We start from the raw sequence: 56,622 nt of genomic DNA on the forward strand, positions 1-56,622 counted from the left end.
GGCTGGGGGAGAGCGAGGGAGCGCCGACCGTCGGCACCGGACGAGAAGCGCCCCGGAGGCGAGCGGCGCGAGTAACGGCAGCCCGCTGCCTCCCCCCGGGGGGAGGCAGCGGGCTGCCGGTGGAACCGTGCGGGGCGGGCTCAGATGAGGCCGAGCTCCTGGACCGCGTCGCGCTCCTCGGTCAGCTCCTTGACCGAGGCGTCGATGCGGCCGCGCGAGAAGTCGGAGATCTCCAGGCCCTGGACGATCTCGAACTTGCCGTCCTTGGTGGTGACCGGGAAGGACGAGATCAGGCCGGCCGGGACGCCGTAGGAGCCGTCGGAGACGACACCCATCGAGGTCCAGTCGCCCTCGGCGGTGCCGTTGACCCAGGTGTGGACGTGGTCGATGGCGGCGTTGGCGGCCGAGGCGGCCGAGGAGGCGCCGCGGGCCTCGATGATGGCGGCGCCGCGCTTGGCCACGGTCGGGATGAAGTCGTTCTCCAGCCAGGCCTGGTCGCTGCCGATGGCCTCGAAGGCCGGCTTGCCGGCGATCTCGGCCTGGAAGATGTCCGGGTACTGGGTCGCGGAGTGGTTGCCCCAGATGGTGACGCGCTTGATGTCGGAGACCAGGGCGCCGGTCTTGCCGGACAGCTGGCCGACGGCGCGGTTGTGGTCCAGGCGGGTCATCGCGGTGAAGCGCTCGGCCGGGACGTCCGGGGCGTTGCGCTGGGCGATCAGGGCGTTGGTGTTGGCCGGGTTGCCGACGACCAGGACCTTGATGTCGTCCGCGGCGTTGTCGTTGATGGCCTTGCCCTGCGGGCCGAAGATGCCGCCGTTGGCCTGCAGCAGGTCGCCGCGCTCCATGCCGGCGGTGCGCGGACGGGCGCCGACCAGCAGCGCGACGTTGGCGCCGTCGAAGGCGGTGTTCGGGTTGTCGGTGATCGTGATGTCGCGCAGCAGCGGGAAGGCGCAGTCGACGAGCTCCATGGCGGTGCCCTCGGCGGCCTTGAGACCCTGCGGGATCTCCAGGAGGCGGAGGTTCACCGGCACGTCGGCACCGAGCAGGTGGCCCGAGGCGATGCGGAAGAGCAGCGCGTAGCCGATCTGGCCGGCCGCTCCGGTGATGGTGACGTTGACGGGGGTGCGGGTCATTTCTACCTTCTCCAGCAGATCGCCAGGTGCCCCAGGCACACCGGCGCACTGGAGCCGAGGATGGTCTCTCGACATCGAGAGACCGGCGTCAGGTTATCGCAAAGGGAAGCGTACGCCTCGGGTGCGGGCCTGGCTGATGCGTCACAGACGCGCGGCGGCCCCCGCCGGGCCCCCGGATGACGGGAGCCCCACGGGGGCCGCGACGTGCCTCGGCGGCCGGCTGTCGGGCCGGCCGGCCCGACGGCCGGTCAGTGCTTGGGCCGGCCCATCAGCTGGCCGATGTTGTCGAGCAGCGGGATCTGCAGCCACGGGTTCGGCTGCGCGACCAGGGTCAGCAGCACGATCGAGGCGCCCAGGAAGGTCAGCACGATCACGTCGGTGAAGCGGCTGCGCACCGCCAGCATCCCGACCTCGGGCAGCACCAGGCGCAGGACCGCGCCGAGCAGCACGCCGCCGCCGAGGATCAGCAGCCCGTACTTGAAGCCGTCCTTGAAGTCGGCGAACCAGGTGACCGCGAGGCCGGCGCCGACCACCAGCAGGACCAGCGTTATCGGCCACTGCCGGACCGGCAGGGCGTGATCGCGTCCGAGGGCCGCGGCCGAGCCCTCGGGCGGCAGGGTGCCGGTGGTCTTGACCGGCCTGCGCCGGGACCGCGCCGGTCGCGGTTCAGTCATGCTCGCCGTCCCTGGGGGGTCAGATGCCGGCGCGGCGCTCGGCCGCCACGACGATGTTGTTGAGCAGCATGGCGCGGGTCATCGGGCCCACACCGCCGGGGTTCGGGGAGATCCAGCCGGCCACCTCGGCCACGCCCGGGTGGACGTCGCCGACGATCTTGCCCTCGCTGCGGCTGACGCCCACGTCCAGCACGGCCGCGCCCGGCTTGACGTCCTCGGGCTTGACCAGGTGCGGCACGCCGGCGGCGGCCACGATGATGTCGGCCTTGCGCAGGTGGGCGGCCAGGTCCCGGGTGCCGGTGTGGCACAGGGTCACGGTGGCGTTTTCGCTGCGGCGGGTCAGCAGCAGGCCGATCGAGCGGCCGACGGTGATGCCGCGGCCGACCACGACCACCTCGGCGCCGTCGATCGCGACGTCGTGGCGGCGCAGCAGCTCGACGATGCCCAGCGGGGTGCAGGGCAGCGGGCCGTCGATGCCCAGGGCGAGCCGGCCGAGCGAGGTCGGGTGCAGGCCGTCGGCGTCCTTGTCCGGGTCCATCAGCTCCAGGACCGGGTTCTGGTCCAGGCCCTTGGGCAGCGGCAGCTGGACGATGTAGCCGGTGCAGGACGGGTCGGCGTTGAGCTCGCGGACGACGTTCTCGACGTCCTCCTGGGTGGCAGTCGCGGGCAGCTCGCGCTGGATCGAGGCGATGCCGACCTCGGCGCAGTCCTTGTGCTTGCCGTTCACGTACCAGCGGCTGCCCGGGTCGTCGCCGACCAGGACGGTACCGAGGCCGGGCGTGACGCCCTTCGCCTTGAGGGCCGCCACGCGGGCGGCGAGTTCGGACTTGATCGCGGCGGCGGTGGCCTTGCCATCGAGAATCTGGGCAGTCATGGCCCCATTCTCCCGGATCGCGGCGGAGCCCCGTACCACGCCCGCCCCGGGCCCGCGTCCGGGGCCCGCCGGGGCGGCCGGACGGGTACGGAGGTCCGCCCCACATTGCGGTTGCGCCACAGTCTTGGCCCGGCCCGCGGAACCGGCTGGACAGGGCGCTGCCGTCCGGTTGACGATAAGCGGGCATTCCCGCCGCGACCCGGCCCGGTGACGGGCCGGAGGGTCCCGCGGCGGAGCGTACCCGGGGGAAAGAGCCAGTGAGCCGACCACAGCAGTCCGAGCAGACCGACCGTCGCGGTGCCGTCCCGCCCGCGCCGTTCCCGTCGACGGCTCCGCTCTTCCGGCGCTCACCGCGCCGCTGAGCCGACCGCGCCCGTCACCGCCGCCGGGCTGTCACCCTGCTCCGCTACTGTCCCGTCCGGTCGGCCGTCCCGACTCACCGACCTGCACCGGGCCGTCCGCCGTCCCGTCCCACGTCCCCGTAACTGCCCGGAGGCATCCATGAGTTACCCGCCCGACCCGAACAACCCGTACGGCCAGCAGCAGCAGGCCGCCCCGGGCTACGGCTACCCGCAGCAGGCCCCGCCGCCGGCCGGCTACGGCTACCCGCAGCAGGCCGCCCCGGCCTACGGCTACGCGCCCGCCGTGGCGCCGTCCATGCCGGGCCTGGTGACGACCGCTCGCGTGCTGCTGTTCATCGTGGGCGGTTCGCAGGTCCTGCTGGCGATCATCTTCCTGATCACGGCCGCGGTCGCCAAGGACGCCACCAACAAGCTCAGCTCGACGACGAGCAGCGACAACCCGTTCACCACGATCGGCGACGCCGCCGCCGGCATCGCGGTGGTCCTCGCCGTGGTGTTCGCGCTGGCCGCGGCCCTCTCCATCACGCTCGGCGCGAAGTTCGGCAAGGGCGGCAACAGCGTCCGGATCACGACCATCGTGTACGGCTCGATAGCCTCGCTGCTCGGCCTGCTGGACCTGATCGCCGGGATCAGCGCGAAGGTGACGCTGAACGTGGTCATCGGTGTGCTGTGGGTGGCGATCTGCGTCATCTGGATCACCGCCATGTGCACCCGGGACGGCGTCAACTGGTTCAACCGGCCGCGGTACTGACCGGCCCGGACCACGCGAACGACGGAGCGGCCCGGCTCCCTCCTCGGAGGGGGCCGGGCCGCTCTGTCATGCCGTCACGCCGTCAGGCCGTCAGGCCCGTCAGCGGGATCAGTGGAAGAAGTGCCGCGCGCCGGTGAAGTACATGGTCACGCCGGCCTCGGCGGCCGCCGCGACGACCTCCTCGTCACGGATCGAACCGCCGGGCTGCACGATGGCCCTGACCCCGGCCGCGATCAGGATCGCCGGGCCGTCCGCGAACGGGAAGAAGGCGTCCGAGGCCGCGTACGCGCCCTTGGCCCGCTCGCCGGCCCGCTCGACCGCGAGCTTGCAGGAGTCGACCCGGTTGACCTGGCCCATGCCTACGCCGACCGAGGCGCCGTCCTTGGCCAGCAGGATCGCGTTGGACTTGACCGCCCGGCAGGCCCGCCAGGCGAACGCCAGCTCGGCCAGCTCGGCCGCGGGGAGCGCCGTGCCGGTGGCCAGCGTCCAGTTCGCCGGGTCGTCGCCCTCGGCGTGCACCCGGTCGGCGTCCTGGAGCAGCACGCCGCCGGAGACCGGGCGCACCTCCTGGCGGTTGGCCGGGGCGTCGGGGGCGAGCAGCACCCGCAGGTTCTTCTTGCGGGTCAGCACCTCCAGGGCGCCCTCCTCGTAGCCGGGGGCCACGACGACCTCGGTGAAGATCGGGGCGATCTGCTCGGCCAGCTCGACGGTGACCGGGCGGTTGACCGCGATCACGCCGCCGTACGCGGAGACCGGGTCGCACTCGTGCGCCTTGCGGTGCGCCTCGGCGACGTCGGCGCCGGTCCCGATGCCGCACGGGTTGGCGTGCTTGATGATCGCGACGGCCGGCTCGGCGTGGTCATAGGCGGCGCGGCGGGCGGCATCGGTGTCGACGTAGTTGTTGTACGACATCTCCTTGCCGTGCAGCTGCTCGGCGCCGGCCAGGCCGCCGGTGCCGTCGCTGTACAGCGCGGCGCCCTGGTGGGGGTTCTCGCCGTAGCGCAGCACGTTCTGCCGCTCCCAGGTCGAGCCCAGGAACTCGGGGAAACTCTCGTCGCTCGGCGCGTAGCCGGCCTCGAACCAGGAGGCGACGGCCACGTCGTAGGCGGCGGTGTGGGCGAACGCGGCACCGGCCAGGCGCTTGCGGGCGGCCAGCTCGAAGCCGCCCTCCCGGACGGCCTCCAGCACGTCGCCGTAGCGGGCCGGGTCGACCACGACGGCCACCGAGGGGTGGTTCTTGGCGGCGGCGCGGACCATGCTCGGACCGCCGATGTCGATCTGCTCGACGCACTCGTCCGGGGTGGCGCCGGAGGCGACGGTGGCCTTGAACGGGTAGAGGTTCACCACGACCAGGTCGAAGGGCTCGACGCCCAGCTCGGCCAGCTGCGCGCGGTGCGACTCCAGCCGCAGGTCGGCCAGCACACCGGCGTGCACCCGGGGGTGCAGCGTCTTCACGCGCCCGTCCAGGCACTCCGGGAAGCCGGTCAGCTCGGAGACCTCGGTCACCGGGACGCCGGCGGCGGCGATCCGGCCGGCGGTGGAGCCGGTGGAGACGATGGCGACCCCGGCGGCGTGCAGGCCCTGGGCCAGCTCCTCCAGACCGGTCTTGTCGTACACGCTGATCAGCGCGCGACGGATCGGCCGGATGTTCTCCGAAACGGGGGGCGTGGTGGAGCTGGCACTCATGCCGGAATCCATACCTTTCGGTCCTCGATGCGGTGACCCTCGCGGGCCAGCCGGCCCACGACGTCGACGAGCAGCTTCCGCTCGACAGTCTTGATGCGCTCGTGCAGCGCGTCGCCGCCATCGGCGTGGTCGGCGTCGACGACCTCGACGACGCCCTGCGCGATGATCGGCCCGGTGTCCACGCCGGCGTCGACCAGGTGGACGGTGCAGCCGGTGACCTTCACGCCGTACGCGAGCGCGTCGGTGACGCCGTGGGCGCCGGGGAAGGCGGGCAGCAGCGCGGGGTGGGTGTTGACGATCCGTCCGGCGAAGGCCGCGATGAACTCGGGGCCGAGGATCTTCATGAAGCCGGCCGTGACGACCAGGTCGGGCTCGTGCCCGGCGACGGAGGCGGTCAGCGCGCGGTCCCAGGCGGCACGGTCCGGGAAGTCCTTCACCCGATGGACGAAGGTCGGCAGCCCGGCCCGCTCGGCGCGCTCCAGGCCGGCGATCCCGTCCCGGTCCGCCCCGACGGCCAGGACCTCGGCGCCGTACGCCGGGTCCGCGACGGCGTCGAGCAGCGCCTGGAGGTTGGTGCCGGAGCCGGAGACCAGCACGACCAGGCGGGCCGGTCCGGGCGTACGGGGCGGGAAGTGCTGGGCGGGGGCGGCGGCCACTGCGCGAGTCTCCGTAGGTCGGGCGCCGTGCGCTGGTACGTCCACCGGCGGTGGGGCCACTACGAACGGCAGGTCGAGCGAGGGGGAACACCAGGAGAACCCGCCGCGACGCGGGCCCGGGGAACCGGTGTGAGCTGCTGACCCGCACCACGATAACGGCTGGTCGGACGGCCTCCGAACCCTCCCGGTGGCGCTACGCGCGTAGTTGAGACGGGGATCTCCTCCGGCCCGCCGCACCGGAGTTGCCCCGGCCGCCCGGGCCCGACCGGCCTCCGGACCCGGGCCGCCGCAGGGCCGACGGACGCCTGCGGGATCATTGGAGGTCGCGGGAGACCGCGACGACCGCGAGACCCTCCGGCCGGGCACCCCCGGGGTTCCGGCCGGAGTCCCGGCCGGAGTCCCGGCCGAGTCCCGACCGAACTCCCGACCGACGACGATTGGCTGAACCCATGAGCAGCGGCGACGACAACGGCGAGCGCAACCCCTACGCGCCGCCGCCGGCGGATGCCCCGGACCAGCCGTGGCAGCCGCGCAGCCCCTGGGCCGGCGAGGGCCAGGGCGGCCAGGGCGGCGACCGCCCGCAGGTCCCGCCGCCGTGGGGCCCCGGCCCGGAGGACGGCCGGCCCGGCCGTCGGCCGTCCGGCCCGCAGCCGCCCCGGCTCGACCCCTCGAACCCGGCCCACCGCCGGGCCCGCAACGCCGCCCTGGCCGGACCGTTCGCGCTGGTCTGCCTGTTCACGGGCTTCCAATGGGTCGCGCTGCTCGCCGGGGTGCTCGGCATCTTCTGGGGCATCGGCGCCCTGCGGGCCCCCAAGGCCGCCCCGGCACCGGCCGGTGCCGCCGGTCCGACGGGTCCCACCGGCCCGACGGGTCCCACCGGCCCGGTCGCCGGGCGGGCGGCACCGAACCCGCTGACCCCGGCCGCGCTCGCCGGGATCCTGACCGGCGCGATGACCGTCATGGTCGCCACCACGGTGATCGGCCTCAACTACCACTACCGCGACTACGTCACCTGCGTCCAGGACTCGCTGACCGCCGTCGGCGCCGAGAACTGCGACCGGTACGCACCGAAGTGGTACGTGGACTTCAGCGGGAACAACGAGTAGTCCGCAGGCAGTCAGTCAGTCGGCCGGGCCGTCCAGGCGGTCGGGGCCGTCGGGGCGGTCGGGGCCCCGGCCCTCCCGGCCCACGGCCGACAGCCGCACCACCAGGGCATGCGTACCGGCGCGCAGCCACAGCGCACCCCGGCGCGTCCGCCACGCGAGCAGGGCGTACACCCGGACCGCGTACGCCGGGCCGAACAGCCGGTACGGCCGGCCGCCGAACAGCCGCCGCCCCGCCGGGCCGAGCGCGCGGCGCCGCACCAGCAGCGCCCCCGGGACGGCCACCAGCGCGAACCAGCCCGCCGCCGCCAGGCCCGTCCACCACGGCACCGGCCCCAGCCGGTCCATCCGCCCACCCGCCAGCGCCCCACCGGACAGCCAGCCCAGCAGCGCCGCGACCGCCCCGACCGCCAGCGCCCCCGCCAAGGCCGCCACCACCGTCGCGGCGGGCGGCCACGGCCCGGGCCGCTCCTCGGCCCCCATGACCGGCCGCAGACCCGCCGCCGCACGGCCCAGCAGCACCGCCGGTACCGCCCCCGCCAGCAGCGGCAGCACCAGGACCACCGCCCGCCAGCCCCCCGGCCCGTCCGTCGGCAGCAGGGCGAACAGCGGGAACTCCGGCACCGGGCCCAGCACCGCGCCACCCGGCGACACCACCGTCCCGGCCCCCACCGCGAACCCCGGGCCCAGCGCGTACGCCGCACCCCACAGCACCGCGTTCGGCAGCAGCACCAGCGTGAGCAGCAGCAGCCCCAGCAGCGCGGCGGGCCCGCGCCCCAGCAGCGCCATCCCGCGCCCGCCGCCCGCCACCGCGTCCAGCACCGCCGACACCGCCACCAGCAGCCCGCCCGCCGCGACCAGCCCGGCCCCGGCCGCCAGCACGGCGGCCCGCACCGCGGCCGTGCCGCCGGTCGGACGGTACGGCGGCGGAAGGCGGTCCAGCGCGAGCTCGACGACCGGGGCGGCCGGGACACCGGCCGACCGGACACCGGCGGCCGTCGCCAGGGCCGCCACCAGCGCCACCACCAGGAGGTCCGGCAGCACCCGGCTGCGGATCGGACCGTCGCCCGCGCAGTGCAGCGCCACCACGACCGCCACCGCGCAGTAGCCCGCCCACAGCGCGACCGGCCCGCCCCAGCGCGAGCGCAGCCCGCGCCGGGCCGCCACCCCGGCACCCGCCCGGTGGAGCCGGAGCACGGCCAGGACGCCGAGCAGCAGCGGAGTGACGGTCAGCGGGGCGTCCGCGTCCCCCCGCAGCACCGGCGCACCGTGCCCGAGCAGCCAGAGCACCCCCGCCAACCGGGTGGCAGCCGTCGCCCCGTCATCCGCGTACGGCGTCACCACCCAGAGGCCGAGCACCGGTACGCCGACCGCCGCCAGGCCGACCAGCGCCGTCCGCACCCCCGCCAACAGGTCGGCCAGCGCGGGGCGTCCGCCCAATTCACCCGGCGCCTCCAGGATCGGACGGCCCATCAGCTGCGTCATGCGCCTCATGGTGCCAAGGCGACTCGCCATGCTCCGTGAAGCGGCAAACCGCCGCCGTGTCCCAGATTATTGGCTTATGCGCATTTTCAGACCCTGCCCCCCAGCCGCCGGGGCCCCGGCCCGGAGCGTCTGATGACCACGCCACCGACCGCCGGCTCCCCCGCCCCGAAGCGGCACCGCACGTCCGCCCGCACCCACCAGGACGCGGGCGACCTGCTGCGGAAACTGACCCCCCGTGAGGCCCAGACCCTCGCCCTCCTCGCGTCCGGCCACGACTTCCCGCACGCCGCCGCCGTCCTCGGCATCACCCCCGCCACCGCCCGCAGCTACCTGCTCCGGGCGATGCGGAAACTCGGTGCCGCCACCGAGGCCGAGGCCGTCAGCCTCGCCGCGGGCTCCCTGCCACCACCCCCGGCCCCCGCGCCCGCGAACTTCGCCGGCCTCGGCCCGTCCTCCCTCGGCCCCGCCTCCTTCGGCCGTACCCGGGCCGTCGCAGTGGGACCGGACGGCGGACGCCCAGCGGCCGCCGTACCCGTGCCGGAGAAGCCCGGCGCGGGGCGCGCGCAAGCGGCGCGGCAGCCCCGGCCGGCGCGCGCGGAGCCGGCGCACACGCCCCCGGGCGGGCGCCCGCCCTCCCGCCCCGACCGGGCGGCCGAGCCGAAGGCCGACGGGCCGACGGCGGACGGGCCGAAGGCGGACGAGGGCACACGGACGGCCCCGGCCGCTCCCGAAGCACCGGCCGCACCGCGCACCGCCGCTGCCGTCGGAACCGCGCCGACGGCTCCGCCGGCAGCGGCGAGCGCCCCGGAAAGCCCGGCGGCTCCGGTGACACCAGTGGCTGCGGTCGCCCCGGTGGTCGCGGGGCCTGCGGAGGGCCCGGCGGCCCCGGAAGCCTCCGACGGCCTCCCGCCGGAGGCCCGGCCCGACGCGAAGCGCCCCGCGCCCGAGCCCGCGCCCGCCCGCCGCACGGCCCCGGCCGGCCACGGCCCGGCCCGGGTGGCCCTCGCCGTGGCGAACGGGCACGACCCCGCTCCGGATTCCCCCGCCGTCCCCGCCTCCTGCCCTCCCGCCCAGAGCTTCGAGGAGCTGTACGAGACGGCGCACACCCGGCTGGTGCAGCAGGTGTTCCTGCTGACCGCCTGCCGGCACCGGGCGGTGCACTGCGTGCGGCGGGCGTTCGGGGAGGCCCGGCGGCGCTGGCAGCCGGTGGCCCGGTCGGGCGACCCGGAGGGGTGGGTGCGGGTGCGGGCGTGCGAGCTGGCGCTGTCGCCGTGGCACCGGGGCGGGCCCCGGCGGACGCACGCGTGGACCCTGCCGCACCGACGGATCAAGGTCCGCCCGGCGGACGAGACGCAGGCGGTGCTGCCGGACCACGACCGGCTGACCGACCGGGACCGGGCGCTGCTGAAGGCGCTCAAGCGGCTGTCCCGGCCGCAGCGGCGGGCGCTGGTTCTGCACGACGGGCTGGGGCTGCCGGCCGCGGCGGTCGCGGTCGAGGTGGAGTCGACTCTGGCCGCCGCCGAGGGGCGGGTGTGGACGGCCCGGGTGGCGCTGGCGCAGTGGGTGCCGGACCTGGTGGGGCCGGATCCGGCGGCACCGGGGTTCGCGGACGGGCTGAGCCTGCTGCTGCACCGGGCGGCGGTGCGCGGGTGCCCGGAGCCGCACCGGTCTCCGGTGCCGGTGCTGCGGGCCCGGTACCGGCTGGGCACGACGAGCCGGACGGGCGCGGCGGCGCTGCTGACGGTGGCGGTGGGCGGGGCGACGCTGGCGACCCTGGCGGGGGTGCGTCCGGCGGTGCTGTTCCGGCCGCCGGACCCACCGGCGCCCCTGCTGTGCGTGCCCGCCGCCGCCGAGGCGGAGGAGCCGGGCGTGCCGCTGCTGCCGGGCGGGGCGCCGAACGGCATCAGCAGCCTGTGGTGCAGCCCGGCGCCGGGGCTGGAGGCGGTGCTGGTGGAGGCGCGCACGCAGGCGGTGGCCCGCTGGGAGCTGCCGTCGGCGACGCGGGGGGCGGACGCCCCGCCGCCGCAGGGTCCGCTGGTCTGCCCGCTCTGGTCGCCGCGTCCCTGCACCACCGGGCCGAGGCCGCGCGGCAGCCGCCCGGCGGCCCGCTGAGCCCGCACCAGGAGTACGGCTGCGGCCGGGAAACGGCGAGCGCCCCCGCCCGGGAAGGGCGGGGGCGCTCGGTGTGCCGGGGCGGGATCAGGCCTGGGCGGCGATGATCTCGCGGGCCAGGCGGGCGGTCTCGGACGGCGTCTTGCCGACCTTGACACCGGCGGCCTCGAGGGCCTCCTTCTTCGCCTGGGCGGTGCCCGAGGAGCCGGAGACGATGGCGCCGGCGTGGCCCATGGTCTTGCCCTCGGGGGCGGTGAAGCCCGCGACGTAGCCGACGACCGGCTTGGTCACGTGCTCGGCGATGTAGGCCGCGGCACGCTCCTCGGCGTCGCCACCGATCTCACCGATCATGACGATGATCTCGGTCTCCGGGTCCTCCTGGAAGGCCTTGAGGGCGTCGATGTGGGTGGTCCCGATGACCGGGTCACCGCCGATGCCAACGGCCGAGGAGAAGCCGATGTCGCGCAGCTCGTACATGAGCTGGTAGGTCAGGGTGCCCGACTTCGAGACCAGACCGATCTTGCCGGAGCTGGTGATGTCGGCCGGGATGATGCCGGCGTTCGACTGTCCGGGGCTGATCAGGCCGGGGCAGTTCGGGCCGATGATGCGGGTCTTGTTGCCCTTGGCACCGGCGTGCGCCCAGAAGGCGGCGGTGTCGTGCACCGGGACGCCCTCGGTGATGACGACGGCCAGGCCGATCTCGGCGTCGACGGCCTCGATGACGGCGGCCTTGGTGAAGGCCGGCGGCACGAAGAGGACCGACACGTCGGCGCCGGTCTTCTCCATCGCCTCGGCGACGGAGCCGAAGACCGGGATCTCGGTGCCGTCGACGTCGACCGTGGTGCCGGCCTTGCGCGGGTTGACACCGCCGACGATCTGGGTGCCGGAGGCGAGCATGCGGCGGGTGTGCTTCATGCCCTCGGCACCGGTCATGCCCTGGACGATGACCTTGCTGTCCTTGGTAAGGAAGATAGCCATGGTGTGAAAGTCCCCTTCCTTACTTGTTGGCCAGCTCGGCGGCGCGGTCAGCGGCGCCGTCCATGGTGTCCACGCGCTGGACCAGCGGGTGGTTGGCGTCGTCGAGGATCTGGCGACCCAGCTCCGCGTTGTTGCCGTCCAGGCGGACGACCAGCGGCTTGGAGACGTTCTCGCCCTTGCTCTCCAGGAGCGCGAGGGCCTGCACGATGCCGTTGGCGACCGCGTCGCACGCGGTGATGCCGCCGAAGACGTTGACGAAGACCGACTTGACGTCGGGGTCGCCCAGGATGATCTCCAGGCCGTTCGCCATCACCTCGGCGGAGGCGCCGCCACCGATGTCGAGGAAGTTGGCGGGCTTGACGCCGCCGTGGTTCTCACCGGCGTAGGCGACCACGTCGAGGGTGCTCATGACGAGGCCCGCGCCGTTGCCGATGATGCCGACCTGGCCGTCGAGCTTGACGTAGTTCAGGCCCTTGGCCTTGGCGGCCGCCTCGAGGGGGTTGGCCGCGGCCTTGTCCTCGAGCGCCTCGTGCTCCGGCTGACGGAACTCGGCGTTCTCGTCCAGGGAGACCTTGCCGTCAAGCGCGATGATCTTGCCGTCGCCGGACTTGATCAGCGGGTTGACCTCGACGAGGAGCGCGTCCTCGGCGATGAAGACCTTCCACAGCTTCTGCAGGACGTCGGCGACCTGGTCGGCGATCTCGGCCGGGAACTTCGCCGCGGCGACGATCTCGGCGGCCTTCTCCGGGGTGCAGCCCTCGTTGGCGTCGACCGGGATCTTGGCGAGCGCCTCGGGGTTCTGCTCGGCGACGACCTCGATCTCCACGCCGCCCTCGACGCTGGCCATGGCCAGGAAGGTGCGGTTGGTGCGGTCCAGCAGGAACGAGACGTAGTACTCGTCCTTGATGTCCGCGGTCTGGGCCAGCATCACCTTGTGAACGGTGTGGCCCTTGATGTCCATACCGAGGATCGCCTCGGCCTTGGCGACGGCGTCGGCCGGGTCGGCGGCGAGCTTGACGCCACCGGCCTTGCCACGGCCGCCGACCTTCACCTGAGCCTTGACGACGGCGCGTCCGCCGAAGCGCTCGGCGATGGCGCGAGCGGCTTCGGGGGTCTCGATGACATCACCGTCAAGCACGGGTACGCCGTGCTTGGCGAAGAGGTCCCTCGCCTGGTACTCGAACAGGTCCACGTGTGTTCGTCCTTGTTCGTGGTCGCGGATTGTGTCTCTACGAGCGTGCCACGGCAGGATCTTCGCTGCGGGTCGTCGGGGCGGTGCGGGTACGCAGAGGTACGGCCTTGCGGCCCACACAGCCACGGGCGCACACGTCAATCAACACGCGCGTCACGTCCGTCTGGCAGGTTATCCCCGTGGGACGGGAGTGTTTCGCCCGGGGCCTGTCCGGCTTGGGTGAGAACCGTCACAGATCGGGCCGGAGGAGCTGCCGGTCACCCGGTCCGCCGATCGGGTGCATTCACCCGTCCGGGTGAGGCGGTCACACCCCCCGGCCGGCCCCCTCGACCAGGCCCCGCGGGATCGGCCGCTTCTCGATGGCCGCCGCCATGATCGCGGGGAAGGCGTCCGGGGTGCAGGCGAAGGCCGGTGCGCCGAGGGCGGCCAGGGCGGCGGCGTGCGCGTGGTCGTAGGCGGGCGCGCCCTCGTCGGAGAGCGCGAGCAGGGCGATGAACTGGACGCCCGCCGCCTTCATCGCGGCGACCCGCTTGAGCATGCCGTCCCGGATGCCGCCCTCGTACAGGTCGCTGATCAGCACCACGACGGTCTCGGAGGGCCGGGTGATCTTCGACTGGCAGTAGGCGAGCGCCCGGTTGATGTCGGTGCCGCCACCGAGCCGGGTCGCGAACAGGACGTCCACCGGGTCGGTCAGCTGCTCGGTGAGGTCGACCACGGAGGTGTCGAAGACGACCAGCCGGGTGTCCAGGGTGCGCATCGAGGCGAGCACCGCGCCGAAGACCGCCGAGTGCACGACCGAGGGCGCCATCGAGCCGGACTGGTCGATGCAGAGGATGACGTCCTTCTTCACGGCCCGCTGGGCCCGGGCGTAGCCGACCAGCCGCTCGGGGACGACCGTGCCGTGCTCGGGCAGGTAGTTCCGCAGGTTGGCCCGGATCGTCCGGTCCCAGTCGATGTCGCGGTGCCGGGGCCGGGCGACCCTGGCGCTGCGGTCGAGGGCGCCGCCGAGGGTGGCCCTGGTCCGGTCGGCGAGCCTGCGCTCCAGGTCGGCCACCACCTTGCCGACCACGGCCCGGGCGCTCTCCCGGGTGGTCTCGGGCAGCGCGTGCTTGAGCGAGAGCAGGGTGGCGACCAGGTGGACGTCCGGCTCGACGGCCTCCAGCATCTCCGGCTCCAGCAGCAGCCGGTCCAGGCCGAGCCGGGTGATCGCGTCCTGCTGCATCAGCTGGACGACGGTGGACGGGAAGTACTCGCGGATGTCGCCCAGCCAGCGGGCCACCTGCGGGGCCGAACCGCCCAGCCCGGTACTGCGGCGGCCGCCGCGGCCCGGCCGGGCGCCCTCCTCGGGCGCGCCCCGGTAGAGCGCGGCGAGGGCGCCGTCCATCGCGGCGTCCCGGCCGCGCAGGGTGCGGCCGGTGCCGTCGGCCTCGCCGCCCAGCACCAGCCGCCAGCGGCGCAGCCGTTCGTCGGTCGTGGACGCCATGTGGTCCTCCTGCTCGGGTTCTCGGGGTGCCGGGGTCTCGGGGTTCTCAAGGTGCCGGGCCGGTCCGGCGGGTGTCAGACGTCGGGTGTCGGGTGTCGGGTGTCAGGTGTCACGGCCGGCGGCCTGCCGGGGGATCCTCGGCCGGACGCCGAGCAGCAGGGCCACCACCGGGACGGCCGCGTCGGCGCGGGCCCGGTCCAGCTCGTCCGCGGCGGCCGGTGCCGCCGGGGGCGCGCCGAGCGGCCCGGCCGCGACCCGGCTGCCGACGGTGGTGCGCACGCCCGCCTCCAGCCCGGCGAAGGTGCGGCGCAGCAGCGGCAGCACGTCGGTGAAGACCTCGCCGCTCACCCCGGTCAGCCACTCGTCCAGCAGCGCGAGCAGCCGGGGGTCGTGCAGCAGCAGTGCGCCGCCGCCGGTGAGGAAGCCCTCGACCCAGCCGGCCGCGTCCGCCGGGGCGTTGGCGACCGAGAGGACCAGCCGTAGCTTGCGGCCCGCCTCGTCGGAGTCGATCCGGCCGTCGTCCAGCAACAGCCGGACGGCCCGGCCGCGGAGCAGGCCGGGGGCGCCGGTGGCCGGTCCGCCGGACGGCTCGCGGGCGGCCAGTGAGCGCAGGGCGGCGGCCCAGCGGTCGGCCAGGCCTTCGAGGCCGTCGAGGCCGTCGGAGCCCAGGTCCGGTTCCGGGCCTGGCTCCGCATCCGGCTCCACGCCCGGTTCCGCGCCCGGGTCGGCGGCCCGGGGCCCGTCGGAGGCCAGCAGGCCGATCGCGCCGTGCACCTCGTCGACGCGCCCGCGCATCGCCGCCGCGCCCTCGGCGTCCAGCCCGACGCAGGCCGGCGGCAGTCCGACGCAGACCCGGCCGGCCAGCCCGGCCGCCGCCCCGGCGAGCGCGCCGTGGTCGGTGCCGCGCACGTCGCCGTAGCGCAGCGCGCGGACGAGCGCGGGCAACGCGCCCGCCAGGTGCGCCACATCGGTGTCCAGGGCCGCGCAGTCGGCGAGCACCCGCATCACGGCGGGCAGCGCGCCGGACAGCCCGGCCAGCAGGCAGGTCTCCACCAGGCCGGTCAGCTCGGCGAGCTCGACGGCGGCGCGGGCGGTGCCCACGGCCTTGCCGGTGGCCGCCTCCTCGACAGTGGTGCCCCACTGGGCGGCCTCGGCGATCCGGACCGCGAACTCCGGCTGCCAGCACAGCCGCCAGCTCTCCCGGAACGTCCCGGTCGAGTTGACCGAGGAGTGGGCGGGCACGCCCCAGTCCACGCCCAGCAGCCGCAGCCGGTGCAGCAGCCGGGAGCGGGCCGCGTCGGTCTCCTTGCGCAGGTCGAGGGCGATGTCCCTGGGCGCGGCCTCGGGCTTGAGGCGCAGCGAGCGCTGCAGCCGGGCGAGGTCGCGCTGCAGCGGCACCGCCGGTGCGGCGTCCGGGACCTCGCCGAGCTCATCGCCGACCACCAGGCGGTCCCGGACCAGCTCCAGGGCGACGTCTGAGCCCTCGCAGAGCACCGCGCGCACGGCGTCCAGGGTCTCGGTCAGCCCGGCGAGCGGGCGCCCGCGCAGTACCGCGAGGGTCTCGGCGAGCCGGACCGCCTCGATGACGTGGGCGGAGGAGACCGGGTGGTCCTCGGCGCGTAGCAGGTCGGCGGCCCGGGTGAGCCAGCGCGGCACCGGGTCGCCGTCGGCGGTGAACAGGTGGTGGTACCAGCCGGGGGACTGCACGCCCGCGCCGTAGCCGGTGGCCTGGGAGAGCCGCCGGTGCGTCCACGGGATCCAGGTGATGTCCGTGCGCACCTTCTTCGGCAGCCCGGCGAGCAGCGCCCGGTCGTGCGCGACCGTGGGCATCGTCTCCAGCGCGGGGACGTGGAAGGCCCCGCAGACCACGGCGATCCGCCCGTACCCGGCGCGGCGGGCGGCCCGGATCTGCTGACGCATGTGCGCCTCGCGCAGCAGGTCGCGGCGGGACTCGCCGAGGCCCTCGGCGCGCAGCGCGCCCATCGCCTCGGCGACGGCGGCGAACGGGGCCAGCGCGTCGGCGCCGGGTGCGCGGTGCTCGACCACGTCCTCCCACCAGCGCTCCGGGTCGTCGTGCCCGGCCGCCTCGGCGAGCAGCGCCAGCGGGTCGGCGGGCAGCGCGTCGGCGGGCGGTTCCTCGGCGGGCACGTCCCCGGCCGGTGCTTCCCCGGCGGGCGGCCGGTCGGCCTCCGCGTCGGCCGCCGGCGCGAAGCCGTACCCGGCGGGCAGGTCGATGAAGCGGACCGGCAGGTCGTGGTCCACGGCGTGGCGGATCGCCACCCACTCCGGGGAGAACGCGGCGTACGGCCAGAAGGCGGCCCGCGCCGGGTCGTCCACCGCGTGGGCGAGCAGCGCGACCGGGGGCACCAGGTCCTTCTCGGCGGCCAGGTGGACGATGCCGTCGGCCTCCGGCGGGCCCTCGATCAGCACCGCGTCCGGCCGCCACTGCCGCAGCGCGGCGGCCACCGCCCGGGCCGAGCCGGGGCCGTGGTGGCGGATGCCGAGCAGCACGACCTCGGCGGAGGTCACGCGGTCACCTCGCGGGCGGCGCGGTAGAAGTCCTTCCAGCCGTCGCGCTCGCGCACCACCCCTTCGACGTACTCGCGCCAGACCGCCCGGTCCGCCACCGGGTCGCGGACGACCGCGCCGAGGATGCCGGCCGTCACGTCCCCCGCGCGCAGCACGCCGTCGCCGAAGTGGGTGGCCAGGGCCAGGCCGTTGGTCACCACCGAGATCGCCTCGGCGGTGGAGAGGGTGCCGCTCGGGGTCTTGACCTTCGTCCGGCCGTCCACCGTGATCCCGGCCCGCAGCTCGCGGAAGACGGTCACCACGCGCCTGATCTCCTCGGCGCCGCCGGGCAGTTCGGGCAGTTCCAGGGAGCGGCCGAGCTGGCCGACCCGGCGGGTGACGATGTCGACCTCCTCCTCCAGCGAGCCCGGCAGCGGCAGCACCACGGTGTTGAAGCGGCGGCGCAGCGCGCTGGACAGCTCGTTGACGCCGCGGTCGCGGTCGTTGGCGGTGGCGATCACGTTGAAGCCGCGCACCGCCTGCGTCTCGGAGCCCAGCTCCGGTACCGGGAGGGTCTTCTCGGACAGGATGGTGATCAGGCTGTCCTGCACGTCGGCCGGGATGCGGGTCAGCTCCTCGACCCGGGCGATCCGGCCCTCGGCCATCGCCCGCATCAGCGGCGAGGGCACCAGGGCGTCCCGGCTGGGGCCGCGGGTGAGCAGCTCGGCGTAGTTCCAGCCGTACCGGACGGCCTCCTCGGGGGTGCCGGCGGTGCCCTGCACCAGCATCGTGGAGTCGCCGCTGATCGCGGCGGCCAGGTGCTCGGACACCCAGGTCTTCGCGGTGCCGGGCACGCCGAGCAGCAGCAGCGCGCGGTCCGTCGCCAGGGTCGTCACGGCGACCTCGACGATCCGGCGCGGGCCGATGTACTTGGGGCTGACCAGGGTGCCGTCGGGCAGTTCGCCGCCGAGCAGGTACGTCGCCACGGCCCACGGCGAGAGCTTCCAGCGCTCCGGGCGCGGACGGTCGTCCTGCGCGGCGAGCGCGGCCAGTTCACCGGCGAAGGCGTCCTCGGCGTGCTGCCGCAGAACGTCGGTCATGGGGGCTCCTTCGGGTCGGCCACCGGGCACACGGGTGCCCCGGCGACAGGGTGATCGGGGGGAGCCAGGCCGGCGTCCCGACCTGTGGGAACCACCCTGCACCGAGGCACTGACAACGCCCGGGCCGCCTCCGGACGGACAGTCAGCCACTGTCAGTGCCACCGCCTACGGTCGGTCGCATGGAGGAACGCTGGAGCACCGAACACGTCCTGTCCCTGGCACCTGACGCCGCGTCGAGGAAGGCGGCGGGCAAGCTCTCCTCGGCCGCGCCGTGGTCCGGCGCCGGCACCGACGGCACCGCGCTCTGGGGCGAGTGCGCGGGCAGCGGCCGCACGCCGTACCGCACCGTGATCGAGCTCGCCACGCCCGCCTACCAGTGCAGCTGCCCCAGCCGGAAGTTCCCGTGCAAGCACGCGCTCGGGCTCCTCCTGCTGTGGAGCGGCTCCCCCGAGGCCGTCCCGGCCGCCGAACCCGCCGACTGGGCGGCCGAGTGGCTCAAGGCCCGCGAGGAGCGCGCCGAGAAGCGCGCGTCCGCCCCGGTCGACCCGGAGGCCGCGCGCCGCCGGGCCGAGAAGCGCGGCGCCCGGGTAGCGGCCGGCGCGGCCGAGTTGCGGCTGCGCCTGGCCGACCGGGTCCGGCACGGCCTGGCCGACCAGTCCACCGCCGGCCCCTGGGAGGAGGTCGCCGCCCGGATGGTCGACGCGCAGGCGCCCGGCCTGGCCTCCCGGGTCCGCGAGCTGGACGCCCTCCCGCAGGAGCGGATGCTGGAGGAGTACGCGATGCTCCACCTGCTCGCCACCGCCGCCGTCCGGGTCGACGAGCTGCCGGCCGAGCTCGCCGCGACCGTCCGCACCCGGGTCGGCTACCCCCAGGACACCGCCGAGGTCCTGGCCGGCCCGACCGTCCGCGACCGCTGGCTGGTGCTCGGCAGCCGGGACACGTCCGACGAGCGCCTCACCACCCGCCGGGTCTGGCTGCGCGGCGCCAAGACCGGCCGCCCGGCCCTGCTGCTGGCCTTCGGCCGGCCCGGCCAGGCCCCCGACCTCGCCCTGCCCACCGGCCACCTGCTGGAGGCCGAGCTCGGCTACCACCCCGGCGCCCACCCGCTGCGCGCCGCGCTCGGCACCCGCTACGGCGCGCCCGAACCGGGCCCGGCCGCCCCGCCCGCCGGGCTCACCGTCGCCGAGGCGGTCGCCGGGTACGGCACCGCCGTCGCCGACGACCCGTGGCTGGAGAGCCGGCCGACCGTCCTCACCGACGTCGTCCCGGTCCGCACCCCGGACGGCTGGTACCTGACGGACGGCCGCCACACCGTGCCCGTCCGCACCCCGGCCGTCCCGGAGGCCGCGCTGTGGCGGCTGGCCGCGGTCTCCACCGGCCGCCCGCTGACGGTCTTCGGCGAGTACGGCCACCTGGGCTTCGCCCCGGTCACGGCCTGGCCCGCCGGGCAGCGTCCGGTCGGCCTCACCCACACCTAGGAGCACCGAGAATGACGACCACCCAGGACCCGTGGGAGACGCTGCGCACCAGCGCCCTGCTCGGCACCGACCGCCGCCCGCTCCCGGCCACCGCCCTGCCGCTCGCCGACGCCGTGGACCTGTCGGACCCGGCCACCGCCCTGCTGGAACTGGCCGCGCTCGCCACCGTCCGCCGCCGGGCCGGCGCCCTGCCCGTACCGGCCGCCGGACCACCCGGGCCGCCCGCGCCCGAGGACCCCCGCCCGGAGCTGCCCGACCCGGCCGCCCGCCGGCTGGCCGTCCTGCTGGCCGCCCGCACCGGCAGCGGCGGCGGCACCCTGGCCAACCTGACCGAGCTGCTGCCGCAGTGGCTGGCGACGGCCCGCGCCCGCGGCCTGCGGCCGCCCGCCGCGCTGATACCCGGCCTGCTCGACGCCGCCCGCGCACGCAGCGAACTGCGCTCCGACGCCGTCGCGTTGGCCGGTCCGCCGGGCCGCTGGCTGGCCGAGCAGAACCCCGACTGGCGGTTCGTGCTGCGCACCACCACCGAGGAGCCGGCGCGGCGCCAGGACGGCCCCGCCGACCACCGGCTGTGGCACGAGGGCCTGTTCGCCGAACGCGTCACCCACCTCACGCTGCTGCGCCGCACCGACCCGGCCGCCGGCCTGGAGCTGCTGCGGAGCACCTGGTCCACCGAGCGCGCCGAGGACCGCCTGCTCTTCCTGGACGCCCTCCAGGACGGCCTCTCCCCCGCCGACGAACCGTTCCTGGAGGCCGCCCTCGGCGACCGCAGCAAGAACGTCCGCGCCACCGCCGCCGAACTGCTCTCCACCCTGCCCGGCTCCGCCCTGGCCCACCGGATGGCCGAACGGGCACGGGCCGCGGTCCGCCTCGCCGAGTCGGGGACGCACCTGCTGGTCACCCCGCCCGCCGAGTGCGACGCGCAGATGCAGCGCGACGGCATCGCGCCCAAGTCCCCCACCGGGCGCGGCGAACGGGCCTGGTGGTTCGGCGAGGTGGTGGCCGCCGCGCCGCTCGCGCTCTGGCCGCTGAGCACCGGGCTGACACCCGGGCAGCTGCTCGCCCTGCGGGTCGGCGACAGCATCGACGAGACCAGCAGCAGCTGGGCCGACGACCTCCGGGAGGCCTGGGCCCGCGCCGCCGTCCGCCAGCACGACGCCGACTGGGCCCGGGCCCTGCTCGGCCCGGCACCGGCGCCGCCCGCCCGGGGCTCCGGCCGGGCCCGCACCCCGCGCGCCACCGGTGCCCCGGCCAAGCTGCTGGCCGTCCTCCCGCCCGAGGAGCGGGCCGCCTGGACGGCCGCGTTCATCGAGGTGCACGGGCTGGGCGAGGCCTTCCAACTGCTCGGCGCCTGCGCCACCCCGTGGACGCCGCCGCTGTCCACCGCCGTGGTGGGCGCCCTGGCCCGGGCCGCCGCCTCCGGCGCGTACCCGTGGAGCCACAGCGGGGTGCTCGGGATGACGGAGCGCGCGCTCGCGCCCGGGACGGCCGCCGCGGTGGAGGAGCTGGCCGCCTCGGCCGCCCCGGACTCCGCGTGGGCCGAGACCTTCGCCCGGCTGGCCGGCACGCTGCGCTTCCGGGCCGCGATGCTCGCGGAGCTGGCGGGCTGACCCCGGGGCCGGGCCCGCCCGCCCCCGGGGACGGCGGAGCGGGCCGGCCCCGAAGGCCGGCCCGCTCCGCCGGGAGTCCGTTTCCGAAGGTCAGCTCGCCCGCAGGTTGGCCTCGACCCAGGCGACCACGTCCCGGGTGGGCGTGCCCGGCGTGAAGATGTCCGCGACGCCCATCGCCTTCAGCTCGGCGATGTCGTCGTCCGGGATGATCCCCCCGCAGAAGACCTTGATGTCCGCCGCGTCGCGCTCCTTCAGCAGTTCGATCACCCGCGCGCACAGCGTCATGTGGGCACCGGAGAGGATCGACAGCCCGATGCCGTCCGCGTCCTCCTGGATCGCGGTGTCGACGACCTGCTCGGGCGTCTGGTGCAGCCCGGTGTAGATGACCTCCATACCGGCGTCGCGCAGGGCGCGCGCAATGACCTTGGCGCCACGGTCGTGACCGTCGAGCCCCGGCTTGGCGACCACCACACGGATCGGCCCCGACACACTCATGACTGCCTCCTGGACCTCGTCGTCCACCACCCGACCGGACCTCGTGGGCCACCGGCGCGGTTAACGGTCAATAACCAACCTGAGGGGAGGTTAGCGCCACCCGGCCCGGTTGACCGCCCCCCCTCCCAAGAGGAGGGCAAAGTCACAGCTCCGGGCCTTGCTACCGGCGGGTTCACCCCTCTTTCCACCGGTCTCCCCCACAGACCCCCGGCCGACCCCTTGACAACCGGAGGTTTTTCCGGGGCGTCGGCCTTGCGGCTACAGTCACGGCTGTTTGCCCTCGCCCGACGACGTGCCCGAGGCCCACCGAGGAGGCAGCCCCCGATGGCTCCCGAAGCAGCCGCCCGCCCGACCCGTGCGGAGCTGCGCCTCGCCGCCCGCGAGCAGTCCCGCGCCCAGCGCCGGGGCGCGGCCAACGCCGCCACCCGTACGGCTCTGCTGCGGGTCGCCCTGCCCTCGGTGGCCGCGCTCGGGGTCGCGGCCGCGGCGGCGATCACGGTGCAGGGGGAAGCCGACCAGCAGCGCGCCCAGGCCGCCGGCCGGGTGCCGCAGCAGGCCGCGGCGGACGACACCCCGTCCGGCACCACCGCCAGGGCGGCGGCCGAACGGGTCACCGCCGCCGGCGGCCAGGCCAAGGCCTCGCGCGGCGACGCCCGGCAGCCGATGGCGGGCGCCCAGCCCGTCGGAAGCCCGACCGCCGACGCCCCGGCCCCCGACGCCACGGCCGCGCAGCCCGGTGCCGAGCCCACCGCCACCGCCGAGCCGGCCAAGCCCAAGGTGGGCATGCCGGTCGCGCAGCACGGCCTCGGCGAGCTCTTCGGCGAGGCCGGCAGCCACTGGGCCAACCGCCACACCGGCATCGACTTCCCGGTGGACGGCGGCTCCCAGGTGATGGCCGTCGCCGACGGCACGATCCGCACCCAGTGGAACCCGTTCTACGGCTACATGTCGATGCTCAAGATGTCCGACGGCACCGAGGTCTGGTACTGCCACCTGCGGGGGTACAAGATCCGCAAGGGGCCGGTGAAGCAGGGCGACGTCATCGCCTTCGTCGGCAGCAGCGGCAACAGCACCGGGCCGCACCTGCACTTCGAGGTGCGGCCGGCCGGCAGCGGGCCGATCGACCCACTGCCGTGGTTCCTGGCCAACGGCCTGGACCCCCGCTAGGGCGTACCGGGCACGCCCCCGAGCCCAGGCCCCGGGCCCGGAACGCCCTGGCGGCCCGGGCCCCTAGAGCTTCTCCACCGGCGCGTAGCGCAGCAGCAGCTGCTTGCGCCCGTCCGTGCCGAAGTCGACGGTGGCCTGCGCCCGGTCCCCGACGCCCGTCACCGCCACCACCGTGCCCAGCCCGAAGCTGTCGTGGGTGACCCGGTCGCCGACCGCCAGCGAGACGGCGTCGCGCTCCACGACCTGGCCGCCGCGCCGCGCGGACTGCCCCCAGCCCGCCTTCGGCGAGGCCGCCGAAGACGACGATGAACGCGAACTCCCGCCCCCGGACGAGGACTTGCCCCAGGACGAGCCCGAGGAGAAGCCGCGCTGGACCGGCGCCTGCGCCGCCCCCGTGCGCTTCCAGTCCACCAGCGTCTCCGGGATCTCCTCCAGGAACCGCGAGGCCGGGTTGTAGGCCGGCTGCCCCCAGGCGCTGCGCAGCACCGAACGGGTCAGGTACAGCCGCTCGCGCGCCCGGGTGAGCCCGACGTACGCGAGGCGGCGTTCCTCCTCCAGCTCCTTGACCTGGTTGAGCGCCCGCATGTGCGGGAAGATCCCGTCCTCCATGCCGGTCAGGAAGACGACCGGGAACTCCAGGCCCTTGGCGGTGTGCAGGGTCATCATCGTGATGACGCCCCGCTCCTCCTCGTCCCCGTCCGGGCTTCCTCCCTCTGTCCCGTACTGCTTCGCGTCCGGGATCTGGTCCGAGTCGGCGACCAGCGCGACCCGCTCCAGGAAGTCCGCCAGCGAGCCCACCGGCGGGGTGCCCTCCTCCCCGGCGTCCGGCCGCTCGCCCGGGTCCTGCTCGTACTCCAGGGCGACGGAGGCCAGCTCCTGGAGGTTCTCCACCCGGGTCTCGTCCTGCGGGTCGGTGGAGGACTGGAGCTCGGCGAGGTAGCCGGTCTCCTCCAGGACGGCCTCCAGCACCGCCGCCGGGCCCGCCCCCGACTCGACCACCTGGCGCAGCCCGGCCATCAGGGTGTTGAACTTCTTCACCGCGTTGGCCGAGCGCGCGGCCATCCCGTACGCCTCGTCGACCCGCACCAGCGCCTGGGCGAAGGAGATCCGCTCCCGCGCGGCGAGCGCGTCGACCATGGCCTCGGCCCGCTCGCCGATGCCGCGCTTGGGCACGTTGAGGATCCGGCGCAGCGGCACGGTGTCCTCCGGGTTGGAGAGCACCCGCAGGTAGGCCAGGACGTCCCGGACCTCCTTGCGCTCGTAGAAGCGCACCCCGCCGACCACCTTGTACGGCAGGCCGACCCGGATGAACACCTCCTCGAAGACGCGGGACTGGGCGTTCGTCCGGTAGAAGATCGCGACGTCGCCGGGCCTGGCCTCGCCCTTGTCGGTGAGCCGGTCGATCTCGTCGGCGATGAACTGGGCCTCGCCGTGCTCGTCGTCCGCGACGTAGCCGACGACCTTCTCGCCGTTGTCCCCGGCCGTCCAGAGCTTCTTCTCGCGGCGGTTGGCGTTGCGCTCGATGACGGCGTTGGCGGCGCTCAGGATGGTCTGCGTGGAGCGGTAGTTCTGCTCCAGCAGGATCGTGGTCGCGTTCGGGTAGTCCTCCTCGAACTGGAGGATGTTGCGGATGGTCGCGCCGCGGAAGGCGTAGATCGACTGGTCCGCGTCGCCGACGACGCACAGCTCGGCCGGCGGCACCTCGGCGAGGTGCGCGACGGCCGGGTTCACGAAGTCCCCGTCCGCGGTGCGCTTGGGCGCGGCCGCGACGGACCCCCCGCTCAGCTCGCGGACGAGCATGTACTGGGCGTGGTTGGTGTCCTGGTACTCGTCGACCAGGATGTGGCGGAACCGGCGCCGGTAGTGCTCGGCGACGTCGGGGAACGCCTGGAGCAGGTTCACCGTCGTCATGATGATGTCGTCGAAGTCCAGCGCGTTGGCCTCGCGCAGGCGCCGCTGGTACAGCCGGTACGCCTCGGCGAGCTTCTTCTCCATCGGGTTGGCGGCCTGGTCGGCGTAGGCCTCCTCGTCGATCAGCTCGTTCTTGAGGTTGCTGACCTTCGCCGTGAAGGACTTCGGCGGGAACTGCTTCGGGTCCAGGTCGAGGTCGCGGCAGACCAGCGACATCAGCCGCTGGGAGTCCGAGGAGTCGTAGATCGAGAAGCTGGACGTGAAGCCCAGCTGCTTGGACTCCCGGCGCAGGATCCGCACGCAGGCGCTGTGGAAGGTGGACACCCACATCGCCCGGGCGCGCGGGCCGACCAGCGCCTCGACGCGCTCGCGCATCTCGCCTGCGGCCTTGTTGGTGAAGGTGATCGCCAGGATCTCCCCCGGCTGCACCCCGCGGGCGCCCAGCAGGTGGGCGATCCGGTGGGTCAGCACCCGGGTCTTGCCGGAGCCGGCGCCCGCCACGATCAGCAGCGGCGACCCCGCGTGCAGCACCGCCTCGCGCTGCGGGTCGTTCATCCCCTCCAGCAGCTGCGCCGGGTCGATCACCGGACGCGCGGCGCCGTTGCGGTAGAAGGAGTCCCGCTCCGCCTGGGCGGCGTGGTCGGTCTGGAACAGCCCGTCCGGGATCGCCTCCTCGTACGCGTCGTACGGCACGTCGTCCTCGTACGGCGGGGGCTCCTCGTCAACGGCGTCGACGGGCGCGGCGGGCTGCTTCGACCCGGCGGCGGGTGCCTCGAAACCGGGGAGCGGAAGGTCGTCAAAGAGGCTACTCATGGCACTCCGAGTCTATGGCCACCCACCGACAAGCCCGCCCGGCCGACCCAGACCGACCGAACGGGCTCGCCGCGACGATCGCGGCGGGGGCTCAGACCAGGCGGCGGGCGGTGGCCCAGCGGGTGAGCTCGTGCCGGTTGCTCAGCTGGAGCTTGCGCAGGACGGCGGAGACGTGGCTCTCGACGGTCTTCACCGAGATGAAGAGCTGCTTGGCGATCTCCTTGTAGGCGTAGCCGCGGGCGATCAGGCGCAGGACCTCGCGCTCGCGCTGGGTGAGGCGGTCCAGGTCCTCGTCGACCGGCGGGGTGTCGGTGGCGGCGAAGGCGTCCAGGACGAAGCCGGCCAGGCGGGGCGAGAACACCGCGTCGCCGTCGGCGATCCGGAAGACCGCGTTGACCAGGTCGGTGCCGGTGATGGTCTTGGTGACGTAGCCGCGCGCGCCGCCGCGGATGACGCCGATGACGTCCTCGGCGGCGTCCGACACCGACAGCGCCAGGAACTTCACCCCTCCCTGCTCGCCCATCAGGCCGACCGAGCGGCGCAGCACCTCGACGCCGCCGCCGCCGGGCAGGTGGACGTCGAGCAGGACCACGTCGGGCCTGGTCTCGGCGACCACGCGGACCGCCGAGTCCACGTCGTCGGCCTCGCCGACCACGTCGATGCCGGTCACGTCGGTGCGGCCGATCTCGGCCCGGACCCCGGTCCGGAACATCCGGTGGTCGTCCACGAGGACGACCCGCGCCGTGCTCCCCCGGCCTCCGGTCGGCGGGACCCCCATCGGAGCTGCTTCAGTCATTCGTTCTCTCCATCTCCAGCTCGACCTCGGTGCCGCCGCCCGCAGCCGGCCGCACCCGAGCGGTGCCGCCGTTGCGCTTCATCCGGCCGATGATCGACTCCCGTACGCCCATCCGGTCCTCGGGCACCGTGTCGGGGTCGAAGCCGGGGCCGTGGTCGCGAACGAACACCGACACCGTCCTCCCCTCGACCTCGGCGTAGACCTGGACCGGTCCCCCGCCACCGTACTTGGCCGCGTTGACGGTCGCCTCCCTCGCGGCCTGCATCTGTGCCGCGATCCTCTCGTCCATCGGGCAGTCGCCGACGATCACCAGCTCCACCGGGACGCCGTGCCGGTCCTCGACCTCGGCGACGACCCCGCGCAGGGTCTCCGCCATGGTGTCCGGCGCGGCCTCGGCGGCGGCCTCCGGGCGGTACAGCCACAGCCGCAGTTCGCGCTCCTGGGAGCGGGCCAGGCGCAGCACTTCCTTGGGGTCCTCGGCCCTGCGCTGGATCAGGGTCAGGGTGTGCAGCACCGAGTCGTGGATGTGCGCGGCGATCTCGGCCCGCTCCTGGGCCCGGATGCGGGCGGTGCGTTCGGCGCCGAGGTCCTGCCACAGCCGCAGGCCGTACGGGCCGAGCAGCACCAGCACCCCGGCGAGCACCGCGAGCGAGGCCTCGACCACCGAGCTGAACGTGGAGTCGCTGCCCTGCATGGCGAGCAGCGCGATGGTGCCGGCCACCGCGAGCAGCACGCCGGCGCCGACCCGGGTGTAGGCGCCGCGCCGCTTCTCGCCCTCCTCGATGCCGAACCAGCGCTGCCAGCGGGAGTCGTCGGCCTGCCGCCAGACCAGCGCGACGCCGACGCCGATCGCCAGCAGCGGCCAGGTGTACGGCTTGGCGGTCTGCCAGCCGAGCACGTTGAGCAGGGCGATCAGGCCGATCACGACCATGACCAGGGCGGCGAGCTGGCCGAGGCCGCCCTGCCCGTTCTTGGCGGCGGGCGCTGCGGCCTCGCCGTCTGCGGGGGCGTTCACCGGCTCGCCCTGGAGGGTGTGCTGGAGCAGTTGGCGCAGCCGGCCGAGCCACCCGGCGGCGGTCGGGCTCTTGCTCAGCAGGCCGCCCTGCAGTCCGGGCGCGGACGGGACGAACACGCCGTTGAGGTACATCCACTGGGCGCCGCCGCGCGCCGAGGGCTCGCCGATGCCGATCGGCACCACGAACCAGAACGCGGCGTACAGCAGCGCGCCGATCCCCTGCGCGAAGAAGAGCACGACGAAGGCGAGCCGCACCCAGCGCACCGGCAGCCCGAGGTGCAGCGCCAGTCCGTGGGCGACGCCGCCGAGCATGCGGCCCTGCGGGCTGCGGTAGAGCCGGCGGTAGGGCGGTTTCCCGCCGTCGGGCGCGTGCGGGTCGGCGCCGGCCGACGCCGCGGCGTCGGGGGCGGTGCTTCGGGGATCGGTACCGGGGGCTGCCACGCCACCGATGGTTCCACGCGCCCGCCCGCGCACGCATCAGGGTGTGTCCCTAGCCCGTATCAGGGACAAGTCAGGGTACGGGCAGGGGTGCTCCCGGTTGGGCGGGACCGGCACCTGCCGGAAGGATGGTGTCCATGACCGAGGACCACCGCATCGAGGAGGCCGGGCCCGCCGCCCCGGCGGAACCGGAACGCCCGCCACTGACCCGGGCCGAGCACCACCGCGTGGTGGCCGGCGTCTGCGGCGGACTCGGCCGGCACCTGGACATCGACCCGGTGGTCTTCCGGGTGGTCACCGTGGTGCTCTGCCTCTCCGGCGGCCTCGGGCTGTTCCTGTACGGCCTGGCCTGGCTGATCGTCCCGACCGACGACGCCGCCAAGGGCCGCGGCGGGCGCACCGAGCTCCAGCGGGTGCTCACCGGCCGGGTGGACGGCCAGTCCATCGGCGCGGTGCTGCTGACCGTGATCGGCACCGGGGTGTTCTTCTCCTCGATGGGCGACGGCGACCAGCTGTTCCCGCTGCTGCTGCTCGCCGGCCTGGTCTTCCTGGCGGTGCGCTACGACCCGGAGCGCCGCCGCGGCCGGGGGCAGGGGCGAAAGTCCGGCGGACCGTACGACCGGCACTTCGCCGGGTCCCCGAACGATGCCGAGGGCTACGTCTGGCCGGAGCAGGGCGACGCGGCCCGCGCCCGGCACGCCGCCGCCCAGGCGGCCGGCACGGTCCCCGCCGACAGTCCGGCCCCCGGGCCGAGCGGCTACCTGTGGGACCCGCGCCACCCCGAGCGCAACCCGTACGGCGCCACCCCGACGACCGGCACGCCCACCCCGCCGTTCGGCACCCCGACTCCGCCGTTCGGCACCCCGGTGCCGCCGGTCGGCGGCCCGGCCCAGCCCTGGTGGCAGCGGACCGACCTGCCCGAGGGCGACCCGCTGCGCAAGGAGCGCCCGAAGTGCCGCCCCGAGCCCGCCGTCACGCGGCACCCCCGGGAGCGCTCGGCGCTCGGCTTCTTCGGCTTCCTGCTGGCGATCGGCGCGGCCGCCGCGGTCTGGGCGGCCTCGGCCGGCCACCACGACCCCACCGTGCTGGGCGCGACGGTGCTGGCCACCGCGCTGCTGGTGATCGGTCTGACGCTGCTGGTCGGCGCGAAGTTCGGCCGGGCCCGCAGGCTGGCGGCGACCGGTCTGCTGCTCACCCTGGCGCTGGCCTTCGTCGGCCACTCGCCGGACTCGATGCAGAACGCCGTCGGGAAGCGCGACTGGACGGTCACCGCCCCGTCCGAGCTCCAGGACCGCTACAACCTCGGCGCCGGGGAGATCCGGCTGAACCTGGCCGGGCTCGACCCGGCCGGCGGCACCCTCTCCACCAAGGCCGACCTCGGCGTCGGCGACCTGACCGTCACCGTGCCGAAGGACGTGACCGTGAACCTGGTCGCCCGGGTCGGCCTCGGCAACATCGACGTCCCCGGCGACCGCAGCGACAGCACCGGCCGGCACACCTATCTGATCGGCCCGGCCGCCGGCCAGGCCTCCAAGGGCACCCTCAACCTCGAACTCGGCATCGGGCTCGGCAACATCAAGGTGGTCCAGCAGTGAGGAAGCACCGGCTCGACCTGTTCTCGCTGATCGCGGGCGCGCTGTTCACCGTGATCGCCGTGCTGTACCTGGTGGCGGCGCTCAACGACCAGTCGGTGAACGGGCGGATCGTCATCCCGGTCACGTTCATCGTGCTGGGCGTCGGCGGCCTGGCCGGCGCGGTCGCGGCGGTGGCCCGGCGCGGCCGCGCCGACCGCGAGGACTGACCCGGCCGGGCCCGAGCCCCGGACAGCGGGAGCCCCGGAGCCCCTGCCGTCCGGGGCTCAGGCCTGCTGCGGGCCCAGGGTCAGCTTGTCGCCGTCCTTGGTGACGGTGTACTTGGGCAGCGGCTTGACCGCCGGCCCGTTGACCACCGCGCCGCTGGCGGCGTCGAAGCGGGAGCCGTGGCAGGGGCAGTACAGCCGGCCGTTCTTCGGGGCGTCCACCGCGCAGCCGGAGTGGGTGCACACCGAGGACAGGCCGCAGTACTGGCCGGCCGCGGGCTGCACGATGTAGACCGCGTCCCCGGTGGCCGGGTCCTTGACCTGGGCCGAGCCGCCGACCGGGACGCTCGCGGCGGACACCGTGGGCGCCGCCGCCGGGACGTCGGAGACCGGCGCCGCGGACTGCTTGGGCGCGGACCGCCCGTCCCGGCCGAAGGTGCGGGTCAGCGAGCCGGCGAGCAGCCCGGCGCCGCCGATCGCGACGGCCGCGATCCCGCCGTCCACCAGCGCCCGGCGCCTGACGTGGTCCTCGGCGAGCCCGCGCGCGCGGTCCCGCCCGGCCCGGCGGGCGAGGTAGCCGTCCACCGACAGGTACGGGGTGCCGGCCAGCACCAGCGGGATCCAGGCCATCAGGTACGCGAGGTCGTTGCCGAGGTAGTACGGCGAGACGCTCCAGCTCACGGTCAGCCAGAGGCTGAGGTTGAGCAGCGCGCCGCCGAGCGCGGCGAACCGGCCCCAGAGGCCGAGCAGGGTGCCGAGTCCGACCGCCAGCTCGCCGAAGGCGATGGCGAGCGCGAACAGGGTCGGGTGGCCGAGGGCGGGCCCGAGCAGGAAGGAGATCGGGCTGCCGCCGGCCTTGGCCGCCTGGGTCTGCGAGACGAAGGAGGCCGCGTCGCCCGCCCCGGCGAGGTAGTGCGCGTCCGACAGCTTGTCGAGGGCGGCGTAGACGAAGGTGGCGCCGAGGAAGAGCCGCAGCGGGAGCAGCGCGTACGTGGACGCGAGTGCCCGTCGTTGCGCCGCGCGCTCGGCCCGGCCGGCCGCTCCCCCGCCGGCCGCCACGGAGTTGCTGGCCTCCGACATCCCTCACACCTTCCTTCTCGGCCTGCCACGCCCTGACAGGTCCGGTCCGCATTCTGCCCGCTCCTGCCCGCTTTCGGTGGGAGGTCCCGACCAGCGGGCGGGCCCGCACCGCGAACGGCCGCGCCGCCGCTCCCTTCAGTACGGGAACGACGGCGCGGCCGTTCAGGATCCGGCCTCAGCGGCCGGCGGGAGTGCCTACTCCCACTCGATGGTGCCCGGCGGCTTGCTGGTGATGTCGACGACGACGCGGTTCACGTCGCGGACCTCGTTGGTGATCCGGGTGGAGATCCGGGCCAGCACGTCGTACGGCAGGCGCGACCAGTCGGCGGTCATGGCGTCCTCGGACGAGACCGGGCGCAGCACGATCGGGTGGCCGTAGGTGCGGCCGTCGCCCTGCACGCCCACGCTGCGCACGTCGGCGAGCAGCACGACCGGGCACTGCCAGATCTCGCGGTCCAGACCGGCCGCGGTCAGCTCCTCGCGGGCGATCGCGTCGGCGTCGCGGAGCAGGTCCAGGCGCTCCTGGGTGACCTCGCCGACGATCCGGATGCCCAGGCCCGGGCCCGGGAACGGCTGGCGCTGGACGATCTCCTCCGGCAGGCCCAGCTCCTGGCCGACCATCCGGACCTCGTCCTTGAACAGCTTGCGCAGCGGTTCGACCAGCTGGAACTGGAGGTCCTCGGGCAGGCCGCCAACGTTGTGGTGGGACTTGATGTTGGCGGTACCGGTACCGCCGCCCGACTCCACCACGTCCGGGTACAGGGTGCCCTGGACCAGGAAGTCGACCGACTCGCCGTGCGCGCCGGCCTCGGCGACGATCTCGGCCTGGGCCTGCTCGAAGACCCGGATGAACTCGCGGCCGATGATCTTCCGCTTCTCCTCGGGGTCGGTGACCCCCTTGAGCGCGTTCAGGAAGCGCTCGGAGGCGTCGACGACCTTCAGCTGCACGCCGGTGGCGGCGACGAAGTCCTTCTCGACCTGCTCGGTCTCACCCTTGCGCATCAGGCCGTGGTCGACGTAGACGCAGGTCAGACGGTCGCCGATGGCCTTGTTGACCAGGGCGGCCGCGACCGCGGAGTCCACGCCGCCGGACAGGCCGCAGATCGCGCGCTTCTCGCCGACCTGCTCGCGGATCAGGGCGATCTGCTCCTCGACCACACTGCCGGTGGTCCAGGTCGGGGCGATGCCGGCGCCGCGGTAGAGGAAGTGCTCCAGGATCTGCTGGCCGTGGTCGGAGTGCAGCACCTCGGGGTGGTACTGGACGCCGTACAGCCGGGCCTCGTCGTTCTCGAAGGCGGCGACCGGGACCACGTCGGTGGAGGCGGTGACGGTGAAGCCCTCCGGCGCGGCGGAGCAGGCGTCGCCGTGCGACATCCACACCGAGTGCTGCGCGGGGACACCCTCGAACAGGGTGGAGCCGGGGCGGGAGACGGCCAGCGGGGTGCGGCCGTACTCGCGGGCACCGGTGTTGTCGACGGTGCCGCCGAGCGTCACGGCCATCAGCTGGAAGCCGTAGCACATGCCGAAGACCGGGACACCGGCCTCGAAGATCGCACGGTCGAGCTGCGGCGCGCCCTCTTCGTAGACCGAGGACGGGCCACCGGAGAGGATGATCGCCTTGGGGTTCTTGGCGAGCATCTCGGCGACCGGCATGCTGCTCGGCACGATCTCGCTGTAGACCCGCGCCTCACGCACCCGACGGGCGATGAGCTGGGCGTACTGGGCGCCGAAGTCGACCACCAGGACGGTGTCGTTGTCCGGCGCGGACTGGACGGGAATTGCTGAGGACACAGACGGCCTTCCGGCAGCGGTATCGAGGTGTCGCGCGGAACCGCCTCCCCGGCAGGGGCTGCGGCGGCGGACGGTGTGGGGTGTCTGGACACCGATTCTACCGGGCTGTCCGGTTTCACTCGTCTGCCCGTCCGAAGGACCGTGACCGGACGGGGCCGCGGTTCGTTGCTTCCTACGACCGCCCGGCCGCACCGCGTCCGCCAGACGCGCCGACCGACCCCCGCGGGGGCACCGCCGTGCGGCAGCAGGACCACGCGTGGAGCTTCACCCCAGTCCACCGGCGCACGTGGCGCCGCCGCCCGGCCCGCCGGGAGCGCGGCTCCGTGGGACCGTGCGCGGGTGCCGCGGCCGGCCAGCAGGGGACAGCGACCCCGGCCGCGACTGGGCCGCGAGGTGGGACGGCCGGAGTCCGGGGACGCCCGGGACCGGCCGTCGCACCCCCGGCCCGATCCGGAGTACGCCCGGCGCACTTCCCGCCCGTCCCGCGCCGCTACGCGCGTCCCCGTGCGCCACAGCCGCACAGGCCGCTACACACCGTGATCATCGATCGCCGGTCCTGCGGTAAATGGACCGAGTCGAACTGTGCCGAACCGGTTGCAGAGCAAGCCCCTCGTCCAGCACGATGCTCGTTGTAAGCGGTTCTCCCGGCGACCTGACGGCTCGCCGAGGGGGCCCGCCGACGACCGCGCGCAGTCGCCGCACAGGGAGGCGACAGCGATTTTCACTTCACGCTCCGTGAGCAAGGGACCGGCGCAGACCTGCGCACCGCCCGCCGCTCCGCGAGCGTACGCGCCCCGTACCCCCGGCCACCCCCGCCGGAGCCGCGGGGGCGCGACCGAAGCCGACCGACACGACGGCGCTCCTCCCCCGGCGCCGTCACCCCAGCACCGGCGCGGCCCTGACGCCGAGTGCTGAACGACAAAGGGCCCCGTTCCCCCGCGGGGCCCTTTGCCCGTTCCCGGAGCCTCTCCTCCCGGCCGCACCGTGGCCGGGAGGGCTCGGGGGCGGGAGCGGGAGGGCAGGCTCAGGGGTGCTCGCGCCAGACGCTCGGGTCGACCGGCTCCTCGTCCCGGGGCCGCGGGACCTCGGCGGGAGGCGCCTCGACCGCGGGCGCCGGACTCCCGGCGGGCGCGGCCGGCACCCCGTCCGAGCCGAGCACCTCGCCCACCCCGGCCCCGGCGGCGGGCGGCGCGTCCTGCGGCGCGGGACCGTACCCCGGAACGCCCGGCACCGGGGTGCCGTGCGGCGGCGTCGGCCCGTACGGCACCTGCGGCGGGACCGGCGCGTACGGCGCACCGCCGTGCGGCGCCTCGGCGTACCCGGCCACGGCGTACCCGGCCCCGGTGCCCCCGCCGCGGACGGAGGCCAGCAGCGGCGGCAGCAGCAGCGCGCCGACCGCCGCCCAGGCCGCGTTGGCCGCCAGGACGCTCAGGAAGACCAGCCCGATCGAGTTCTCCCGGGACACCGCCAGGTCGGAGGTGCCGCTCCAGCCCGCCGTGGACGAGGTCCGGGTCATCATCGCCCCGGCCAGCGCCATCAGCGCGGACAGCGCCACCGCGTACACCGCCGCCAGCCGCAGCCGGTCGGCCGCGTCCAGCTGCCGCCGGTACGCCGTCCAGCCGAGCGTGCCCGCCGCGAAGAGCGCCAGCAGCCCGGCCCAGCGCCAGTCGGCGCTCACCCCGTCGTGCAGGTCGAAGAAGGAGAGGTCGAAGTCCGGGCTGGGGTCGCTCCAGACCCCCGCCGCACCGGACGCGTCGCTGTGGACCCGGAAGGTCGCCCCCGAGCCGAAGCCGAGCAGGGTGAGACCGAGGTTGGGCAGGACGGCCAGCGACAGCCCGATCTGCCCGCCGTCCGTACTGTCCGCCGCGACCAGCACGAAGGCCGCCGCCGCGGACAGCGCCACCGACACCGCCATCACCCGGCCCGCGGTCAGGGCGGCCACCGCCCAGCCGCGCACCGACCGGTTGCGCCAGGCGGCCCAGCGCAACGCGTCGGTGCCGTAGACGGCGAAGGCGAGCAGTCCGGCGAGCAGCACGGTCCAGCCGGCCGCCTCCGGCCAGCCGGCGCCCGCGGTGACCACCGACCGGCCCAGGTCCCGCCCGGTGCCGCCGGTGTAGTCGGGCAGGTCGTAGGCGTCCTGCGGCTGCCAGGTCGTCCCGCCGACCGCCCAGAGCACCGTGGTCACCCCCGCGAGGACCACGGCGGTGCGCAGCGCCTCGCCGGCCGCCTGGCCGCGGGTCAGCTGGCCCTGCGCCGCCTTGCGCCGGTGCAGCCCGGCCCGCAGGCCGAACCAGAGCGCCAGGCACCACAGGAGGGTGACGGTCATCGGCGCCATCCGCAGGACGAGGTCCATCCGCTCGGCGTGGCCCCGGATCAGCGGGGTCTGGGAGCCGAGCTCGAACGGCGCGCCGAGCGCGTTCAGCGCCAACGACAGGGTCGCGCCGAAGCGGTCGCCGAAGCCGGGCGACCGGAACCGGTAGTCGTACTGGTAGTCGCTCGGGACGGCCGCGACCAGCGCCGCCAGCAGCAGCACCGCGGTCGGCGCGACGGCGGCCTTGAACGCCGGGCGCCAGTCGGGCCCGGTCAGCAGGCGGTGGACGGGCGGCGACTGGACGTACGGCGTCCCGGCGCCCCAACTGCCCGCCGCGGGCGGGGCGGGCGGCGGCGGCGCGTACCCCGGCGGGTGCCCGGGCGCGACTGGCGGTGCGGCCGGCGGCGCGACGGGCGGTGCGGCCGGTGCGGCGGGCGGCGCGGCGGGTGGCACGACGGGCGGGGGCGGCGGGGCGAACGGCCGCCCGCACGACTCGCAGACCGGCGCCCCGGCCGCCGAAGTCGCGCCGCACGATGCGCAGTTGGCCATGGACCGGTTTCCCCCCGCTCGACAAGCCCCTGGGCGCCCCCAGGGAGCCCGTTTATCCCATCGGACCCGAACGGATGTCAACCGGGGACTACGGCAAGCGGGTTGGCCCTCCGAGCCGGGCCCGGACGCACCCCGGACGCACCCCCGAAACGGGCTCCCGACCGGGCCCGCCCCCGGGTCAGTCGCGCTTCTTCGGGACCTCCGGGACGGGCAGCAGCGGCAGCCGCAGCGCGCCGAAGGCGTCCGCCGGAACGGCCGGCCGCACCGGCGCCACCGGGGTGACCCGCCGGTACGCCTCGGTCTGGTCCGGGCGCGGGTCCGCCTCGCCCTTGTTCGGCCACATCGACAGGGCCCGCTCGGCCTGCGCGGTGATGGTGAGCGAGGGGTTGACGCCGAGGTTGGCGGAGACCGCCGCGCCGTCCACCACGCTGATCCCGGGGTGCCCGTACAGCCGGTGGTACGGGTCGACCACGCCGGTCTCGGCGGTGTCGCCGATCGGGCAGCCGCCGAGGAAGTGCGCGGTCATCGGGATGTCGAAGATCTCGCCGACGGTGCTGCCCGCGAAGCCGTTGATCTCGTCGGCCAGTGCCTGGGCGCCCTTTTCGGCGGCCGGGATCCAGGAGGGGTTGGGGGCGCCGTGGCCCTGGCTGGAGGTGAGCCGGTCCTTGCCGAGCGGGCCCTTCTTCAGCGAGACGGTGATCGAGTTGTCCAGCGACTGCATCACCAGGCCGATGATCGTCTTCTCGGACCAGCCGCGCTGGTTCATCGAGCGGGCGAAGGTCACCGGGTGGCGCACCGAGTTGCCCAGGTAGCGCAGCCAGCGCGGGGTCCGGCCGCCACCCCTGACCTGGGCGATCGACAGCGCGCCCATCGCGTTGGAGCCCTTGCCGTAGCGGACCGGCTCGATGTGGGTGTTGGCGTCCGGGTGGATCGAGGAGGTGATCGCGACGCCCTTGGTGAAGTCCGCCCGCGCGCCGTAGCGCCGGTCGGTGGTCTGCGCGCCGACCAGGGCCTCGGAGTTGGTGCGGGTCAGCTCGCCGAGCCGGGCGGAGATCCGGGGCAGGTGCCCGGCCGCGCGCATCCGGTGCAGCAGCGACTGGGTGCCGTAGGTGCCGGCCGCGACGACGACCCGGGCGGCGGTGACGGTCCGCGCGCCCGCCTTCACCCGGTCGGTCTTCGAGCGCGCGTCGGTGCGCCGCACGTCCACCGCGTAGCCCTGCCGCCCGTCGGCACCGGTGTACTCGCGGATCCGGGCCACCGTGGTGAGCGGGTGGATCTCCGCGCCGCCCCGCTCCGCCAGGTGGAGGTAGTTCTCGGTCAGCATGTTCTTGGCGCCGTGCCGGCAGCCGGTCATGCACTCGCCGCACTCCACGCAGGCCTTGCGGGCCGGGCCGGCGCCGCCGAAGTACGGGTCGGCGACCTCGTCACCGGGTGCCGCCTTCGCGCTCCCTCCCCCGGGCTGCGTCCCGGAGGCGCCCACGGCGTCCTGGCCGTCGCCGAAGAAGACCCCGACCGGCGCCATGTGGAAGGTGTCCGCGACACCCATCCGCTCGGCGGCCGCCTTGAGGTGCACGTCGGAGGGGGTCACGGTCGGGTTGAGCCGGACCCCGAGCATCCGCTGCGCCTGGTCGTAGAACGGCGCCAGCTCCTCCTGCCAGTCGGTGATGTGCTGCCACTGGCGGTCCTCGAAGAACGCCTTCGGCGGCACGTACAGGGTGTTGGCGTAGTTCAGCGAGCCGCCGCCGACCCCGGCACCGGCCAGGATCAGCACATTGGCCAGCAGGTGGATCCGCTGGATGCCGTACAGCCCGAGCTGCGGCGCCCACAGGTAGTTCGGCAGGTCCCAGGAGTTCCGGGGCAGCTCGTCCCGGTCGAAGCGCCGCCCGGCCTCCAGGACGGCGACCCGGTAGCCCTTCTCGGTCAGCCGCAGCGCCGCGACCGAACCGCCGAAGCCGGACCCGACCACGACCACGTCGTAGTCGAACTCCGCCGCGCCGCCGGACTCCGCACCACCGGACCCCGCCGCACCGGACTCCACCATTGCCACCGCTCCTTCGCCGGGATGAACATGCCTGTGCGCACCGCGAACCGGGCCCCGGACGACGCCGGGGCCCGCGTGCCGTCGCGGCCTACCTGAAGCGCAGCGCCTTGAGCGCGCGCAGACCGCCGGTCATCACGGCGGCGAACTGCTTGTCGTCCAGGCCGAACGAGGGCGCGATCGGCATCAGCCGCTGGGTCGCGATGGTCTGCGCCTCGGTGAAGCGCAGGATGCCCTCGGCGCCGTGCCGGCGGCCCAGACCGGACTCGCCCATGCCGCCCATCGGCGAGGCGACCGAGCCGTACGCGGCCGCGTACGCCTCGTTGACGTTGACCGTCCCGGTGCGCAGCCGGGCCGCGACCGACCGGCCGCGCCGCAGGTCCCTGGTCCAGACGCTGGAGTTCAGGCCGTACGGGGTGGAGTTGGCGGCGGCCACCGCCTCCTCCTCGGTGTCGAAGCGGTAGACCGAGACGACCGGGCCGAAGGTCTCCTCGGCGCAGACCGCCATGTCCGGGGTGACGCCGTCGAGGACGGTCGGCTCGAAGAAGAACGGGCCGAGGTCCGGCCGGGCACGGCCGCCGGCCACCACGGTGGCCCCCGCCTTGACGGCCTCCTCCACGTGCCGGGTGGTGGTCTCCAACTGCCGGACGGAGACCAGCGAGCCCATGTCCGCGCCGTAGGCGAGGCCGCCGCCGAGGCGCAGCGCCCGGGTGCGGGCGGCGAAGCGCTCCAGGAACGCGTCGGCCACCGAGTGGTGCACCAGCAGCCGCTCGATCGAGATGCACAGCTGCCCGGCGGAGGAGAAGCAGGCCCGGACGGCGCCCGCGGCGGCGGCGTCGAGGTCGGCGTCGGCGAGCACCAGCATGGCGTTCTTGCCGCCGAGTTCGAGCGAGGCGCCGACCAGTCGGGCGGCGGCGCGCTGGGCGACCTCGCGGCCGGTGCGGGTGGAGCCGGTGAACGAGACGTAGTCGGCGTGCTCCACCACGGCGGGGCCGATCACCGGGCCGTCGCCGATCACGACCTGCCACAGGTCGGCCGGCAGCCCGGCCTCGACCAGCAGTTCACGGGCCCACAGCGCGGTCAGCGCGGTCTGGGTGTCGGGCTTGTTGACCACCGCGTTGCCGGCCACGAAGGCGGGCAGGGCGTCGCCGATCGACAGTTCCAGCGGGTAGTTCCAGGGCGAGATGTGGCCGATGACGCCCTTGGGGCGGCGGGCCTCGACCGCGTGGGTGAGCACCGGCAGCGCTCCGCCGCGCCGCTTGTCCTTGAGGTACGCGTGCGCGGTCCGCCCGTAGTGCCGGGCGGCCATGGCGACGGCCAGCACCTCCTCGAAGGCGTGCAGCCGGGCCTTGCCGGTCTCCGCCTGGATCAGGTCCAGCACCTCGTCCTGCCGCTTGAGCAGCAGGTCGTGGAAGCGCAGCAGGACGCCCGCGCGGCGGCGCACCGGCAGCGCGGCCCAGGCCGACTGGGCACGGCGGGCCAGCTGGAAGGCGACCTCGACGTCGGCCGGGGTGGACTGCGGCAGGCTGGCCAGCCGCTCGCCGGTCAGCGGGGCGACGGTCTCCACCAGGTCGGGCTCGCCGGTGGCGGTGACGCCGGCGGCCAGCCGGGTGACCAGGGCCGCCGGGACGGCCGCCGCGACGGTCCGGCCGCCGCCGGGGGCTGCCGGGTTGCCGGCGCCGGGGTGTTCGGTGGCCACTGCATCTGCTGTGAGGTCCGACATACGGCGCAGCCTAGGCCTTCGGCGGCCGGTCCGGTACCCGTCGGTAACAAGAATCTGCCGCAGTCGGGCGAAAGCGGGCGTCCCGACCCGGCCCGGCCCGCCCGCCTGCGTGCCTGCCCGCCTGCCTGCCCGCCTGCCGTCAGCGGGTCGGCGTGAAGTAGTGGAGCACGGCGTTGAAGCGCTGCTCGGCCTCGTTCCACTCGTTGCCCTTCTCCGGGCTGGACGAGTAGATCGCGTAGCTGGTGCCGTCGTCGTCGATGAACTCGGCCTCGATCGCCCGGCGCCGGCCGCCGCCCTGGGCGGCGTAGCTGAATTCCCAGACGGCCGCCTCGTGGCCGTTGACCGCGACGCTCGTCATCTTGTGCTGCTTGTACTCCTTCAGCGACTTGGAGACGGAGCCCTCCATCTGCCGCATGTGCTCCAGCGGCTTGACCGACTGGCCGACGGTGACCGCGAACTGGAGGTAGTGCACCTTGCCGTCGGGGCTGTAGTAGATCTGGTTGTCCGACGTGCTGCTGCGCTGCCAGGCCGGGGTGCCGGAGGGCAGCGGGAAGCGGAAGCCGGCCGGGTCGTCGACCCAGTGGTAGCCGCCGGGCGCCGCCGCCGCCGAGGGGCTGGCGTCGCCGGTGTGCTCCGGTCCGGTCGGCTCGGCCGGGGCCGTCGTGGCCGGCAGGTCGGAGCCGCCGCCCGTCACCCGCTGGGTGACGAGGAAGGTCGCCCCGGCCGCCAGCAGGCCGACCACCACCGCGATGACGGCGATCTTCACCGTGCTGCGGCGCTTGGCCGGTCCGCGCGCGGGCGCGACGGAGTGCGCGACCGGCGTGATCGGCCCGGTGTGCGCCTGTCCGGTATGCGCCGCGCCCCCGGAGGTGTCCTGGACGGCGGGGACTGCGGCCCCGCCGGGGCCGGCCGGAACGGCGGCGTTCCCGACCACGGCGTTCCCGACGGCGGCCTTGGGCTCGGTCGGCCCCTCGGAGCCTTCCACCGGGGCCTCCCCGGCCCCCGCGGCTCCCCCGGCTCCCCCGGCCTCGACGGACTCGACGCCCTCCGCCGGCCGCTCGCTGCGGTCCACCACCGGCACCGACTGGGTCGGCGCCCGCATCGGGGCGACCGACTTGAAGCCCATGGTGTGCCCGGCCTGCACCTCGGCCAGCATCCGGGCCGCCTCGTCCGCAGTCGGCCGGTCGGCCGGGTCCTTGGCCATCAGGGCGGCCAGCACCGGCCCCAGCGACCCGGCCCGGCGCGACTCCGGCAGCGGCTCGTCGACCACGGCGGCCAGTGTGGTGATCGGCGAGTCCCGGCGGAACGGCGACTGGCCCTCGACCGCCGCGTACAGCGTCGCCCCGAGGCCCCACAGGTCGGAGGCCGGCCCGGGCCGCTCGCCCTGGGCGCGCTCCGGCGCCAGGTAGTCCGGCGAGCCGACCAGGTCGCCCGGCCGGGTCAGCTCGGTCGAGCCCTCGTACTTCGCGATCCCGAAGTCCAGCAGCACCACCCGCCCGGTGCCGCGCTCCAGCAGCACGTTGGCCGGCTTCACGTCCCGGTGCAGTACGCCCAGCTGGTGGCCTCGGTGCAGCGCGGCGAGCACCTGGCTGCCGACCTCGGCGGCGGCCCGCGGCTGCAGGGTGCCGTCCTGGCTGATCACGTCGGCCAGCGAGCGGCCGTCGACCAGTTCCATCACGATCCACGGCCGGCCGTCCTGCTCCAGCACGTCGTGCACGGTGATCACGCCCGGGTGCTTGATCCGCGCGGCCGCGCTGGCCTCGCGCTTCATCCGGGTGTGCAGGATCTGGAGGTCTTCCTCGGGCAGGTGGTTGACGGTCAGTTCCTTGACCGCGACCTCGCGGTCGAGCATCCGGTCCCAGGCCCGCCAGACGGTGCCCATGCCGCCGCGGCCGAGCCGCTCGCCGAGCTCGTACCGCCCGGCCAGCAACCGCTCCGCCTCGGCCTCATCCGGCCGGTCCTGCACACCCATCTGCGACCGCTCCCCCACACGTTCCGCCTGCCGTCACCGCGACGGAGGGCCTGGTGCAGACCACTGTTCGAACAAATCCCACGCACACATTAGGCGTACCTTGCCGCACCGGGTAATCACGCCCGCCCCACGGACCGCCGGCCCCGGATCCACCCGGGCCGTCAGCCTGCGAACATCACCACGGCGACCACTCCCAGCACCAGCAGGACGAAGACTCCCCCGACCAGCAGCGGGCCCAAGAGGGCCGGGGGTATCCGAGGCGGCTTCGCCCCGCCGGACCCGGCCGCCCGACCGCTCCCCGCACCCCCGGTCCGGCCGCCCCGCCCGCCGCCCCGGCGCGGCCGGACCGGCACCAGCGGCGCCTCCGGCTTCAGCGTCACCGCCCGCGCCGCCCGCTCCTCGTCGACCGGCTCCGGCGCGCCCGCCAGCAGCGCCGCCAGCTCCTGCCCCACCGCCTCGGCCGTCGGCCGCAGCACCGGGTCGGGCTGCAGCAGCCGCTCGACCAGCGGTGCCAGCGGACCGCAGACCACCGCGGGCTCGCGCCGCCCGTCCCGCACGGCCGTCACCAGTTCGGGCACGCTGCCGTCCGGGTACGGCGAGCGGCCGGTGACCAGGCGGTGCACCAGCACGCCGAGCGCCCAGCAGTCGCCCGCCGGGCCGCCGTCCAGCGGCCAGCGCTCCGCCACCGGGCCGACCAGGGTGGCCCGTACGTCGTACCGGCGCCGCCCGCCCGGCCCGCCGAGCTCCTCGGCCAGCGCCTCCTCCGCGACCCCGGCGAGCAGCCCGCCGAGCATCGTCGCGCCGTCCTCGCAGACCAGCACCGACGCGGCGGTCAGGTTGCCGTGGCTGAGCCCGGCCCCGTGCAGCGCCCGCAGCCCGCCGGCCAGGTCCGCCGCCAACTCGGCAGCCCGGTAGGGCGGCACCGGGCCGGAGAGGAGCAATTCGTCCGCCGTCGTGCCGGCCGGGAGCTCCTCCACCGTCCACAGCAGTTCGCCGTCGACGAAGGCCCCGACCCCGCGCAGCAGCCTCGGGTGCGCGGCCGGCGCGGTCGAGCCGACCGCCGCCACCCGCCGCACCAGCCGGTCGGCCTGAGCGGGCGCCACGTCCTCCGGGTCCTGGCCCGCGGTCAGCAGGGCGGGCAGTTCCAGGGCGCGCAGCAGGACCGATTCTCCGGTCCGCTCGTCCACCGCGTGGGCGCGCAGGTGTCCGAGACGGTCCGTCAGCCGGTACCGCCCCGCCAACAACTGCCCGGAGCCTCCTCGCATGCCAGTTCCTCTCGCTCACCGAGCAGCCTACTGAGCGGCTCCTTTACGCTCGGCCCCATGGACTGGACCGATCTGATCGACACCGCCTTCAGGGTGGCGGGAAACAACAACCAAGCCAACCGGGCGGAGGCCGTCCGCACGGTCGAGGCGGCCGTCATCGACGGCGAGGAACCGGTGGCCTCCACCGCCGGCCGCCATCCCGACCACTTCCGCAAGGGGGTGCTCGTGCTGACCACCCATCGGCTGCTCTTCCTGAAGGACGGGAAGCCACCGGTACCGGTTCCGCTCACCGCCGTCACCGACGCCACCGTGAACCGCACCAAGCTCAACGGCGATGTGCTGACGATCGTCGCACTGACCGGCTCGCACCGCTTCGAGGACGTGGCCAAGGCCGACGTCTTCGCCGAGCAGGTGCGGGAGTCGGCCCGGCTCGCCCGGACCGCCCCGCCGGCCGCGCCCGCACCGGCCGGCCCGGCCCCCGCCGGGCCCGGCACCGGCACCGGGCTCGACGCCGGAGAGCAACTCATCGGCCAGTTGGAGCGGTTGGCCGCCCTGTACGCCTCCGGAGCGCTCACCGAGGACGAGTTCACCCGCGCCAAGCAGCGCCTGATCGGCTGAACCCGCCCCGGCTGCCCGGCTAGGGCGCGGGCTGGAAACTGTTGAAGACGACGTCCCGGACCGGGGCCTGCGCGGCCCACTCCGCGTCCGGGACGATCCAGTAGATCGAGTAGCCGTACTTGGCCGGGGTCCCGGTCACGAAGCCGCGGTTGAGCGAGTGGGTCTTGGGCGTGCCGTTGGTCCACTCCCAGTCCGCCGCGTTGGTCCACTGCCGGTAGGTGATCGCCGACAGGTTCAGCCGCTGGTAGTTGGTCACCTGGCCGCGCACGTTGGGCTCGGACTGCTGCCAGTCGGCGACCGCGCTGTCGCCCGGTGAGGTCGTCCACTCGATCCGCAGCTGGCTGCCGGCGGCGTTCTTGAAGATCCGCCGGTTGGCGTCCGACCCGGCGGGCTGAAGCCAGTCCGGCAGGACGACGCCGAAGCCGCTCGGGTCCTTGTACTCGTGGTACCCGGCCGGCACCGCGGCACCCGGCGCGGGCTGCGCCGGGGGCTGTGCCGGAGGCTGCACGGGCGGGACGACGGGCGTGGAGGCCGGCGCGGAAGCGGGGGCGGAGGCCGGGGCGCCGGCGTCGGTGCCCGCCGTCCCGGCGGCCGTGGGCGCGGGCTCCGCCGGGGGCTCCGTCGCGGGCGGCGCGCTCGGGCTCGGCACGGTGTCCGTGGCCACCGCCACCGGCGGCGAGGTGGCACCCGCGCCGTTCGTGGCACCGCCGTCCGAGCCGCCGTCCCCGCTACCGACGGCCTGGAGCACCGCGACCACGCCCGCGATCAGCAGCAGCACCAGGACCACCGTGGCGATGGCGAGCCGCCGCCGGCCGGTGCGCGGGTCGGCCCCGGCCGCCTGGGTCGCCCCCATCGTCCACTCGCTGGTGACCGGCCGGATCGGCTCCGGCACCGGCTCGGCCGACGGGGCGGCGGGCTCGGCGACAGCCCCCGCGGGCGGCTCCTCGTCCCGGGCCCGGCTGCCCACCCGGACCGTCCCCAGCAGCCCGCCCACCGACCGCTTCCGGCCCTCCTCGGGCTTCTGCGGCTCCGGCTGCGGTTCCTGGGCCGGCTCGGACGCGGCCTTCGCCCCGGCCTTCGCGCCGTCCTTCGCCTTGTCCTTCGGCCCGGCCGCCCCGGCCGCCGCGACCGGCTTCTCCACCGGCATCGCGTGCTCGGTGGTCGACTCGGCCTTCACGGTCGCCTCGGCGACCACCCGCTTGAGCATCGACCGGGTCTGCGAGGCGTCCAGCCGCGCGGCCGGGTCCTTCTCCAGCAGCCCCTCGATCACCGGCAGCAGCGCCCCGGCGTTCACCGGCGCCGTCAGGTCCTCGGTCATCACCGCGGTCAGCGTGGCCAGCGCCGAGCCCCGGTCGTACGGCGGCCGGCCCTCGACCATCGCGTACAGCGTGCCGCCCAGCGACCACAGGTCGGCCGGCGGCCCGGGCTTCTGCCCGCGGGCCCGCTCCGGGGATATGTACGAGGGCGCGCCGACCAGCATGCCGGTGGAGGTGACCGAGGCGTCGCCCTCCACGCTGGCGATGCCGAAGTCGGTCAGCACGACCCGGCCGTCCTCGCCGATCAGCACGTTGGAGGGCTTGACGTCCCGGTGCAGGATGCCCAGCGCGTGGGCGGCGGTCAGCACGCCCAGCACGTCGAGCGCGATCTCCGCGGCCCGGCCGGGCGCGAGCGGCCCGTCCTCGCGGACGACGTCGGCCAGCGAGCGGGACTCGACCAGCTCCATGACGATCCACGGCCGGTCGTCCTCCTCGACCACGTCGAAGACGGTGACCGCCGAGCTGTGCCGGATCCGGGCCGTCGCCTTGGCCTCACGCAGCGTCCGGACGATCAGCCGGTGCTTCTCCTCCTCCTCGACGCTGGCGTTCATCCGCAGTTCCTTGACCGCGACGGTGCGGCCCAGCATCTCGTCCTCGGCGCGCCAGACGGTGCCCATGCCGCCGCGCCCGAGCACGCCGTTCAGGCGGTAGCGGCCGGCCAGGAGGCGGCCGGTGGAACCCTGCGCCTGGGTCATTCGGAACGTTCCCCCATGTGCTGCCGGCAGTTCTGGTGACGGCGTGTCGGCCCGGCCTCAGGCCCGAACGCCGAAGCCTCCATCATCCCCTGTCCAGGGGGCCCGCGACCACCCGGCCCCCGTACCAAGCCGGGACGAACCGGAACGGGCGCGGCGCTCCGTGCCCGATCTGTGATCGAAAACTCGCCAAGATCTGCCCGCGCCACTGCTACCGTTCGGCAGCTCATCGTCTTTTCCGGGGGGACTCGACGCCCATGACCGCACCCGCACCGGGCACTGACGGCCCGTCGGCCCGGCCACGCGCCACCGCCCAGCACTACTCGGTGGCGCCGGTCCCGGTCTCCCCCGAAGGCTACGTCGCCCCCGGCATGCCCGGCGCCCCGGTGACCGGCTTCGAGCCCGCCGCCCCCGCCCGCCGGACGGTCCCCCGCCGCCGCACCGCCCTGGCCGTCGCCCTCTCCGTCCTCGCCATGCTGCTCGGCGGCCTGGCCTACGGCTGCGCCCCGCTGCGGGCCGCCGACAGCCTCGGCTGGCTCGCCATCGCCCCGGCCGGCCTGGTCGCCCTGCCGCTCGGCCTGCTCGGTGGCCGGAACCGGCTGCTCCCGCCGCTCGGCGCCCTGCTCGCGGCCGGTGCGCTCCTCCTCGGCCAGCTGACCGAGCAGCTCCGCCGGGTGCACGCCGACGGCCCCGGCCCGCGCGGCCTGCTGCCGGACGCCCTGACCGCCTGGCGCGCCGACCTCCGGCTCCTCGACGCCGCCTTCTACGCCATCGCCCTCATCGGCGGCTTCCTCCTCACCCGGCGCACCGCCGCCGACCGCGACTGACCCGCGCGGGCACCCCCGCCCGGGAACGCCCGAGACCGCCCGGGCCCGCCCAGGAACGCCCAGGAACGCCTGCGAACGCCCCCGGACAGCCCGAAGGCCCCCGCCGTACCCTCGGCGGGGGCCTTCGTCAGCACAGGGCTCAGCGGTGGTCGAGCGCCGGGTTGACGGTCACCTCGACCCGCTGGAACTCCTTGAGCTCGGTGTAGCCCGTGGTGGCCATCGCGCGGCGCAGCGCACCGAACAGGTTCATGGTGCCGTCCGGGGTGTGCGACGGACCGGTCAGGATCTCCTCGGTGGTGCCGACCGTGCCGAGGTCCACCCGCTTGCCGCGCGGCAGCTCCTCGTGGACGGCCTCCATGCCCCAGTGGAAGCCCTTGCCCGGGGCGTCGGTGGCGCGGGCCAGCGCGGCACCGATCATCACGGCGTCGGCGCCGCAGGCGACGGCCTTCGGGATGTCGCCGCTGTAGCCGACACCGCCGTCCGCGATGACGTGCACGTAGCGGCCGCCGGACTCGTCCATGTAGTCGCGGCGGGCGGCGGCCACGTCGGCGACGGCGGTGGCCATCGGCACCTGGATGCCCAGCACGTTGCGGGTGGTGTGGGCGGCGCCGCCGCCGAAGCCGACCAGCACGCCGGCCGCGCCGGTGCGCATCAGGTGCAGCGCCGCGGTGTACGTGGCGCAGCCGCCGACGATGACCGGGACGTCCAGCTCGTAGATGAACTGCTTGAGGTTGAGCGGCTCGGCGGCGCTGGAGACGTGCTCGGCCGAGACGGTGGTGCCGCGGATGACGAAGACGTCGACGCCGGCGTCCACCACGGCCTTGGAGAACTCGGCGGTGCGCTGCGGGGAGAGCGCGGCGGCGGTGACCACGCCGGAGTCGCGGACCTCCTGGATCCGCTGCTTGATCAGCTCGGCGCGGATCGGCGCGGCGTAGATCTCCTGGAGGCGGCGGGTCGCGGTGGACTCGTCGGTGATCGCGGCGATCTCGTCCAGCAGCGGCTGCGGGTCCTCGTAGCGGGTCCACAGGCCTTCCAGGTTCAGCACGCCCAGGCCGCCGAGGCGGCCGATGGCGATGGCCTGCTGCGGCGAGACCACGCTGTCCATGGGGGCGGCCAGGAACGGCAGCTCGAAGCGGTAGGCGTCGATCTGCCAGGCGATCGAGACCTCCTTCGGGTCCCGGGTACGGCGGCTGGGGACGACGGCGATGTCGTCGAATGCGTACGCCCGGCGGCCGCGCTTGCCTCGCCCGATCTCGATCTCAGTCACTTCGAGCCCTTCTGCTTTGTTGCTCATACCAGGCCGGGTCACCCCGGCCGCACCCCAGTATCCCGTACCGCCCATGGGGCGCGCGCTCGCCTCCGGCTGTCCGCGGCCGGGCGCCGGCGCGACGGCCCGGGCCCCGGACACGCGCGGGGGCCCGCCGCTGCGGCGCAGCGACGGGCCCCTCGGGCGTGCGGACCGGTCAGCGGCTCGCGTAGTTCGGCGCCTCGACGGTCATCTGGATGTCGTGCGGGTGGCTCTCCTTGAGGCCCGCCGAGGTGATCCGGACGAAGCGGCCCTTGCTCTCCATCTCGGCGATGGTGCCGGCGCCGACGTAGCCCATGGTCTGGCGCAGACCGCCGACCAGCTGGTGCAGCACGGCCGACAGCGGGCCGCGGTACTGCACCTGGCCCTCGATGCCCTCGGGGACGAGCTTGTCGTCCGAGGCGACCTCGGCCTGGAAGTAGCGGTCCTTGGAGTAGGAGCGGCCCTGGCCGCGGGACTGCATGGCGCCCAGCGAGCCCATGCCGCGGTAGGACTTGAACTGCTTGCCGTTGATGAACAGCAGCTCGCCCGGGGACTCCTCGCAGCCGGCCAGCAGCGAGCCGAGCATCACGGTGTCGGCGCCGGCGGCCAGCGCCTTGCCGATGTCGCCCGAGTACTGGAGGCCGCCGTCGCCGATGACCGGCACGCCGGCCGCCTGGCAGGCCTGGGCGGCCTCGTAGATGGCGGTGATCTGCGGGACGCCGATGCCGGCGACCACGCGGGTGGTGCAGATCGAGCCGGGGCCGACACCGACCTTGACGCCGTCCACGCCGGCGTCGATCAGCGCCTGGGCGCCGTCCCGGGTGGCCACGTTGCCGCCGACCACGTCGACCCCGACGGCCGCCTTGATCTTGGCGATCCAGGCCAGCGCGTTGTGGCTGTGGCCGTGCGAGGTGTCCACCACGAGGAAGTCCACGCCGGCCTCGACCAGGGCCTGGGCCCGGTCGAACGCCTCGGCGCTGGCGCCGACGGCGGCGCCGACCAGCAGCCGGCCCTCGGAGTCCTTGGCGGCGTTCGGGTACTGCTCGGCCTTGACGAAGTCCTTGACGGTGATCAGGCCCTTGATCCGGCCCTCGTCGTCGACCAGCGGCAGCTTCTCGATCTTGTGGCGGCGCAGCAGCGCCATCGCGTCGACGCCGGAGATGCCGACCTTGCCGGTGATCAGCGGCATCGGGGTCATGATCTCGCGGACCTGGCGGCTGCGGTCCGACTCGAAGGCCATGTCACGGTTGGTGACGATGCCGAGCAGCTTGCCCGCCTCGTCGGCGATCGGCACGCCGGAGATGCGGAACTTGGCGCACAGGGCGTCGGCCTCGGCCAGCGTGGTGTCCGGGCCGACCGTGATCGGGTCGGTGACCATGCCGGACTCGGAGCGCTTCACCAGGTCGACCTGGTTGGCCTGGTCCTCGACGGACAGGTTGCGGTGCAGCACGCCGACGCCGCCCTGGCGCGCCATGGCGATGGCCATCCGCGCCTCGGTGACCTTGTCCATGGCCGCGGAGAGCAGCGGGATGTTGACGCGGACGTTCCGGGAGACCCGCGAGGAGGTGTCGACCTGGTTCGGCAGCACCTCGGAGGCCCCGGGCAGCAGCAGGACGTCATCGAACGTGAGCCCGAGCATGGCGAACTTCTCGGGTACGCCTGCGGCGTTGTAAGACATTTGGGGGGTACCTTCCGTGGCCGGCCTTAATCCGCTCACGCCCTGAGGGTGGGGGCGCATACATCGCTCACTCGCGCAGACCGCCGAAGCCGGGTGCAATGGGAGGATCCTCCAAGGGGACCCCGAGCGCACCCGCGAAACTTTGGCAACCCGCCCAGGCGCCGATACCCCATGGTACTGGCACCGCGAATGTGTCCTCGTGTGCCCTTGACAACAACCCCGCCCGGTGGGTCATTCCGCCCGGCCGGCGAACCGCCGCCGCCGGACAGGAGCCCAGCTCAGGAGGACTCCTCCGCCAGCGCCCGCAGCCGGCTGAGGGCCCGGTGCTGGGCCACCCGGACGGCGCCCGGCGACATCCCGAGCACCTCGCCGGTCTCCTCCGCCGACAGCCCGGCGGCCACCCGCAGCAGCACCAGCTCGCGCTGACGGGCCGGCAGGTTGGACAGCAGCTCCTTGGCCCAGGCCGCGTCGCTGCTCAGCAGTGCCTGCTCCTCCGGGCCGAGCGCCTCGTCCGGCACCTCCGGCAGGTCGTCCTGCGGGACGACGGTGGAGCCGGGTCCGCGCATCGCGGCCCGCTGCAGATCGGCGATCTTGTGCGCGGCGATGCCGTACACGAAGGCCTCGAACGGCCGCCCCTGGTCCTTGTACCGGGGCAGCGCGCAGAGCACCGCGACGCAGACCTCCTGCGCGACGTCGTCCACATGGTGCCGGGCGCCGCCGGGCAGCCGGACCAGCTTGGCCCGGCAGTAGCGCAGCGCCAGCGGGTGGACGTAGGCCAGCAGGGCGTCGATCGCCGGGCCCTCGCCGCGCACGGCGGCCGCGACCAGCTCGCCCACCAGCGGCGAGCCGCCCGTGCCGAGCACCGGCGGGCGGCGCGGTCCCGCCCCGGCCCCGGAGCCGCCCGGATCGGCGTACGACGGATCGTGACCCGGGCCGGAGGGCTCGCCCTCCACCGGGTCCGCCTGGCCGGCCGCACCGGCGACGTCGTCGCGCATCGGTCCATGGTGCCTGGTCGAGCGGGAAAACGCGGCACCGCGTCCGGAGTTGTGCACCGGAACGTTATGCGCTGCGGCACCGTACGGCGTGCCGCGCACCACCGGCCCCTCCTGCACCGTGCCGCCTCCCGCCCCGCCGTCGGTGGTCCCGTCCGTCGCGCCGTCCGTCGAGTGTCCCGCGGCTGCGTGGTCCGCCGCAGTGCCTGTCCGCTGGTCCCCGAGGTGCTCCACTCCTCCATGGTGCAACCTCGGGACCGTAACGTCACACGCCTGTGCGGCACCCGTTCCGGGAACCACCGACGGCGCGCCGCACCAGGCGGCGCCGCCGGCGGTCAGCGGACCAGGCCCCAGCGGAAACCCAGCGCCACCGCGTGCGCGCGGTCCGAGGCCCCGAGCTTCTTGAACAGCCGTCGGGCGTGGGTCTTGACGGTGTCCTCGGACAGGAACAGCTCGCGCCCGATCTCCGCGTTGCTGCGGCCGTGGCTCATGCCCTCCAGCACCTGGATCTCACGCGCCGTCAACGTCGGCGCCGCCCCCATGTCGGGGCTGCGCAGCCGGCGCGGGGCGAGCCGCCAGGTCGGGTCGGCGAGGGCCTGGGTGACGGTGGCCCGCAGTTCGGCGCGCGAGGCGTCCTTGTGCAGGTACCCGCGGGCACCCGCGGCCACCGCGAGCGCGACACCGTCGAGGTCCTCGGCGACGGTGAGCATGATGATCCGCGCGCCCGGGTCGGCGGACAGCAGCCGCCGGACCGTCTCGACCCCGCCGAGGCCGGGCATCCGGACGTCCATCAGAACGAGATCGGAGCGGTCGGCCACCCAGCGGCGGAGGACCTCCTCCCCGTTCGTCGCGGTGGTGACCCGGTCCACACCGGGTACGGTCGCGACGGCGCGGCGAAGCGCCTCGCGGGCGAGCGGGGAATCGTCGCAAACGAGAACGGAAGTCATGACCGTCGTCCTCCGCAGCTGATCCGCGTCACGTTGAGCCTCCTGGCTGGTACGAACCTCTCCGACACGGCCGATCGGCGACAGACTCCGTCCTGATCGCCCCAATTGCCCGCGATCGTTCCCGACGTCCGGCGCCCGCTAACCGCCTCCGCACTTCCAACGACCGTCACTCGAATGAGTTACGGCCTTCAGGGCCATCTCCACCACTGTACGTGGCCAACCCATTACCGATCAGCCGCATCGCGGTGCACACGCCGCACTTTTGCGCAGCTCGCACGCGGTGGGCGTACGACCCGCACACCGATTCGGCCCGTCGTGCGCCCGTCGGCCACCCGATTGCCACGCCCGCGCCCGCCGGAAGCCCTTGCCCACTTTGCCCGTTTTTATAGCTTTCGTATGGTCATTGACTGTTGTGCCAGTGTGTGGGTGACTTGTCCATGGAGTTGCCTTAAGTCATATTTCCAGGTGTCCACACCAGTGCATCGAAGCCCCGCCGTGCCGCTCGGCAGCAGCCCCGCCGAACGCCCGGCCGACGGCCGACAGCCTCTGAAGGGAATGAGCCATGGCAGATTTCTCCCGCCTCCCCGGTCCCAACGCGGACCTCTGGGACTGGCAGCTCTCCGCAGCCTGCCGTGGCGTGGACAGCTCGCTCTTCTTCCACCCCGAGGGCGAGCGAGGGGCCGCGCGCAGTTCGCGCGAGGCCAGCGCCAAGGAGGTCTGCATGCGCTGCCCGGTGATCGCCGAGTGCGCGGCGCACGCGCTGGCGGTCCGCGAGCCGTACGGCGTCTGGGGCGGGATGACCGAGGACGAGCGCGAGGAGATGCTGGGACGCTCGCGGCACCGGCTGGTGGAGGTCCCGCTGACCCCGCCGGCGATCGCGCGGCACTAGACCCGCCTCCCCGGTGCGCCGTGAAGAAACGTTTCTTCGCGGCGCCTCAAGCCGGTCACCGACGGTGCGGGTCCCCCGTCACCCGCCGCCACCCGCCGTCAGCGGGCGGCCGCCCCCGCCAGCCGCTCCAGCATCAGCGCCACGGCCGGGACCTCGGCCAGGTCGGGCAGCGTCAGCGCCACCACCTGGCGCACCGCCGGCACCCCCGCGGCCGTCCGCACCGGCACCGTCGACACGCCGTCAGGGCGCACCGACTGCAACGCCAGCCGGGGCAACACCGCCACCCCCAGCCCGGCCGCCACCAGGCCGACCACCGCCGGGTAGTCGTCCGTCGCGAAGTCGATCCGGGGCTCGAAGCCCGCCCCGGCGCACAGCTCCACCAGGTGCCCCCGGCACTGCGGGCAGCCGGCGATCCACTGCTCCCCCGCCAGCTCGGACAGCCCCACCGGTCCACTCCGCCCGGCCAGCGGGTGGGCGGCGGGCAGCAGGCCCACCAGCGGGTCGTCCAGCAGCGGGGTGGCCACCAGGTCGGACCAGTCCGTCCCGGCCGTCAGCTGCTGCGCCTCCAGATTGGCCTCGGCGCGCGCCTCGCGCGGCGTACCGTGCGCGGGCGCCGGCAGCGCGGCGCCGCCGTCGGACTGCGGGTAGCGGAAGGCCAGCGCGATCTCGCACTCGCCGCCGCGCAGCATCGCCAGCGACTCCGGCGGCTCCGCCTCGACCAGCGACACGCGCACCCCCGGATGGCTGTCCCGCAGCCGGGCGACCGCGGGCGGCACCAGGGTGGAACTCGCGGTCGGGAAGGAGACCAGCCGCACCCGGCCGGCCCGCAGCCCGGCGATCGCGGCCACCTCCTCCTCGGCGGCGGAGAGCCCGGCCAGGATCCCGGTGGCATGCTTGAGCAGCACCCGCCCGGCCTCGCTGAGCTGCATCCCGCGGCCCGAGCGGACCACCAGCGGGGTGTCGACGGACTTCTCCAGGGCCTTCATCTGCTGGCTGATGGCGGGCTGTGTACAGCCCAGCTCGCGAGCGGCGGCGGAGAAGGAGCCGGTGCGTGCGACGGCACGCAGAACGCGCAGGTGGCGGGCCTCGATCATGCCTTAGTTATAAGGCAATCTTTGCGTTCTGCAAAATTCTACTGATAGTTGAAGCCTCAAGGGCGGCAGAAGGCTGACGGGCGCCCCCCGCCCCGAGCCGAAGGGGCGCGCCGGTGCCGAAAGGGAGAAGCGAGGGAGCGAGATGGGGGTCCCCCCGGCCGAAGGCTGGGGGAGAGCGAGGGAGCGCCGACCGTCGGCACCGGGCCCAAAGCGCCCCGGAGGCGAGCGTGCGAGTAACAGCCGGAGGCCCGGCCCGCCACCCCTCGCGGGGCGCGGACCGGGCCTCCGGTCAGTCGTTCGGGCCTCAGTGCGAGTGGCCGTGACCGTGGCCGTGACCGGCGTCGGCCTCCTCTTCCTTCTTCTCCACCACGAGGGTCTCGGTGGTGAGGAGCAGGGAGGCGATCGAGGCGGCGTTCTCCAGGGCGGAGCGGGTGACCTTGACCGGGTCGATGACGCCGGCCTTCAGCAGGTCGCCGTACTCGCCGGTGGCGGCGTTGTAGCCGAAGCCCGCCTCCAGCTCGGCGACCTTGTGGGTGATGACGTAGCCCTCGAGGCCGGCGTTCTGGGCGATCCAGCGCAGCGGCTCGGCGAGCGCCTTGCGGACGACCGCGACACCGGTCGCCTCGTCGCCCGACAGGCCCAGGCCGCCGTCCAGCACCTTCTGGGCGTGGACCAGGGAGGCGCCGCCGCCGGCGACGATGCCCTCCTCGACCGCGGCACGGGTCGCCGAGATGGCGTCCTCCAGGCGGTGCTTGCGCTCCTTCAGCTCCACCTCGGTGGCGGCGCCGACCTTGATGACGCAGACGCCGCCGGCCAGCTTGGCCAGGCGCTCCTGCAGCTTCTCGCGGTCCCAGTCGGAGTCGGTGGCGGCGATCTCGCCCTTGATCTGGGCGACGCGGCCGGCCACGGCCTCGGCGTCACCGGCACCGTCGACGACCGTGGTCTCGTCCTTGGTGATGGTCACGCGGCGGGCGGTGCCCAGCACGTCGACGCCGACCTGGTCGAGCTTGAGGCCGACCTCCTCGGAGATGACCGTGCCGCCGGTGAGGGTGGCCAGGTCGCCGAGGATCGCCTTGCGGCGGTCGCCGAAGCCCGGGGCCTTGACGGCGACGGCGTTGAAGGTGCCGCGGATCTTGTTCACGACCAGGGTCGACAGCGCCTCGCCGTCGACGTCCTCGGCGATGATCAGCAGCGGCTTGGAGGCACCGCCCTGGAGGATCTTCTCCAGCAGCGGCAGCAGCTCCTGGATGGAGGAGATCTTGCCCTGGTTGATCAGGATGTACGGGTCCTCCAGGACCGCCTCCTGCCGCTCCGCGTCGGTGACGAAGTACGGCGACAGGTAGCCCTTGTCGAACTGCATGCCCTCGGTGAAGTCCAGCTCCACGCCGAAGGTGTTCGACTCCTCGACGGTGATGACACCGTCCTTGCCGACCTTGTCGATCGCCTCGGCGATCAGCTCGCCGACCTGGGTGTCCTGCGCGGAGAGGGACGCGACGGCGGCGACGTCGTCCTTGCCCTCGATCTCGCGGGCGATGGACAGCAGGTGCTCGGAGACGGCGGCGACGGCCTTGTCGATGCCCTTCTTCAGGGCGGCCGGGCCGGCACCGGCGGCGACGTTGCGCAGACCCTCGTTGACCAGGGCCTGGGCCAGCACGGTGGCGGTGGTGGTGCCGTCACCCGCGACGTCGTTGGTCTTGGTGGCGACCTCCTTGACGAGCTGCGCGCCAAGGTTCTCGTACGGGTCGTCCAGCTCGACCTCACGGGCGATGGTGACACCGTCGTTGGTGATGGTCGGGGCGCCGAACTTCTTGTCGATGACGACGTTGCGGCCCTTGGGGCCGATGGTCACCTTGACGGTGTCGGCCAGCTTGTTGACACCGCGCTCCAGCGAGCGGCGGGCGTCCTCGTCGAACTGCAGGATCTTCGCCATGTTCCCTATTCCCTCGGGGCTGCGGCAGGCCCACCGGCCGCCGAACTACGTGAACCAACAACCACGCCCCGGGCCCCTGTCACTGGGACACGGATCCGGGGCGGGTCAGAACGACTTACTTCTCGATGATGGCGAGAACGTCGCGCGCCGAGAGGACGAGGTACTCCTCGCCCTGGTACTTCACCTCGGTGCCGCCGTACTTCGAGTACAGGACGATGTCACCGACGGCGACGTCGAGCGGCAGACGCTGGCCGTCCTCGAAGCGGCCCGGGCCGACAGCCAGGACGACGCCCTCCTGGGGCTTCTCCTTGGCGGTGTCCGGGATAACCAGGCCGGAGGCCGTGGTGGTCTCGGCGTCGAGCGGCTGGACCACAATGCGGTCCTCGAGCGGCTTGATGGCAACCTTGCTGCTGGTGGTCACGTCCGAGCTCCCCTTCGGAGATTACGGGGCCTTCTAACGGGTAGTTGGCGAACCTGCGGGCCTGCCGTCGCGGGGGTCAGACACACGTTTTCGCGTTAGCACTCCCACGGTGGGGAGTGCCAAGGACGACCATAGGCCCGTGTTAGCACTCAGTCAACCAGAGTGCCAACGGCGCGCCCCGGAAGCCCTCGCTCACGGTCGACTCCGCCGAACTCGTGTACGGGAAAGCCGGACTCCGCCAGACTCCTGCCATGACATCGCTCCCGGTGCGTCCCGGCCCGTCCCGGCCGAAGGACGCCGCCCCCGCCCTGCCGTCGCCGAGCCCGCTCCCCACCGGGGACGTCCGGTGACGGTGAACCGGCCCCAGGCCGCGCCCGAGCCCCGGCGGATCCACTGGGCGGCGGACCTGGTGCTCGCCGCGGTGATGCTCGCGGCCACCGCGGTGGTCGCGTTCCTCGGAACGATCGTGTTGAACGTGCTGAAGTTCCTCGCCCTGCACCACCCCCTGACGGTGCTCTTGGACGTCTTCGGCGTCGCGGTCATGCTCGTGCTGCTGACGCTGACCTTCCGGAGCACCCGGCGGGGCGGCTACCGGGTGACGCCGTACGCCACCGTGGCCGCGCTGCCGCTGGTGCTGCTCGTCGGCTGGACGGCCTCCGGCATCCCCGTCATCGGCCGGTGAACGCCGTCCGCGGCGGGTGGCCGCCCGGCCGACCGGCGAGAATGGCGCCGTGGAAACCGAGAACCTCCAGCCGCTGCTGACCCCCGAGGGCCAGGCCCTGCTCGCCGAACTGCGCGAGTTCACCCCCGAGGAGGAGCTGGCGCTGGCGACCCGGCTGCGCCGGGGGCACCCGGCGGAGCTGGTGTCGGCGGCCTTCGGGCAGGCGCGGCTGCGGCAGCGGGCGCGGGCGAAGTTCGGGGCGGACGCCGACCTGATGTACTTCACGCCCAACGGGGTCGAGCAGTCCACCCGGCGCAGCGTGGCCGAGTGGCGGGCCAGGCGGTTCGCCGGGCTGGGCGTACGGCGGCTCGCGGACCTGTGCTGCGGCATCGGCGGGGACGTGCTGGCGCTCGCCCGGGCCGGCATCGAGGTGCTGGCCGTCGACCGGGACCCGGAGGCCTGTGCCGCCACCGCCGCGAACGCCGCCGCGCTGGGCCTGTCCGAGCTGGTCGAGGTGCGCTGCGCGGACGTCGCCGAGGTGGACGTCACCGGTTACGACGCGGTGTTCACCGACCCGGCCCGCCGGACCTCGCGCGGCCGGGTGTTCGACCCCGAGGCGTACGCCCCGCCGCTCTCCTGGGCGATCGCGGCCGGCCGGCGGACCCCGATCGGGGCACTGAAGGTCGCGCCGGGCATCCCGCACGAGGCCGTCCCCGAGGACGCCGAGGCCGAGTGGGTCTCCGACCACGGCGACGTCAAGGAGGCGGTGCTCTGGTTCGGCACCGGGGCCGCCGCCCCGCACCGCGCCACCCTGCTGCCGCAGGGCGCCACCCTGACCGGCGGCGACCTGCCCGACCCGCCGGCCGGCCCGGTCGGTCGCTACCTGTACGAGCCGGACGGCGCGGTGATCCGGGCCCACCTG

Annotated in this window: 43 protein-coding genes and 1 pseudogene (1 of these 44 only partly in view); 13 read left to right on the forward strand and 31 right to left on the reverse strand. The window is 74.6% G+C overall.

What is annotated here, in order from left to right:
- Positions 1 to 140: 140 nt before the first annotated feature.
- From ACFQ6N_RS14310 to ACFQ6N_RS14320, 3 genes are all read right to left on the reverse strand, one after another.
- The gene (locus ACFQ6N_RS14310; RefSeq protein WP_380649196.1) at positions 141 to 1,133 is read right to left on the reverse strand and encodes a malate dehydrogenase; all 993 of its coding nucleotides are present in this window, start codon (positions 1,131 to 1,133) and stop codon (positions 141 to 143) included.
- A 248-nt stretch (positions 1,134 to 1,381) separates the two neighbouring features.
- On the reverse strand, positions 1,382 to 1,807 hold the full coding sequence (locus tag ACFQ6N_RS14315) for a DUF3017 domain-containing protein (protein ID WP_380649197.1): 426 nt from the start codon (positions 1,805 to 1,807) through the stop codon (positions 1,382 to 1,384).
- Between the two features lie 19 nt (positions 1,808 to 1,826).
- Positions 1,827 to 2,681, reverse strand: a complete 855-nt coding sequence (locus ACFQ6N_RS14320) for a bifunctional methylenetetrahydrofolate dehydrogenase/methenyltetrahydrofolate cyclohydrolase (RefSeq protein ID WP_380649198.1) — start codon at positions 2,679 to 2,681, stop codon at positions 1,827 to 1,829.
- A gap of 501 nt (positions 2,682 to 3,182) precedes the next feature.
- On the opposite strand from ACFQ6N_RS14320, the gene ACFQ6N_RS14325 reads away from it, so the two are divergent.
- A complete protein-coding gene (locus ACFQ6N_RS14325) occupies positions 3,183 to 3,794 on the forward strand; it encodes a hypothetical protein (RefSeq protein ID WP_380649199.1) in 612 nt (203 codons plus the stop codon).
- A 108-nt stretch (positions 3,795 to 3,902) separates the two neighbouring features.
- Here ACFQ6N_RS14325 and purH read toward each other — a convergent pair whose 3' ends face one another.
- Together purH and purN are read right to left on the reverse strand one after the other, a co-directional pair.
- Positions 3,903 to 5,480 (reverse strand): bifunctional phosphoribosylaminoimidazolecarboxamide formyltransferase/IMP cyclohydrolase, encoded by a 1,578-nt coding sequence (gene purH, locus ACFQ6N_RS14330; protein WP_380649200.1) that lies wholly within the window; start codon positions 5,478 to 5,480, stop codon positions 3,903 to 3,905.
- The gene (purN, locus tag ACFQ6N_RS14335) at positions 5,477 to 6,136 is read right to left on the reverse strand and encodes a phosphoribosylglycinamide formyltransferase (RefSeq protein ID WP_380649201.1); all 660 of its coding nucleotides are present in this window, start codon (positions 6,134 to 6,136) and stop codon (positions 5,477 to 5,479) included. The genes purH and purN overlap by 4 nt, the downstream gene beginning before the upstream one ends.
- A gap of 449 nt (positions 6,137 to 6,585) precedes the next feature.
- Here purN and ACFQ6N_RS14340 point away from each other — a divergent pair, with 449 nt between their 5' ends.
- The gene (locus ACFQ6N_RS14340) at positions 6,586 to 7,242 is read left to right on the forward strand and encodes a hypothetical protein (RefSeq protein ID WP_380649202.1); all 657 of its coding nucleotides are present in this window, start codon (positions 6,586 to 6,588) and stop codon (positions 7,240 to 7,242) included.
- Between the two features lie 15 nt (positions 7,243 to 7,257).
- Here ACFQ6N_RS14340 and ACFQ6N_RS14345 read toward each other — a convergent pair whose 3' ends face one another.
- Positions 7,258 to 8,724, reverse strand: a complete 1,467-nt coding sequence (locus ACFQ6N_RS14345; protein WP_380649203.1) for a DUF6350 family protein — start codon at positions 8,722 to 8,724, stop codon at positions 7,258 to 7,260.
- Positions 8,725 to 8,856: 132 nt separating this feature from the next.
- On the opposite strand from ACFQ6N_RS14345, the gene ACFQ6N_RS14350 reads away from it, so the two are divergent.
- Positions 8,857 to 10,836: a sigma factor-like helix-turn-helix DNA-binding protein gene (locus ACFQ6N_RS14350; protein WP_380649204.1), complete on the forward strand. Its 1,980-nt coding sequence runs from the start codon at positions 8,857 to 8,859 to the stop codon at positions 10,834 to 10,836.
- An 87-nt stretch (positions 10,837 to 10,923) separates the two neighbouring features.
- Here ACFQ6N_RS14350 and sucD read toward each other — a convergent pair whose 3' ends face one another.
- The 5 genes from sucD to ACFQ6N_RS14375 all read right to left on the reverse strand — a co-directional run bounded on the left by sucD (position 10,924) and on the right by ACFQ6N_RS14375 (position 18,097).
- A complete protein-coding gene (sucD, locus tag ACFQ6N_RS14355; protein WP_380649206.1) occupies positions 10,924 to 11,814 on the reverse strand; it encodes a succinate--CoA ligase subunit alpha in 891 nt (296 codons plus the stop codon).
- 19 nt (positions 11,815 to 11,833) lie between these two features.
- Positions 11,834 to 13,006, reverse strand: a complete 1,173-nt coding sequence (gene sucC / locus ACFQ6N_RS14360; protein ID WP_380649207.1) for an ADP-forming succinate--CoA ligase subunit beta — start codon at positions 13,004 to 13,006, stop codon at positions 11,834 to 11,836.
- Positions 13,007 to 13,310: 304 nt separating this feature from the next.
- Positions 13,311 to 14,489 carry a VWA domain-containing protein gene (locus tag ACFQ6N_RS14365; RefSeq protein WP_380649208.1) on the reverse strand — a complete coding sequence of 393 codons (1,179 nt, stop codon included), beginning with the start codon at positions 14,487 to 14,489 and terminating at the stop codon, positions 13,311 to 13,313.
- A gap of 102 nt (positions 14,490 to 14,591) precedes the next feature.
- Entirely contained in the window at positions 14,592 to 17,057 is a 2,466-nt protein-coding gene (locus ACFQ6N_RS14370) for a DUF5682 family protein (protein WP_380649324.1), read from the reverse strand.
- The gene (locus tag ACFQ6N_RS14375; protein ID WP_380649209.1) at positions 17,015 to 18,097 is read right to left on the reverse strand and encodes an AAA family ATPase; all 1,083 of its coding nucleotides are present in this window, start codon (positions 18,095 to 18,097) and stop codon (positions 17,015 to 17,017) included. Before ACFQ6N_RS14375 ends, ACFQ6N_RS14370 begins: the two co-directional genes overlap by 43 nt.
- Before the next feature lie 179 nt (positions 18,098 to 18,276).
- Between ACFQ6N_RS14375 and ACFQ6N_RS14380 the strand changes: the two genes are divergently transcribed.
- Entirely contained in the window at positions 18,277 to 19,575 is a 1,299-nt protein-coding gene (locus tag ACFQ6N_RS14380) for an SWIM zinc finger family protein (RefSeq protein WP_380649210.1), read from the forward strand.
- Positions 19,576 to 19,586: 11 nt separating this feature from the next.
- On the forward strand, positions 19,587 to 21,185 hold the full coding sequence (locus tag ACFQ6N_RS14385; protein ID WP_380649211.1) for a DUF5691 domain-containing protein: 1,599 nt from the start codon (positions 19,587 to 19,589) through the stop codon (positions 21,183 to 21,185).
- A gap of 90 nt (positions 21,186 to 21,275) precedes the next feature.
- Here the strand turns inward: ACFQ6N_RS14385 and ACFQ6N_RS14390 are convergent, their stop codons facing one another.
- Positions 21,276 to 21,680 carry a cobalamin B12-binding domain-containing protein gene (locus ACFQ6N_RS14390; protein WP_380649212.1) on the reverse strand — a complete coding sequence of 135 codons (405 nt, stop codon included), beginning with the start codon at positions 21,678 to 21,680 and terminating at the stop codon, positions 21,276 to 21,278.
- A 324-nt stretch (positions 21,681 to 22,004) separates the two neighbouring features.
- Here ACFQ6N_RS14390 and ACFQ6N_RS14395 point away from each other — a divergent pair, with 324 nt between their 5' ends.
- Positions 22,005 to 22,847 carry a peptidoglycan DD-metalloendopeptidase family protein gene (locus ACFQ6N_RS14395; RefSeq protein WP_380649213.1) on the forward strand — a complete coding sequence of 281 codons (843 nt, stop codon included), beginning with the start codon at positions 22,005 to 22,007 and terminating at the stop codon, positions 22,845 to 22,847.
- Between the two features lie 63 nt (positions 22,848 to 22,910).
- Here the strand turns inward: ACFQ6N_RS14395 and pcrA are convergent, their stop codons facing one another.
- The 3 genes from pcrA to ACFQ6N_RS14410 form a co-directional block, all read right to left on the reverse strand.
- Positions 22,911 to 25,571 carry a DNA helicase PcrA gene (gene pcrA / locus ACFQ6N_RS14400; RefSeq protein ID WP_380649215.1) on the reverse strand — a complete coding sequence of 887 codons (2,661 nt, stop codon included), beginning with the start codon at positions 25,569 to 25,571 and terminating at the stop codon, positions 22,911 to 22,913.
- 91 nt (positions 25,572 to 25,662) lie between these two features.
- Entirely contained in the window at positions 25,663 to 26,367 is a 705-nt protein-coding gene (locus ACFQ6N_RS14405; protein ID WP_380649216.1) for a LuxR C-terminal-related transcriptional regulator, read from the reverse strand.
- On the reverse strand, positions 26,360 to 27,694 hold the full coding sequence (locus tag ACFQ6N_RS14410; RefSeq protein ID WP_380649325.1) for a PspC domain-containing protein: 1,335 nt from the start codon (positions 27,692 to 27,694) through the stop codon (positions 26,360 to 26,362). Before ACFQ6N_RS14410 ends, ACFQ6N_RS14405 begins: the two co-directional genes overlap by 8 nt.
- 263 nt (positions 27,695 to 27,957) lie before the next feature.
- Here ACFQ6N_RS14410 and ACFQ6N_RS14415 point away from each other — a divergent pair, with 263 nt between their 5' ends.
- On the forward strand, positions 27,958 to 29,415 hold the full coding sequence (locus ACFQ6N_RS14415; protein ID WP_380649217.1) for a PspC domain-containing protein: 1,458 nt from the start codon (positions 27,958 to 27,960) through the stop codon (positions 29,413 to 29,415).
- Positions 29,412 to 29,621 carry a hypothetical protein gene (locus ACFQ6N_RS14420; RefSeq protein ID WP_380649219.1) on the forward strand — a complete coding sequence of 70 codons (210 nt, stop codon included), beginning with the start codon at positions 29,412 to 29,414 and terminating at the stop codon, positions 29,619 to 29,621. Before ACFQ6N_RS14415 ends, ACFQ6N_RS14420 begins: the two co-directional genes overlap by 4 nt.
- Positions 29,622 to 29,678: 57 nt before the next feature.
- On the opposite strand, the gene ACFQ6N_RS14425 is transcribed toward ACFQ6N_RS14420, so the two are convergent.
- From ACFQ6N_RS14425 to ACFQ6N_RS14460, 8 genes and pseudogenes are all read right to left on the reverse strand, one after another.
- Positions 29,679 to 30,122 (reverse strand): ubiquinol-cytochrome c reductase iron-sulfur subunit, encoded by a 444-nt coding sequence (locus ACFQ6N_RS14425; protein ID WP_380649326.1) that lies wholly within the window; start codon positions 30,120 to 30,122, stop codon positions 29,679 to 29,681.
- Positions 30,123 to 30,170: 48 nt separating this feature from the next.
- Positions 30,171 to 30,698, reverse strand: a pseudogene (locus tag ACFQ6N_RS14430) (DoxX family membrane protein); the annotation flags it as partial.
- Between the two features lie 195 nt (positions 30,699 to 30,893).
- Entirely contained in the window at positions 30,894 to 32,489 is a 1,596-nt protein-coding gene (gene guaA, locus ACFQ6N_RS14435; protein ID WP_380649220.1) for a glutamine-hydrolyzing GMP synthase, read from the reverse strand.
- Between the two features lie 1,024 nt (positions 32,490 to 33,513).
- Positions 33,514 to 35,349: a hypothetical protein gene (locus ACFQ6N_RS14440; RefSeq protein WP_380649221.1), complete on the reverse strand. Its 1,836-nt coding sequence runs from the start codon at positions 35,347 to 35,349 to the stop codon at positions 33,514 to 33,516.
- A gap of 178 nt (positions 35,350 to 35,527) precedes the next feature.
- Positions 35,528 to 37,390 carry a GMC oxidoreductase gene (locus ACFQ6N_RS14445; protein ID WP_380649222.1) on the reverse strand — a complete coding sequence of 621 codons (1,863 nt, stop codon included), beginning with the start codon at positions 37,388 to 37,390 and terminating at the stop codon, positions 35,528 to 35,530.
- A gap of 88 nt (positions 37,391 to 37,478) precedes the next feature.
- On the reverse strand, positions 37,479 to 39,110 hold the full coding sequence (locus ACFQ6N_RS14450) for a succinic semialdehyde dehydrogenase (protein WP_380649224.1): 1,632 nt from the start codon (positions 39,108 to 39,110) through the stop codon (positions 37,479 to 37,481).
- Positions 39,111 to 39,249: 139 nt separating this feature from the next.
- On the reverse strand, positions 39,250 to 41,082 hold the full coding sequence (locus tag ACFQ6N_RS14455) for a serine/threonine-protein kinase (protein ID WP_380649225.1): 1,833 nt from the start codon (positions 41,080 to 41,082) through the stop codon (positions 39,250 to 39,252).
- A 161-nt stretch (positions 41,083 to 41,243) separates the two neighbouring features.
- Complete coding sequence (locus tag ACFQ6N_RS14460) at positions 41,244 to 42,347, reverse strand: hypothetical protein (protein WP_380649226.1); 1,104 nt, start codon at positions 42,345 to 42,347, stop codon at positions 41,244 to 41,246.
- A 57-nt stretch (positions 42,348 to 42,404) separates the two neighbouring features.
- Here ACFQ6N_RS14460 and ACFQ6N_RS14465 point away from each other — a divergent pair, with 57 nt between their 5' ends.
- Entirely contained in the window at positions 42,405 to 42,965 is a 561-nt protein-coding gene (locus tag ACFQ6N_RS14465) for an SHOCT domain-containing protein (RefSeq protein WP_380649227.1), read from the forward strand.
- 19 nt (positions 42,966 to 42,984) lie between these two features.
- Here ACFQ6N_RS14465 and ACFQ6N_RS14470 read toward each other — a convergent pair whose 3' ends face one another.
- Positions 42,985 to 44,976 (reverse strand): serine/threonine-protein kinase, encoded by a 1,992-nt coding sequence (locus ACFQ6N_RS14470; RefSeq protein ID WP_380649229.1) that lies wholly within the window; start codon positions 44,974 to 44,976, stop codon positions 42,985 to 42,987.
- Between the two features lie 254 nt (positions 44,977 to 45,230).
- Here ACFQ6N_RS14470 and ACFQ6N_RS14475 point away from each other — a divergent pair, with 254 nt between their 5' ends.
- Positions 45,231 to 45,800 carry a hypothetical protein gene (locus tag ACFQ6N_RS14475; RefSeq protein ID WP_380649230.1) on the forward strand — a complete coding sequence of 190 codons (570 nt, stop codon included), beginning with the start codon at positions 45,231 to 45,233 and terminating at the stop codon, positions 45,798 to 45,800.
- A 139-nt stretch (positions 45,801 to 45,939) separates the two neighbouring features.
- Here the strand turns inward: ACFQ6N_RS14475 and ACFQ6N_RS14480 are convergent, their stop codons facing one another.
- The 4 genes from ACFQ6N_RS14480 to ACFQ6N_RS14495 form a co-directional block, all read right to left on the reverse strand.
- Positions 45,940 to 47,067, reverse strand: coding sequence for a GuaB3 family IMP dehydrogenase-related protein (locus ACFQ6N_RS14480; protein ID WP_380649231.1), 1,128 nt, complete (start codon positions 47,065 to 47,067; stop codon positions 45,940 to 45,942).
- Between the two features lie 196 nt (positions 47,068 to 47,263).
- Positions 47,264 to 48,766: an IMP dehydrogenase gene (gene guaB, locus ACFQ6N_RS14485; protein ID WP_380649232.1), complete on the reverse strand. Its 1,503-nt coding sequence runs from the start codon at positions 48,764 to 48,766 to the stop codon at positions 47,264 to 47,266.
- A 278-nt stretch (positions 48,767 to 49,044) separates the two neighbouring features.
- Complete coding sequence (shbA, locus tag ACFQ6N_RS14490) at positions 49,045 to 49,761, reverse strand: RNA polymerase sigma factor ShbA (protein ID WP_380649233.1); 717 nt, start codon at positions 49,759 to 49,761, stop codon at positions 49,045 to 49,047.
- A gap of 332 nt (positions 49,762 to 50,093) precedes the next feature.
- Positions 50,094 to 50,705: a response regulator transcription factor gene (locus ACFQ6N_RS14495; protein WP_014136228.1), complete on the reverse strand. Its 612-nt coding sequence runs from the start codon at positions 50,703 to 50,705 to the stop codon at positions 50,094 to 50,096.
- 562 nt (positions 50,706 to 51,267) lie between these two features.
- Between ACFQ6N_RS14495 and ACFQ6N_RS14500 the strand changes: the two genes are divergently transcribed.
- The gene (locus ACFQ6N_RS14500; RefSeq protein ID WP_189916090.1) at positions 51,268 to 51,594 is read left to right on the forward strand and encodes a WhiB family transcriptional regulator; all 327 of its coding nucleotides are present in this window, start codon (positions 51,268 to 51,270) and stop codon (positions 51,592 to 51,594) included.
- Positions 51,595 to 51,692: 98 nt separating this feature from the next.
- On the opposite strand, the gene ACFQ6N_RS14505 is transcribed toward ACFQ6N_RS14500, so the two are convergent.
- From ACFQ6N_RS14505 to groES, 3 genes are all read right to left on the reverse strand, one after another.
- On the reverse strand, positions 51,693 to 52,688 hold the full coding sequence (locus ACFQ6N_RS14505; protein ID WP_380649236.1) for a LysR family transcriptional regulator: 996 nt from the start codon (positions 52,686 to 52,688) through the stop codon (positions 51,693 to 51,695).
- A gap of 304 nt (positions 52,689 to 52,992) precedes the next feature.
- A complete protein-coding gene (gene groL, locus ACFQ6N_RS14510) occupies positions 52,993 to 54,618 on the reverse strand; it encodes a chaperonin GroEL (protein ID WP_380649238.1) in 1,626 nt (541 codons plus the stop codon).
- 115 nt (positions 54,619 to 54,733) lie between these two features.
- The gene (groES, locus tag ACFQ6N_RS14515; RefSeq protein WP_014136232.1) at positions 54,734 to 55,039 is read right to left on the reverse strand and encodes a co-chaperone GroES; all 306 of its coding nucleotides are present in this window, start codon (positions 55,037 to 55,039) and stop codon (positions 54,734 to 54,736) included.
- 346 nt (positions 55,040 to 55,385) lie between these two features.
- On the opposite strand from groES, the gene ACFQ6N_RS14520 reads away from it, so the two are divergent.
- Positions 55,386 to 55,721, forward strand: coding sequence for a hypothetical protein (locus tag ACFQ6N_RS14520; RefSeq protein ID WP_380649240.1), 336 nt, complete (start codon positions 55,386 to 55,388; stop codon positions 55,719 to 55,721).
- A gap of 49 nt (positions 55,722 to 55,770) precedes the next feature.
- A protein-coding gene (locus ACFQ6N_RS14525; protein ID WP_380649241.1) for a methyltransferase domain-containing protein crosses the window boundary here: on the forward strand, positions 55,771 to 56,622 show its 5' portion. Its footprint extends 324 nt past the window's final position; the window shows 852 of its 1,176 coding nt (coding positions 1–852); the start codon lies at positions 55,771 to 55,773; the stop codon falls past the right edge of the window.

This window comes from Kitasatospora sp. NPDC056446 (assembly GCF_042796115.1).
In the GTDB taxonomy this organism is placed as follows: Bacteria; Actinomycetota; Actinomycetes; order Streptomycetales; family Streptomycetaceae; genus Kitasatospora.

What these genes read in the sequence shown, in the direction of transcription:
- ACFQ6N_RS14310 (WP_380649196.1), bottom strand. Translation starts at nt 1,133, where the DNA reads ATGACCCGCACCCCCGTCAACGTCACCATCACCGGAGCGGCCGGCCAG.
- ACFQ6N_RS14315 (WP_380649197.1), bottom strand. Translation starts at nt 1,807, where the DNA reads ATGACTGAACCGCGACCGGCGCGGTCCCGGCGCAGGCCGGTCAAGACC.
- ACFQ6N_RS14320 (WP_380649198.1), bottom strand. Translation starts at nt 2,681, where the DNA reads ATGACTGCCCAGATTCTCGATGGCAAGGCCACCGCCGCCGCGATCAAG.
- ACFQ6N_RS14325 (WP_380649199.1), top strand. Translation starts at nt 3,183, where the DNA reads ATGAGTTACCCGCCCGACCCGAACAACCCGTACGGCCAGCAGCAGCAG.
- purH (WP_380649200.1), bottom strand. Translation starts at nt 5,480, where the DNA reads ATGAGTGCCAGCTCCACCACGCCCCCCGTTTCGGAGAACATCCGGCCG.
- ACFQ6N_RS14340 (WP_380649202.1), top strand. Translation starts at nt 6,586, where the DNA reads ATGAGCAGCGGCGACGACAACGGCGAGCGCAACCCCTACGCGCCGCCG.
- ACFQ6N_RS14345 (WP_380649203.1), bottom strand. Translation starts at nt 8,724, where the DNA reads ATGACGCAGCTGATGGGCCGTCCGATCCTGGAGGCGCCGGGTGAATTG.
- ACFQ6N_RS14350 (WP_380649204.1), top strand. Translation starts at nt 8,857, where the DNA reads ATGACCACGCCACCGACCGCCGGCTCCCCCGCCCCGAAGCGGCACCGC.
- sucD (WP_380649206.1), bottom strand. Translation starts at nt 11,814, where the DNA reads ATGGCTATCTTCCTTACCAAGGACAGCAAGGTCATCGTCCAGGGCATG.
- ACFQ6N_RS14365 (WP_380649208.1), bottom strand. Translation starts at nt 14,489, where the DNA reads ATGGCGTCCACGACCGACGAACGGCTGCGCCGCTGGCGGCTGGTGCTG.
- ACFQ6N_RS14375 (WP_380649209.1), bottom strand. Translation starts at nt 18,097, where the DNA reads ATGACCGACGTTCTGCGGCAGCACGCCGAGGACGCCTTCGCCGGTGAA.
- ACFQ6N_RS14380 (WP_380649210.1), top strand. Translation starts at nt 18,277, where the DNA reads ATGGAGGAACGCTGGAGCACCGAACACGTCCTGTCCCTGGCACCTGAC.
- ACFQ6N_RS14385 (WP_380649211.1), top strand. Translation starts at nt 19,587, where the DNA reads ATGACGACCACCCAGGACCCGTGGGAGACGCTGCGCACCAGCGCCCTG.
- ACFQ6N_RS14390 (WP_380649212.1), bottom strand. Translation starts at nt 21,680, where the DNA reads ATGAGTGTGTCGGGGCCGATCCGTGTGGTGGTCGCCAAGCCGGGGCTC.
- ACFQ6N_RS14395 (WP_380649213.1), top strand. Translation starts at nt 22,005, where the DNA reads ATGGCTCCCGAAGCAGCCGCCCGCCCGACCCGTGCGGAGCTGCGCCTC.
- pcrA (WP_380649215.1), bottom strand. Translation starts at nt 25,571, where the DNA reads ATGAGTAGCCTCTTTGACGACCTTCCGCTCCCCGGTTTCGAGGCACCC.
- ACFQ6N_RS14405 (WP_380649216.1), bottom strand. Translation starts at nt 26,367, where the DNA reads ATGACTGAAGCAGCTCCGATGGGGGTCCCGCCGACCGGAGGCCGGGGG.
- ACFQ6N_RS14410 (WP_380649325.1), bottom strand. Translation starts at nt 27,694, where the DNA reads ATGCTCGGCGGCGTCGCCCACGGACTGGCGCTGCACCTCGGGCTGCCG.
- ACFQ6N_RS14415 (WP_380649217.1), top strand. Translation starts at nt 27,958, where the DNA reads ATGACCGAGGACCACCGCATCGAGGAGGCCGGGCCCGCCGCCCCGGCG.
- ACFQ6N_RS14440 (WP_380649221.1), bottom strand. Translation starts at nt 35,349, where the DNA reads ATGGCCAACTGCGCATCGTGCGGCGCGACTTCGGCGGCCGGGGCGCCG.
- ACFQ6N_RS14445 (WP_380649222.1), bottom strand. Translation starts at nt 37,390, where the DNA reads ATGGTGGAGTCCGGTGCGGCGGGGTCCGGTGGTGCGGAGTCCGGCGGC.
- ACFQ6N_RS14450 (WP_380649224.1), bottom strand. Translation starts at nt 39,110, where the DNA reads ATGTCGGACCTCACAGCAGATGCAGTGGCCACCGAACACCCCGGCGCC.
- ACFQ6N_RS14455 (WP_380649225.1), bottom strand. Translation starts at nt 41,082, where the DNA reads ATGGGTGTGCAGGACCGGCCGGATGAGGCCGAGGCGGAGCGGTTGCTG.
- ACFQ6N_RS14460 (WP_380649226.1), bottom strand. Translation starts at nt 42,347, where the DNA reads ATGCGAGGAGGCTCCGGGCAGTTGTTGGCGGGGCGGTACCGGCTGACG.
- ACFQ6N_RS14465 (WP_380649227.1), top strand. Translation starts at nt 42,405, where the DNA reads ATGGACTGGACCGATCTGATCGACACCGCCTTCAGGGTGGCGGGAAAC.
- ACFQ6N_RS14470 (WP_380649229.1), bottom strand. Translation starts at nt 44,976, where the DNA reads ATGACCCAGGCGCAGGGTTCCACCGGCCGCCTCCTGGCCGGCCGCTAC.
- ACFQ6N_RS14475 (WP_380649230.1), top strand. Translation starts at nt 45,231, where the DNA reads ATGACCGCACCCGCACCGGGCACTGACGGCCCGTCGGCCCGGCCACGC.
- guaB (WP_380649232.1), bottom strand. Translation starts at nt 48,766, where the DNA reads ATGTCTTACAACGCCGCAGGCGTACCCGAGAAGTTCGCCATGCTCGGG.
- shbA (WP_380649233.1), bottom strand. Translation starts at nt 49,761, where the DNA reads ATGCGCGACGACGTCGCCGGTGCGGCCGGCCAGGCGGACCCGGTGGAG.
- ACFQ6N_RS14495 (WP_014136228.1), bottom strand. Translation starts at nt 50,705, where the DNA reads ATGACTTCCGTTCTCGTTTGCGACGATTCCCCGCTCGCCCGCGAGGCG.
- ACFQ6N_RS14500 (WP_189916090.1), top strand. Translation starts at nt 51,268, where the DNA reads ATGGCAGATTTCTCCCGCCTCCCCGGTCCCAACGCGGACCTCTGGGAC.
- ACFQ6N_RS14505 (WP_380649236.1), bottom strand. Translation starts at nt 52,688, where the DNA reads ATGATCGAGGCCCGCCACCTGCGCGTTCTGCGTGCCGTCGCACGCACC.
- groL (WP_380649238.1), bottom strand. Translation starts at nt 54,618, where the DNA reads ATGGCGAAGATCCTGCAGTTCGACGAGGACGCCCGCCGCTCGCTGGAG.